Annotated in this window: 42 protein-coding genes, 2 tRNA genes, 3 rRNA genes and 1 riboswitch (2 of these 48 cut by a window edge); of the genes, 19 read left to right on the top strand and 28 right to left on the bottom strand. The window is 55.0% G+C overall.

Annotated elements, in window-relative coordinates:
* The 3 genes from AC6I8R_RS01540 to AC6I8R_RS01530 all read right to left on the bottom strand — a co-directional run.
* Positions 1–86, bottom strand: partial view of a high-affinity branched-chain amino acid ABC transporter permease LivM gene (locus AC6I8R_RS01540; protein ID WP_021184053.1) — the 5' portion only. It extends 1,186 nt beyond the left edge of the window; the window shows 86 of its 1,272 coding nt (coding positions 1–86); it begins with the start codon at positions 84–86; the stop codon falls past the left edge of the window.
* Positions 83–1,009, bottom strand: a complete 927-nt coding sequence (livH, locus tag AC6I8R_RS01535) for a high-affinity branched-chain amino acid ABC transporter permease LivH (protein ID WP_013507457.1) — start codon at positions 1,007–1,009, stop codon at positions 83–85. Before livH ends, AC6I8R_RS01540 begins: the two co-directional genes overlap by 4 nt.
* A 119-nt stretch (positions 1,010–1,128) precedes the next feature.
* On the bottom strand, positions 1,129–2,256 hold the full coding sequence (locus tag AC6I8R_RS01530) for a branched-chain amino acid ABC transporter substrate-binding protein (RefSeq protein ID WP_021184052.1): 1,128 nt from the start codon (positions 2,254–2,256) through the stop codon (positions 1,129–1,131).
* 404 nt (positions 2,257–2,660) lie between these two features.
* Between AC6I8R_RS01530 and panM the strand changes: the two genes are divergently transcribed.
* Complete coding sequence (gene panM, locus AC6I8R_RS01525) at positions 2,661–3,047, top strand: aspartate 1-decarboxylase autocleavage activator PanM (protein WP_021184051.1); 387 nt, start codon at positions 2,661–2,663, stop codon at positions 3,045–3,047.
* Positions 3,048–3,095: 48 nt separating this feature from the next.
* Here the strand turns inward: panM and rpoH are convergent, their stop codons facing one another.
* The 4 genes from rpoH to ftsY all read right to left on the bottom strand — a co-directional run bounded on the left by rpoH (position 3,096) and on the right by ftsY (position 7,226).
* Complete coding sequence (gene rpoH / locus AC6I8R_RS01520; RefSeq protein ID WP_021184050.1) at positions 3,096–3,953, bottom strand: RNA polymerase sigma factor RpoH; 858 nt, start codon at positions 3,951–3,953, stop codon at positions 3,096–3,098.
* 249 nt (positions 3,954–4,202) lie between these two features.
* Positions 4,203–5,186: a permease-like cell division protein FtsX gene (gene ftsX / locus AC6I8R_RS01515; RefSeq protein ID WP_497832734.1), complete on the bottom strand. Its 984-nt coding sequence runs from the start codon at positions 5,184–5,186 to the stop codon at positions 4,203–4,205.
* A complete protein-coding gene (ftsE, locus tag AC6I8R_RS01510; protein WP_013507452.1) occupies positions 5,176–5,844 on the bottom strand; it encodes a cell division ATP-binding protein FtsE in 669 nt (222 codons plus the stop codon). The genes ftsX and ftsE overlap by 11 nt, the downstream gene beginning before the upstream one ends.
* A 5-nt stretch (positions 5,845–5,849) precedes the next feature.
* Positions 5,850–7,226, bottom strand: a complete 1,377-nt coding sequence (gene ftsY, locus AC6I8R_RS01505) for a signal recognition particle-docking protein FtsY (protein WP_497831832.1) — start codon at positions 7,224–7,226, stop codon at positions 5,850–5,852.
* A gap of 229 nt (positions 7,227–7,455) precedes the next feature.
* Here ftsY and rsmD point away from each other — a divergent pair, with 229 nt between their 5' ends.
* A complete protein-coding gene (gene rsmD, locus AC6I8R_RS01500) occupies positions 7,456–8,046 on the top strand; it encodes a 16S rRNA (guanine(966)-N(2))-methyltransferase (RefSeq protein ID WP_415173312.1) in 591 nt (196 codons plus the stop codon).
* Positions 8,046–8,315, top strand: coding sequence for a DUF1145 family protein (locus AC6I8R_RS01495; RefSeq protein WP_021184046.1), 270 nt, complete (start codon positions 8,046–8,048; stop codon positions 8,313–8,315). The genes rsmD and AC6I8R_RS01495 overlap by 1 nt, the downstream gene beginning before the upstream one ends.
* Before the next feature lie 34 nt (positions 8,316–8,349).
* Here the strand turns inward: AC6I8R_RS01495 and AC6I8R_RS01490 are convergent, their stop codons facing one another.
* On the bottom strand, positions 8,350–8,703 hold the full coding sequence (locus AC6I8R_RS01490; RefSeq protein ID WP_021186278.1) for a DUF2500 domain-containing protein: 354 nt from the start codon (positions 8,701–8,703) through the stop codon (positions 8,350–8,352).
* A gap of 164 nt (positions 8,704–8,867) precedes the next feature.
* Here AC6I8R_RS01490 and AC6I8R_RS01485 point away from each other — a divergent pair, with 164 nt between their 5' ends.
* Together AC6I8R_RS01485 and AC6I8R_RS01480 are read left to right on the top strand one after the other, a co-directional pair.
* Positions 8,868–9,497 (top strand): lysoplasmalogenase, encoded by a 630-nt coding sequence (locus tag AC6I8R_RS01485; protein ID WP_208724587.1) that lies wholly within the window; start codon positions 8,868–8,870, stop codon positions 9,495–9,497.
* Between the two features lie 94 nt (positions 9,498–9,591).
* Positions 9,592–11,856 (top strand): zinc/cadmium/mercury/lead-transporting ATPase, encoded by a 2,265-nt coding sequence (locus AC6I8R_RS01480; protein ID WP_497831831.1) that lies wholly within the window; start codon positions 9,592–9,594, stop codon positions 11,854–11,856.
* Between the two features lie 17 nt (positions 11,857–11,873).
* Here the strand turns inward: AC6I8R_RS01480 and tusA are convergent, their stop codons facing one another.
* Positions 11,874–12,125: a sulfurtransferase TusA gene (gene tusA / locus AC6I8R_RS01475; protein ID WP_021186275.1), complete on the bottom strand. Its 252-nt coding sequence runs from the start codon at positions 12,123–12,125 to the stop codon at positions 11,874–11,876.
* 193 nt (positions 12,126–12,318) lie between these two features.
* On the opposite strand from tusA, the gene AC6I8R_RS01470 reads away from it, so the two are divergent.
* Together AC6I8R_RS01470 and AC6I8R_RS01465 are read left to right on the top strand one after the other, a co-directional pair.
* Positions 12,319–12,984 (top strand): 7-cyano-7-deazaguanine/7-aminomethyl-7-deazaguanine transporter, encoded by a 666-nt coding sequence (locus AC6I8R_RS01470; protein WP_021186274.1) that lies wholly within the window; start codon positions 12,319–12,321, stop codon positions 12,982–12,984.
* A 117-nt stretch (positions 12,985–13,101) separates the two neighbouring features.
* On the top strand, positions 13,102–13,659 hold the full coding sequence (locus tag AC6I8R_RS01465; RefSeq protein WP_415173315.1) for a DcrB family lipoprotein: 558 nt from the start codon (positions 13,102–13,104) through the stop codon (positions 13,657–13,659).
* Between the two features lie 149 nt (positions 13,660–13,808).
* Here the strand turns inward: AC6I8R_RS01465 and glgP are convergent, their stop codons facing one another.
* From glgP to glgB, 5 genes are all read right to left on the bottom strand, one after another.
* Positions 13,809–16,256: a glycogen phosphorylase gene (gene glgP / locus AC6I8R_RS01460; RefSeq protein WP_415173316.1), complete on the bottom strand. Its 2,448-nt coding sequence runs from the start codon at positions 16,254–16,256 to the stop codon at positions 13,809–13,811.
* A gap of 21 nt (positions 16,257–16,277) precedes the next feature.
* A complete protein-coding gene (gene glgA / locus AC6I8R_RS01455) occupies positions 16,278–17,711 on the bottom strand; it encodes a glycogen synthase GlgA (protein ID WP_021186271.1) in 1,434 nt (477 codons plus the stop codon).
* Positions 17,712–17,772: 61 nt separating this feature from the next.
* Positions 17,773–19,068 carry a glucose-1-phosphate adenylyltransferase gene (gene glgC / locus AC6I8R_RS01450; RefSeq protein WP_415173317.1) on the bottom strand — a complete coding sequence of 432 codons (1,296 nt, stop codon included), beginning with the start codon at positions 19,066–19,068 and terminating at the stop codon, positions 17,773–17,775.
* Between the two features lie 10 nt (positions 19,069–19,078).
* Complete coding sequence (glgX, locus tag AC6I8R_RS01445; RefSeq protein WP_415173318.1) at positions 19,079–21,058, bottom strand: glycogen debranching protein GlgX; 1,980 nt, start codon at positions 21,056–21,058, stop codon at positions 19,079–19,081.
* On the bottom strand, positions 21,058–23,241 hold the full coding sequence (glgB, locus tag AC6I8R_RS01440; RefSeq protein ID WP_497831830.1) for a 1,4-alpha-glucan branching enzyme: 2,184 nt from the start codon (positions 23,239–23,241) through the stop codon (positions 21,058–21,060). The genes glgX and glgB overlap by 1 nt, the downstream gene beginning before the upstream one ends.
* 109 nt (positions 23,242–23,350) lie before the next feature.
* Between glgB and AC6I8R_RS01435 the strand changes: the two genes are divergently transcribed.
* Positions 23,351–23,650 carry a hypothetical protein gene (locus tag AC6I8R_RS01435; RefSeq protein ID WP_208724582.1) on the top strand — a complete coding sequence of 100 codons (300 nt, stop codon included), beginning with the start codon at positions 23,351–23,353 and terminating at the stop codon, positions 23,648–23,650.
* Here the strand turns inward: AC6I8R_RS01435 and asd are convergent.
* Positions 23,594–24,703 carry an aspartate-semialdehyde dehydrogenase gene (asd, locus tag AC6I8R_RS01430; RefSeq protein ID WP_021186267.1) on the bottom strand — a complete coding sequence of 370 codons (1,110 nt, stop codon included), beginning with the start codon at positions 24,701–24,703 and terminating at the stop codon, positions 23,594–23,596. The two genes, AC6I8R_RS01435 and asd, sit on opposite strands and share 57 nt — an antisense overlap.
* A gap of 221 nt (positions 24,704–24,924) precedes the next feature.
* On the opposite strand from asd, the gene AC6I8R_RS01425 reads away from it, so the two are divergent.
* Entirely contained in the window at positions 24,925–25,518 is a 594-nt protein-coding gene (locus tag AC6I8R_RS01425; RefSeq protein WP_021186266.1) for a YhgN family NAAT transporter, read from the top strand.
* A 280-nt stretch (positions 25,519–25,798) separates the two neighbouring features.
* Positions 25,799–26,782, top strand: a complete 984-nt coding sequence (locus AC6I8R_RS01420; protein ID WP_497831829.1) for an IS110 family RNA-guided transposase — start codon at positions 25,799–25,801, stop codon at positions 26,780–26,782.
* A 30-nt stretch (positions 26,783–26,812) separates the two neighbouring features.
* On the opposite strand, the gene panS is transcribed toward AC6I8R_RS01420, so the two are convergent.
* From panS to lysC, 3 genes are all read right to left on the bottom strand, one after another.
* On the bottom strand, positions 26,813–27,730 hold the full coding sequence (gene panS, locus AC6I8R_RS01415) for a ketopantoate/pantoate/pantothenate transporter PanS (RefSeq protein WP_021186265.1): 918 nt from the start codon (positions 27,728–27,730) through the stop codon (positions 26,813–26,815).
* A gap of 178 nt (positions 27,731–27,908) precedes the next feature.
* Positions 27,909–28,601 carry an aquaporin Z gene (aqpZ, locus tag AC6I8R_RS01410; protein ID WP_208724581.1) on the bottom strand — a complete coding sequence of 231 codons (693 nt, stop codon included), beginning with the start codon at positions 28,599–28,601 and terminating at the stop codon, positions 27,909–27,911.
* Positions 28,602–28,863: 262 nt separating this feature from the next.
* The gene (lysC, locus tag AC6I8R_RS01405; protein WP_021186263.1) at positions 28,864–30,219 is read right to left on the bottom strand and encodes a lysine-sensitive aspartokinase 3; all 1,356 of its coding nucleotides are present in this window, start codon (positions 30,217–30,219) and stop codon (positions 28,864–28,866) included.
* Between the two features lie 113 nt (positions 30,220–30,332).
* Positions 30,333–30,527, bottom strand: a riboswitch (Lysine riboswitch).
* Positions 30,528–30,945: 418 nt separating this feature from the next.
* Between lysC and pgi the strand changes: the two genes are divergently transcribed.
* The 5 genes from pgi to AC6I8R_RS01380 all read left to right on the top strand — a co-directional run bounded on the left by pgi (position 30,946) and on the right by AC6I8R_RS01380 (position 36,902).
* Positions 30,946–32,592 carry a glucose-6-phosphate isomerase gene (gene pgi, locus AC6I8R_RS01400; RefSeq protein ID WP_497831828.1) on the top strand — a complete coding sequence of 549 codons (1,647 nt, stop codon included), beginning with the start codon at positions 30,946–30,948 and terminating at the stop codon, positions 32,590–32,592.
* Positions 32,593–33,106: 514 nt separating this feature from the next.
* Positions 33,107–33,355 carry an exopolysaccharide production protein YjbE gene (gene yjbE / locus AC6I8R_RS01395; RefSeq protein WP_021186261.1) on the top strand — a complete coding sequence of 83 codons (249 nt, stop codon included), beginning with the start codon at positions 33,107–33,109 and terminating at the stop codon, positions 33,353–33,355.
* 75 nt (positions 33,356–33,430) lie between these two features.
* Positions 33,431–34,078 (top strand): YjbF family lipoprotein, encoded by a 648-nt coding sequence (locus tag AC6I8R_RS01390; RefSeq protein ID WP_497831827.1) that lies wholly within the window; start codon positions 33,431–33,433, stop codon positions 34,076–34,078.
* Entirely contained in the window at positions 34,075–34,812 is a 738-nt protein-coding gene (locus AC6I8R_RS01385; protein ID WP_497831826.1) for a capsule biosynthesis GfcC D2 domain-containing protein, read from the top strand. Before AC6I8R_RS01390 ends, AC6I8R_RS01385 begins: the two co-directional genes overlap by 4 nt.
* The gene (locus AC6I8R_RS01380; RefSeq protein ID WP_497831825.1) at positions 34,812–36,902 is read left to right on the top strand and encodes a YjbH domain-containing protein; all 2,091 of its coding nucleotides are present in this window, start codon (positions 34,812–34,814) and stop codon (positions 36,900–36,902) included. Before AC6I8R_RS01385 ends, AC6I8R_RS01380 begins: the two co-directional genes overlap by 1 nt.
* A 199-nt stretch (positions 36,903–37,101) precedes the next feature.
* Here the strand turns inward: AC6I8R_RS01380 and metH are convergent, their stop codons facing one another.
* Entirely contained in the window at positions 37,102–40,833 is a 3,732-nt protein-coding gene (gene metH / locus AC6I8R_RS01375; RefSeq protein WP_497831824.1) for a methionine synthase, read from the bottom strand.
* Positions 40,834–40,982: 149 nt separating this feature from the next.
* Here metH and iclR point away from each other — a divergent pair, with 149 nt between their 5' ends.
* Entirely contained in the window at positions 40,983–41,813 is an 831-nt protein-coding gene (iclR, locus tag AC6I8R_RS01370; RefSeq protein WP_021186256.1) for a glyoxylate bypass operon transcriptional repressor IclR, read from the top strand.
* On the opposite strand, the gene aceK is transcribed toward iclR, so the two are convergent.
* From aceK to metA, 4 genes are all read right to left on the bottom strand, one after another.
* Positions 41,810–43,543, bottom strand: a complete 1,734-nt coding sequence (aceK, locus tag AC6I8R_RS01365; RefSeq protein WP_415173324.1) for a bifunctional isocitrate dehydrogenase kinase/phosphatase — start codon at positions 43,541–43,543, stop codon at positions 41,810–41,812. The two genes, iclR and aceK, sit on opposite strands and share 4 nt — an antisense overlap.
* 49 nt (positions 43,544–43,592) lie before the next feature.
* Positions 43,593–44,897 (bottom strand): isocitrate lyase, encoded by a 1,305-nt coding sequence (gene aceA, locus AC6I8R_RS01360; RefSeq protein WP_021186254.1) that lies wholly within the window; start codon positions 44,895–44,897, stop codon positions 43,593–43,595.
* Between the two features lie 16 nt (positions 44,898–44,913).
* Positions 44,914–46,512, bottom strand: coding sequence for a malate synthase A (aceB, locus tag AC6I8R_RS01355; protein WP_021186253.1), 1,599 nt, complete (start codon positions 46,510–46,512; stop codon positions 44,914–44,916).
* Positions 46,513–46,776: 264 nt separating this feature from the next.
* A complete protein-coding gene (metA, locus tag AC6I8R_RS01350) occupies positions 46,777–47,706 on the bottom strand; it encodes a homoserine O-acetyltransferase MetA (protein ID WP_021186252.1) in 930 nt (309 codons plus the stop codon).
* 509 nt (positions 47,707–48,215) lie between these two features.
* On the opposite strand from metA, the gene AC6I8R_RS01345 reads away from it, so the two are divergent.
* Positions 48,216–49,538: a carbohydrate porin gene (locus AC6I8R_RS01345; protein WP_497831823.1), complete on the top strand. Its 1,323-nt coding sequence runs from the start codon at positions 48,216–48,218 to the stop codon at positions 49,536–49,538.
* Positions 49,539–49,720: 182 nt separating this feature from the next.
* Here the strand turns inward: AC6I8R_RS01345 and rrf are convergent.
* The 5 genes from rrf to AC6I8R_RS01320 form a co-directional block, all read right to left on the bottom strand.
* Positions 49,721–49,836, bottom strand: a 5S ribosomal RNA gene (rrf, locus tag AC6I8R_RS01340).
* A gap of 105 nt (positions 49,837–49,941) precedes the next feature.
* A 23S ribosomal RNA gene (locus tag AC6I8R_RS01335) occupies positions 49,942–52,844 on the bottom strand.
* 196 nt (positions 52,845–53,040) lie between these two features.
* A tRNA-Ala gene (locus AC6I8R_RS01330) sits at positions 53,041–53,116 on the bottom strand.
* Between the two features lie 146 nt (positions 53,117–53,262).
* A tRNA-Ile gene (locus AC6I8R_RS01325) sits at positions 53,263–53,339 on the bottom strand.
* 74 nt (positions 53,340–53,413) lie between these two features.
* Positions 53,414–54,955 (bottom strand): 16S ribosomal RNA (locus AC6I8R_RS01320).
* Together the 16S, 23S and 5S rRNA genes with 2 tRNA genes alongside form the textbook arrangement of a ribosomal RNA operon.
* A gap of 601 nt (positions 54,956–55,556) precedes the next feature.
* Here AC6I8R_RS01320 and purH point away from each other — a divergent pair.
* Complete coding sequence (gene purH / locus AC6I8R_RS01315) at positions 55,557–57,146, top strand: bifunctional phosphoribosylaminoimidazolecarboxamide formyltransferase/IMP cyclohydrolase (RefSeq protein ID WP_021186411.1); 1,590 nt, start codon at positions 55,557–55,559, stop codon at positions 57,144–57,146.
* Positions 57,147–57,164: 18 nt separating this feature from the next.
* Positions 57,165–57,671, top strand: the beginning of a protein-coding gene (purD, locus tag AC6I8R_RS01310; RefSeq protein ID WP_021186412.1) for a phosphoribosylamine--glycine ligase. 774 nt of this gene lie beyond the right edge of the window; 507 of the gene's 1,281 nt are visible here — the first part of the coding sequence; its start codon is at positions 57,165–57,167; its stop codon lies beyond the right edge, outside the window.

Below are 57,671 nucleotides of genomic sequence, written 5' to 3'. Positions count from 1 at the left end.
TCAAGGCGCATACCCATAAAGAAGGTGGCAAGCACCAGCAACATCACCGTAGAGATAACGGCATTAACCAGTCCGAGGCGCTTCATACTTTTTCCACCTCCGGACGGCCAAGAATGCCGGTTGGCATCACCAGCAGCACGACAATCAGCAACGCAAAGGAGACCACATCTTTATATTCGGTAGAGAGATAGGCCGAGGTCAATGCTTCGGCAATGCCCAGCACCAGACCACCAATCATCGCCCCCGGAATGCTGCCGATCCCGCCCAGTACTGCGGCAGTGAAGGCTTTCATCCCGGCCATAAAGCCGATAAACGGGTTGATGGAACCGTAGAACTGCCCCAGCAGTACGCCAGCCACTGCCGCCATCGCCGCACCAATCACAAAGGTCAGTGAAATCACGCGATCGGTATTGATACCCAGCAGGCTGGCCATTTTCAGGTCTTCTGCACAGGCGCGGCAGGCGCGCCCCATACGTGAATAACGGATAAATACCGTCAGTGCCAACATGGCGATAAAGGTCACAACCCAAATCATCAACTGCATGGTGGAGAGCGTGGCGGCAAAGCCGTTGCTTTCACCCAAGGTCCATTGCCCGGTGATCAAGCTCGGCAGCGCGAGATCGCGCGAACCTTGCGTCAGGCTGACGTAGTTTTGCAGGAAGATCGACATCCCGATGGCGGAGATCAGCGCGATCAGGCGCTTGGAGGAACGCACCGGCTTATACGCCACACGTTCGATACTCCAGCCGTAGGCGCTGGAGATAATGATCGCCATGACAAAACCGGCGGCAATCATCAGCCAGGTGGTGTCGATGCCCATCATCATTAGCGCGGCGATGACGATAAAGGAGACATAGCTACCGATCATGTACACCTCGCCGTGGGCGAAGTTGATCATGCCGATAATGCCGTAAACCATCGTGTACCCAATGGCGATCAGCGCGTAGGTGCTGCCCAGGGTCACTCCGTTGAACATCTGCTGGAGGAAATAGAGGAACTGCTCGGACATAACAAGTACCTTAGAAACACGTCCGTGATGGTAAATCGTTACCGCGACTGGCGGTAAATTAACCGGTTTGATTAAGGGCGGCCTGAAGGCCGCCCCTGCGATCGTGCTGGATGCAACGATTACTTGATCGCGGTTGATGAGCCGTCTTTATGCCATTTGAAGATGCCGAATTCGAAGCCTTTCAGGTCACCTTTCTGGTCCCAGCTCAGGTTGCCCATCACGGTCGGAACCGGTGCGCCTTCTTTCAGGTTCTTGGCAATCGCATCAGGCTCGTCGCTCTTGCTGCGCTCGATACCGGCCACCAGCGACTGAATCGCGGCATAGGTGGTCCAGACGAACGGACCGGTCGGATCTTTGCGGTTCGGTGCGGTGTTGGCTTTGATGGCGTCAACAATCGCTTTGTTGTCCGGCAGCTGGTCATAACGCTTCGGCAGGGTCACGTACAGACCTTCAGATGCATCACCGGCAATGTTAGACAGTGAGGCGTTGCCCACCCCTTCCGGTCCCATAAAGCCCGCGTTCAGGCCCGCGGCTTTTGCCTGGCGCAGAATCTGACCCAGCTCCGGGTAGTAACCACCGTAGTAAACGAAGTCGACGTTGTCTTTCTTCAGACGCGCAATCAGGGTAGAGAAATCTTTATCGCCAGCGGTGATACCTTCGAACAGCACCACGTTGCCGCCTTTGGCTTTCAGGGTTTTCTGCACCGACTCCGCCAGACCCTGGCCGTATTGCTGCTTGTCATGCACCACAGCGATACGTTTTGGTTTGATGGTATCGAGGATGTAGTTTGCCGCCGTCGGGCCCTGATCGGAGTCGAGGCCGGTGGTGCGCATCACGTCAGCATAACCACGCGCGGTCAGTTCCGGTGCGGTGGCTGCCGGGGTGATCATCAGCACGCCTTCGTCGTTATAGATATCAGACGCCGGCTGGGTAGAAGAGGAGCAGAGGTGACCGATAACGTATTTGATGCCATCGTTCACAACTTTGTTGGCAACCGCTACCGCTTGTTTCGGGTCGCAGGCATCGTCATATTCCACGCCAACCAGTTTATCGCCGTTGACACCGCCTTTGGCATTGATGTCTTTAATGGCCTGTGCCGCACCGGTAAATTGCATGTCGCCGTATTGGGCTACCGGACCGGTTGCTGCGCCGACGATGGCAATTTTGATGTCTTTTGCCAGCGCCGCATGGCTCATCGCCAGCGCGACGCAGCCCGCCAATAATGCGCGTCCTTTACTCATTTTCATGCGAACTTCCCCATCTGTTATGTCGTGTCTGTTGTGAGTTGGATTATTTTCTGCCAGTGAAAGAGGAAAACTGATTCTGGAATAATGAGTTAGCGCACTTTTCTGGCATTTATTGGTAATAAGGCTTTATTTTTCAGGTTATTAAACAGGAAGTTTCTTCTGTAAATCAACTGACATATTCAGTTATAGCTGGGTTGAACAGCAGAATCGTCTGGTTGTTATGGCCGTATTTTAGCCGACTTGCCAGCTAATTATGCTGGCTATTTAACCAACCATCACTCTGTTCAACTATCATCCTGGCAAACAGGCTGTTGTTTGACCTATTTTCATCAAAAAAAAGTGACAGCGCTCTGACTGTCTAAATTCGCTACACTATGCCCTTTGCACTAGTACAGGTACGGGGAATGAAGCTCACTATTCAGCGCTTAACATCGTTGACGACGCAGGATCGAATCGACCTGACCAAAGTCTGGCCGGAAATCGATATTTCACAGCTGGAAGCCCAGCTGAGCGAGACGCAGCGGATGTATGCCGCGCGCTTTAATGATCGTCTGCTGGCGGCACTGCAACTGACCATTCAGGGCGCGCAGGGAAAAATTACCCAGCTTCAGGTGCGGGAAGTGACGCGTCGTCGCGGCGTGGGGAAATATTTGCTGGAGGAGACGCTGGCGCAGAACAGCGCGCTGGCTGAGTGGTGGGTGGCCGATGACGGCGCTGATGAACAGGACGTTCGTGCTGCGTTTATGCAGGCTTGCGGCTTTCGCGCGCAGGGTGATGGCTGGACACGATAAAAACGTAGCGGCGCGATTTCTCGCGCCGCTACAGGTTATGTGCTTTTATCAGGCTTCAATCGCCATACGTAATTTCTTCATGGCGTTCTTTTCCAGCTGGCGTACACGCTCTGCGGAAACGCCGTATTGGTCGGCCAGTTCCTGCAAGGTGGTTTTGTTCTCTTCATCCAGCCAGCGCGCACGGATGATGTGCTGACTACGCTCGTCCAGGCCCTGCATCGCGTCGGTCAGTTTATCGGCGGCGTGTGCATCCCAGTTGTCCTCTTCAATGCCATCAGCAAAGTCAGACGTTTTATCCTGGAGATACAGCACCGGGGCCATGGTTTTGCTTTCGCCGTTTTCGTCGTCAGACGACATGTCGAAAGTCATATCCTGTGCCGCCATGCGCGATTCCATTTCACGCACATCTTTGCTGCTCACGCCCAGCTCGCGCGCTACCATCTCGACTTCGTCCTGGTTAAACCAGCCCAGACGCTGCTTGGTTTTACGCAGGTTAAAGAACAGCTTACGCTGCGCTTTAGTGGTAGCGACCTTCACAATACGCCAGTTACGCAGCACGTATTCGTGAATCTCAGCTTTAATCCAGTGCACGGCAAACGACACCAGACGCACACCCACTTCAGGATTGAAGCGACGCACCGCCTTCATCAGGCCGATGTTCCCTTCCTGAATCAGGTCTGCCTGTGGCAAGCCGTAACCGGAATAGTTACGAGCGATATGAACAACAAAGCGCAGATGAGACAGGATCAGCGTCTTAGCCGCATCCAGATCGCCCTGGTAATGCAGCCGTTCAGCCAGCGCTTTTTCCTCTTCTGCCGACAGCATCGGCCAGACGTTGGCAGCCCGAATATACGATTCCAGGTTACCAAGAGGAGCAATAGCTAAAGTTTGCATTTCTTTGGTCATTCAAACCCTCACAAATTCAGTGGAATATTGCTGCACGTTCCCATGAGCAGACGATACATTAAGTCAACGTCGCGGGAAATCCGAAAGCAATCTGTGCTACCCGAACTTAGAGATCAAAGTTATCCACAAGTTCCATCGTAACAGTGAATATTTTACACACAGATGACAGGAAGGGAAGCGGAGAAAAAATCCTCTGCGCCCGATTGTCGGCAGCAGAGGACTATTATACCAAAAAAATGTGTCAGGCGTTTACTGGGGCGTAAATCGGCGTAAATGTTGAACCGTTGCCAGCCAGGCAGCAATCCAGCCGATGATGGCAGCAATTAACAACAGCAGCAGCGCTTCATCCCAGGAAAATCCTTCCAGATCAAAGCTGGTGCCGAATACCTGCGCCACCTGCGCGACCACCGATTGCAGACGCAGTACCAGCACTTCAGACAAAATCAGCGATAACACCGCGCCACTTAAACCCAACATCGCCCCGCCATACAGGAACGGGCGCAGGATAAAGCCGTCAGTCGCACCCAGCAATTTCTGAACGTTAATGGTATCGCGGCGCGCAAAGATGCTGAGACGCACGCTGTTGCCAATCACCAGGAATACCGCGATAACCATTAACAGACCAATGATCTCCGCAATTTGCCCTACCAGCCCGGACAACGCCGCCAGACGGGCAAACCAACTGTCATCCATGCGCACTTCATCGACGCCCTGCACTTTGGACACCCGATCACGCAGGCTCGCCAGTGTATCGGCGCTCTGGAAATTCAGATTCGGCGTGATAATCGCCACAGCTGGCAACGGATTCTGCTCCAGCATATCCATCGCGCCGCCAAAACCGGACCAGTTGCGGAATTCGTTCAGCGCCTCTTCCCGCGTCAGATAGTCTACGTTCTTCACGCCGTCCAACTGCTTCAGCTGCGCGGTGACGTTTTCCGCCGCGCTGTCATCCAGCGTTTTGGAGAGATACACCGTCAGCTGCGGAGCCGGATACCACTGGGTTGCCGCCTGGCTGACGTTTTTCCACACCATATAGCAGACGCTCGGCAGCGTCAGCGAGATGGCAATCACCATTACCGTCAGCAACGTCGCCAACGGCTGACGCCACATATCAGACACCGTGCCGCGCAGCGCATAGCGCCACTGCTCCTGCCAGCCACCCTTCAGCGCTTTGCTTTTTGAAGGCTGTTTCGCTTTCGGCGCCGGTGTGCGCTTATTGCGTTTATTGACCATCATGGCCTCCGTGCAGGCGTCCCTGATTAAGCGTCATCATGCGATAGTTACGACGGGCAATCAGGCCCATATCATGGGTAGCCATCAGCACCGTCACACCAACGCGGTTGAACTCTTCAAACAGGCGCAGAATATCTTCCGACAACGCTTCATCAAGGTTGCCGGTTGGTTCATCCGCCAGCAGTACGGCGGGTTTATTCACCACCGCGCGCGCAATGCCGACGCGCTGCTGTTCACCACCAGAGAGCTGAATCGGGAAACTTTTCGCTTTGTCGAGCAGGCCCACTTTATCCAGTGCCGCAGAGACGCGACGACGAATATCCTCACCGCTGGCTCCCGAGATGATCAGCGGGATCGCCACGTTGTCATACACCGAACGGTCCATCAGCAGATGGTGATCCTGGAAGATCATGCCAATCTGACGACGCAAAAAAGGCACTTCGCTATTCCGCAGCCGGGAGATGTCGTGCCCACTGAACCAGATTTTCCCGGCGCTCGGGCGCTCAATACCACAAATCAGCTTCAGTAAGGTACTTTTCCCCGCGCCAGAGTGGCCGGTCAGAAACGCCATTTCACCGGGGCGCAGATGAAAATCCACCCCCTGGAGCGCCTGACGTCCGCCCAGATATGCCTTACTGACCTCTTCAAAGCGAATCATCCCAATTAGTCCTCTCGGGCAAACAGTGCCTCAATAAAGTCTGCGGCCTTAAACGGCCGTAAATCCTCGATGCCTTCCCCGACACCGATATAGCGAATCGGAATGCCAAACTGATCGGCAACCGAGAAGATCACACCACCTTTCGCAGTGCCATCCAGTTTTGTCAGGGTGATGCCAGTCAGGCCCACCGCTTCATGGAACAGTTTCGCCTGGCTGATGGCGTTCTGCCCGGTGCTGGCGTCAATGGTCAGCATCACTTCATGCGGCGCATCTTCATCCAGTTTCTTCATCACGCGGGTGATTTTCTTTAACTCTTCCATCAGGTGCGATTTGTTTTGCAGACGTCCGGCGGTATCGGCGATCAACACATCGACATTACGCGCTTTCGCCGCCTGAATGGCGTCAAAGATCACGGATGCGGAATCCGCACCGGTGTGCTGGGCGATAACCGGGATGTTGTTGCGCTGACCCCAGACCTGCAACTGCTCAACCGCAGCCGCACGGAAGGTATCGCCCGCCGCCAGCATCACGGATTTGCCTTCGGCCTGATACTGGCGCGCCAGCTTACCGATGGTGGTGGTTTTACCCACGCCGTTGACGCCAACCATCAGGATGACAAACGGCGTTTTGCCTGATACATCCAGCGGAGCATCGACTTTATCGAGAATTCCGGCCATTTCCGCTTTCAGCAAACCATACAGCGCTTCGGCATCCCGTAATTGTTTACGGTCTGCCTGCTGCGTCAGATTGGTGATGATGCGACGCGTGGTTTCAACACCAACGTCAGCAATCAACAGCTGCTCTTCCAGTTCCTCAAACAGATCGTCATCGATTTTCTTGCCACGGAACAGGCTGATGAACCCGGAACCAAGATTGGCACGCGTTTTTACCAGGCTACGTTTCAGACGGGCAAAGAAGCCCTCTTTGGTTGGACGTTCCTGCTCCTGCGCCACCAATGGCGCAGCGGCCAGCGGCAGATCGCTGACGGTATCCTGCGCGACTTCCGGCTCGACTTCCAGCTCCGCTTCTGGCGCTTCTTCCGCCAGCGCCAGCGCTTCGAGTTCTTCATCGCTCAGCGCGGTGTCTTCTTCGTCCTGCTCGGCCTCGGCAACCGGCTCAACTTCAGGTGGCTGCTGGGTTTCTGGCAGGACTTCTTCGGCGACGACAACGTCCGGCGCTTCAGCCTGCTGCTCGGCCACCTGCTCGGTGACGGCAACGGTTTCTTCCGCCTGCGCTTCGGCGCGATCTAACGCGCTCTCTTCAACGGCTGGCTCCTGCGCCACCTCAGCGGGTTGTTGCTGCTCTTCGGCAGGCTGTTGCGTCTCTTCTTCTTTGCCAAAGCCCAGCCAGGAAAAAAAGCCGCGTTTTTTCTCTTTTGCCATTGTGTAACCACACTCCTCGATGGCTTATTCCCGGTAGCACGCTGTTCCCAGGGGATAAAAAATTCAATTTGAAGGCTTTAGCCGCGTAAAAATCAGTGAATTACACGCGCCATACCAACTCACTAGTCTAACACTTTCCAGCCAGCGCACCACAGCACCCTTTTTTACGTTTCTTCTGCCTTCCACGCCCGTTAAACTACGCAACAAATTATGACGAGTTGTGAGCAAAATGAGTAAATCCCCCCGCAGCAGCGGCGCTGCTGGTCAGATCCGCATCATTGGCGGTCAATGGCGTGGTCGTAAATTGCCGGTGCCCGACAGCGCGGGCCTGCGCCCGACCACCGACCGGGTACGCGAAACCTTGTTTAACTGGCTAGCCCCGGACATTCAGCAGGCACGCTGCCTGGATTGCTTTGCTGGCAGCGGTGCGCTCGGTTTGGAAGCGCTGTCGCGTTTTGCCGGCTCTGCCACCCTGTTGGAGCTGGAGCGTCCGGTAGCACAGCAATTGATGCAAAATCTGCAAACGCTGCGCGCCAGCAATGGCAAAGTGGTACAGACCAATACGCTACAATGGCTGAGTCAGCCGGGTGAACCCTTTGATGTGGTGTTTGTCGATCCGCCATTCCGTAAGGGATTGTTGCTGGAGACGCTGACGCTGCTGGAGCAAAACGGTTGGCTGGCAGCCGAAGCGCTGATTTATGTCGAAAGTGAGGTGGAGCATGGTGCCCCTCCGGTTCCCGCCTGCTGGGATCTGTATCGTGAGAAAATTGCCGGCCAGGTCGCTTATCGTTTATATCAACGCCAACAAGGAGATGTGTGATGTGGCTTAATCTGGGACGTTTATTAATGATCTGCGTCTGGGCCTTTTTGCTGTTAAATCTGGTCCAGCCATTTCCAACGCCGCTGCGCTATTTCGTGCATGTGGCGCTGTTCTTTATGATCATCATGCACGGTTTGCAGTTGGTCTTGCTGCGCGCCACACAGCCGAAGGAAGCGCCCAAACTGGGACGCGCCACACAATTAAAGATTTTCTTCTTTGGCGTATTTGAACTGCTGGCGTGGCAGAAAAAACATTATCCGAAAGGATAATGTTTCTTACGTAGCGGCGCGATAAATCGCGCCGCTACAGGGGAGTGAAACTCACAAAGCGGGTGCCCTGCATTTTTAGCTCGCCCTTCACCCCCTTATCCATCTGATGATAATCCCCGGCATTGACGACCAGCTTGAAATCGCCCGCGCCATTCAGCGGGTGAAACCAGGCTTCATAACGCATATCTTCCCCGGCAATCACTTCACGCTGGCGCGAACGGCGATTGGGTGACGGATACTCACGTTTGGTTTTGATTTCTACACTCAGGGTTTGGATCGGGGAAGCATCGTTCACCGCCGTTTCACGGCGTTGCTTGATAAACTGACGGGTCGCCAAAACAGCAATAATCGCCAGAACGATAAAAAAGAGTAGCGGTGGTTTGCTCATGTTTTCTCTCGTGCTTTGCGTTAATGTCGGAAAGGTAAAGAGGCCCAAGCATACAACCAGAGTTGCCCGATTGTCACATTCACCGCCGGTAACTTACACTGGGATCGCGTTTTTGGGAAAATTCATCAGACTGGCGGACATCACGTCCAGAAAAGGGAGAAAACATGCTTTGGTCTTTCCTTGCCGTACTTTTTTCCGGTTGGCTCTATGTCGATGCAACTTACCGCGGCCCGCAGTGGCAACGTTGGTTATTTAAACCCGTCACCCTGTTGCTGCTGGTGGCCTGGGCCTGGCAAGCGCCCACCTTTAACCCCACCGATTACCTGATTCTTGCCGGCCTGGTCGCCACGCTGGTTGGCGATGCGCTGACGCTGTTGCCTCGCCAGCAGATGCTGTATGCGCTGGGGGCTTTCTTCCTCTCACATCTGCTCTACACCATCAGCTTTGCCGCGCATATGACGATCAGCTTCTTCTGGCCGGTACCACTAACGCTGCTGATTATCGGCGTGCTCTTGATTGCCATCATCTGGAGCAAGCTGGAAGAGTTGCGCTGGCCGGTGTGCACCTTTATTGGCATGACGTTGGTCATGACCTGGATGGCCGCTGAAAATTACTTCTTCCGCCCGACGGATTACAGCTTCTCACTCATGGTCGGTGCCGCATTGCTGCTGCTGGCGAATATCGTCTGGTTTATCACCCACTATCGTCGTCGTTACAGCCCGGATAGCGCCATCGTTGCCGCCTGCTACTTTGCCGGTCATTTTATGATCGTGCGTTCTTTGTGGCTCAATTGAAGAAAAAGTAAGCTCCAACGCTTGACTCTGGAGTGCACTCCAGAGTGTAGCATCAGGGTACGGACCTTTGTCCGTCCCTGAATCCGGAGGTTACATGCATCAACATTCCCACGCCTGTCGTTGTGGTAAAAGCCATAGCAAACCGCAGCCACTTTGTGGCATTAGCCGCGCACGTCCGGTGACGTTACAGATTTCCGCCGCACAGCCGGTCACGCCGGACAGCAACTGTAGCTGCTGCGATAACGGCAGTCCCGGCGGTGGTGACGCCGACGAAGAGAGCGACAGGTCCGGCCCTGACACCCAACAATTCCGCTGGCAAATTGCCGGGATGGATTGCCCGAGCTGCGCCCGCAAAATCGAAACCGCCGTACAAAAACTGCCGCAGGTGCGCAACGCCCGTGTCATCTTCGCCAGCGAGAAATTGGTGGTCGATGCCGAAAACGATATTCGTCCGGCGATTGAACAGGCGGTAAAAAACGCCGGTTTCCGCCTGACTTCCACCGACCCACAACCCCAACCAGGCCGTTTACGGGAAAATGCCGGATTGCTGCTGCTGGCGCTATTGATGCTCGCCAGTTGGCTCCTCAGCATGGCTGCTCCGGTCTGGGGCGATCGCCTGTTTGTTGTGACCACCTTAGTCGGCCTGCTGCCGGTGGCCCGCAGCGCATGGCGTCTGCTGCGTAGTGGTTCCCCTTTCAGTATCGAAACCCTGATGACCCTCGCCGCTGGCGGTGCGCTGATGATTGGCGCCCATGCCGAAGCCGCGATGGTCTTGCTGCTGTTCCTGCTGGGCGAACGGCTGGAAGCCTATGCCGCCACTCGCGCCCGTCGTGGTGTGACCGCGCTGATGGCGCTGCGCCCGGATACCGCTACCCGCGTGCGTGGTGCACAACGTGAACAAGTCGCACTGGCGGATTTACGCCCCGGTGATGTCATTGAAGTGGCTGCGGGTGGCCGTTTGCCTGCCGATGGCGAGTTACTTGCCAGCGCCGCCAGCTTTGATGAAAGCGCATTGACCGGCGAATCGTTGCCGGTAGCACGCCAACCCGGTGAGACAGTGATGGCCGGAGCCACCAGCGTCGACCGTCTGGTAACGCTACAAGTGATCTCGGAACCCGGCCACAGCGCTATTGATCGTATCCTGCAACTGATTGAGGAAGCAGAAAGCCACCGCGCACCGGTCGAACGTTTTATCGATCGCTTTAGCCGCCTTTACACCCCGGCGATTATGTTGCTGGCGGTGCTGGTGATGACGTTGCCGCCGCTGTTGGGTGGCGCTGACTGGCTGCCATGGATTTACAAAGGTTTGACGCTGCTGCTGATTGGGTGCCCCTGTGCACTGGTGATCTCTACCCCGGCAGCCATTACCTCTGGACTGGCCGCTGCGGCACGTCAGGGAGCGCTGATTAAAGGGGGAGCCGCGCTGGAAAGACTCAGCCGCGTCACCATCATGGCGTTTGATAAAACCGGCACCCTGACCGAGGGTAAGCCACAGGTGACCGACGTGGTACCCTTTGGTGACGCCCAACCTGAAACCTTGCTGACGTCAGGCGCAGCGGTGGAACTTGGCTCCAGTCACCCGTTGGCAATGGCTATCGTCGCGGAAGCCAGCCGTCGCCAGCTTTCCCTGCCCGAGGCCCGCGATCAGCGTACGTTGCCCGGTAGCGGCATTGCAGCGCAGATTGCGGGCATCAGCTATCAATTGCTGGCGCCGCGCGAAGTGAAAAACCTGCTTGAGGATCAGCAGCAAACCATCGCGCAGCTTGAAGCCGAAGGCAAAACCGTGGTGGTGCTGTTGCAGGATGCCCGCCCGCTGGGTGTGCTGGCGTTGCAGGATAAGTTGCGAAGCGAGGCCGCGAGCGCCGTAGCGGCGCTACAACAACTCGGTGTCAGCAGCCTGATGCTGACCGGTGATAATCCGCGTGCCGCCGCCGCCATCGCCGCAGACCTGCGGATTGATTATCGCGCGGGCCTGCTGCCTGCTGACAAGGTTGCTGCGGTACGCGATCTGGATGCACAACAATCGCTGGCAATGATTGGCGATGGCATCAATGATGCCCCGGCGATGAAAGCCGCTACCATAGGGATTGCGATGGGCAGCGGCACCGATGTGGCACTGGAAGCAGCCGATGCGGCCCTGACGCAAAACCGGCTGGCGATTCTGCCGCGCACCGTGGCGCTGGCACGCCGTACCCGCCGCATTATCCGTCAGAATATCGCGCTGGCGCTGGGGCTGAAGGCCTTGTTCCTCGTCACCACGCTACTCGGCTTTACCGGCTTGTGGCTGGCAGTGCTGGCGGATTCCGGTGCCACCGCGCTGGTGACTGCCAATGCGCTGCGGTTGCTGCGTTCACGTTAAGCTGCGCGCGGATGCCCTCAGGCGTCCGCGCCTTTCTGGATCAGGTACTGATACGGCAGGCTTTCCGTCTGCTGTGCCAGCAACGTATGCTCCATAAAACGGCAAAAGCCGGGAATATCACGCGTGGTCGCCGGATCGTCGGCGATAATCAGCAGGGTTTCACCCGCCTGCATCTGGCGCACGGTTTTGCGCACCATCATCACCGGCTCCGGGCAGCGCAGGCCAAGGGCATCCAGGGTGTGGTCCGGCGCGGAAAAGGGATCGCTCATGATTCTCTGTCTGTTTTCAAGGGAGGGCGCTCATTCTAGCGCGCTAAATCATCAGCGCAAGGCGATAACGATTGCGTTAATATTAACCATTGCATAAATCGCACAACGCGATAAGATGCCGCCGATTTTTTATTAACCACCGCAGCAAACTGCGGTACTGGGTTCCCTCACCCCAACACTAAAAAGGCTCAACATGATCGCTTTTTCTCCGCGTCAGCGCATGCATGCGCTGTTCTGGCTGTCGCTGTTTCATCTGCTGGTGATCACTTCCAGTAACTATCTGGTGCAGTTGCCGGTGGCCATTTTCGGTTTCCACACCACCTGGGGTGCGTTCAGCTTTCCGTTTATTTTCCTCGCGACCGATCTCACCGTGCGTATTTTTGGCGCGCCACTGGCGCGACGCATTATTCTGGCGGTGATGGTGCCGGCGTTGTTTATCTCTTACATCGTCTCCTGCGTGTTTTATCAGGGCGAATGGCAGGGTTGGGCGTCACTGGAGCAAGTGAACCTGTTCGTGGCCCGTATCGCCAGTGCCAGCTTTATGGCCTATGCATTGGGACAGATTCTGGATGTGCATGTATTTAACCGTCTGCGTCGTCTGCCGCAGTGGTGGATTGCCCCCGGCGCAGCCATGTTCCTCGGTAATATCAGCGATACGCTGGCGTTCTTCTTTATCGCCTTCTACAAAAGTCCGGACCCGTTTATGGCTCAGCACTGGGTGGAAATCGCGCTGGTGGATTACAGCTTCAAGGTAATGATCTGCATGCTTTTCTTCCTGCCAGCCTATGGCGTACTGCTGAACGCAACCCTGAAGCGTCTGGCTGAGCGTTCGGCCCAGCGTCAGCTCAATTTCGGTTAATTCTACGTAGTACCCTCGCCGCACCCACGCTAAGATTTCCTGACAAACCGGCGGTTGCTTTTGACCGCCGATTCCGATTTGATAATCGCGGACTGGAATCTTGTTATAGGGAAAAGAATGCGTAACTTAGTGAAATATGCGGGCATTGGCCTGCTGGTGCTTGGCCTCGCGGCCTGTGACCAGAAAAAAGATGACGCGGCAGCGGCGGACAACGGCGCCACTGCCAGCCAGTCAACCCAGACGGTGAGTCTGCTGGATGGCAAACTGAGCTTTACCCTGCCTGCGGGGATGTCGGATAAGAGCGGCAAATTGGGTACAGAATCCGCCAACATGCATGTCTACGCCGATCAAACCGGTGCGCGCGCGATTATCGTGATTGCCGGTGACCCAACCAATGAAGCGCTGGATGCTCTCTCCCAGCGTCTGGAACAGCAGCAACGCAACCGCGATCCGCAGTTGCAGGTGGTATCGAACAAAGCGGTAACGCTGAGCGATCAACCGGCCCAGCAGCTGGATACGGTGATTTCTGCCAACCACCAGACCTCCTGGTCTTCGGTGATTCTGGCGAAGGTCGATGGCAAACTGCTGACCCTGCAAATTACCCTGCCAGCGGATAACCAGCAGCAGGCGCAGAGCGATGCCGACAGCATCGTGAAAAGCATCACGCTGAAATAACACGCGTAGCGGCGCGATTTATCGCGCGTCTTTTTGGCCGTAGTAACTTGAACGCGCAATAAATTGCGCCGCTACGATCATTTGCGCAATAAATTGCGCCGCTACAATCATTTGCGCGATGAATCGCGCCGCTACAAATTAACGTGTCGTTATAACCTCACTGGCGAAATATGCCAGATCTCATCGGCATATTCCTGAATGGTACGATCCGCCGAAAAATAGCCCATATTAGCGATATTCAGCGCCGCACGTCGTTGCCACTCATCCGGCTGACGATAGAGTTTGTCCACCTTATCCTGGGTATCCACGTAGCTGCGATAATCCGCCAGCAATTGATAGTGGTCGCCAAAGTTCACCAGCGCATCGAACAGGTTACGATAGCGACCTGGATCCTGCGGGCTAAACAGACCACTGGCAATCTGCGTCAGCGCCTGATGCAGCTCCTCATCCTCTTCGTAGTATTTACGGGGGTTGTAGCCATCTTTGCGCAACTGCTCGACCTGCGGCGTGGTGTTACCGAAGATAAAGATATTCTCCGCACCGACATGTTCGCGCATCTCGACGTTGGCCCCATCCAGCGTACCAATCGTTAACGCGCCGTTGAGCGCAAACTTCATATTACTGGTGCCGGAAGCCTCCGTACCTGCCGTGGAGATCTGCTCGGAGAGATCCGCCGCCGGAATAATGATCTGCGCCAGGCTAACCCCGTAGTTAGGGATAAACACCACCTTCAGCTTGTTTTTCACCTGCGGATCGTTGTTGATCACCTTCGCTACATCGTTGATCAGATGAATGATGTGCTTCGCCATGTAATAGGCGGAGGCCGCTTTACCGGCAAAAATATTCACCCGAGGTACCCAATCTGCATCGGGATCGGCCTTGATGCGGTTGTAGCGGGTGATAACGTGCAACACGTTCAGCAGCTGGCGTTTGTACTCATGAATGCGTTTGATTTGCACATCAAACAGCGCGTGCGGGTCCAGCACAATATCGAGGTTTTTTGCCACCCAATCTGCCAGGCGTTTTTTGTTGGCAAATTTGGCATCGGCGATCTGCTCAATAAACGCCGGGAAATCGATTTGCGGCGTCAGGTCGCTGAGTTGGCTAAGGTCGGTGCGCCAGTTGCGACCAATCGCCTCATCAAGTACTTCTGAAAGTGCCGGGTTAGCCAGAGCCAGCCAGCGGCGTGGTGTGACGCCATTGGTTTTATTACAGAAACGTCCCGGGAACAGACGAGAAAAATCGGCAAACAGCGACTGCACCATCAGGTTGGAGTGGAGTTCAGAAACGCCGTTAACCTTATGACTGACCACCACCGCCAGCCATGCCATACGGACCTTGCGGCCATTGTTCTCATCAATGATTGAGATACGTGACATCAGATCCCAGTCATCCGGATAGTATTCCTGAATGGTTTTCAGGAAATAATCATTAATTTCAAAGATGATGCTGAGATGGCGCGGCAGGATCTTGCCGATCATATCCACCGGCCAGGTTTCCAGCGCCTCGGTCATCAGCGTGTGGTTGGTGTAGGAGAACACCTGGCAGGCCACTTCAAACGCATCATCCCAGGAAAATTTCTGCTCATCCACAAGGATGCGCATCAATTCCGGAATGGCTAACACCGGGTGAGTGTCATTGAGGTGGATGGCAATTTTATCTGCCAAATTGTCCCATTTCTGATGCATCTGCCAGTGACGGTTCAGGATATCCTGTACCGTTGAGGAGACGAGAAAATACTCCTGGCGCAGACGTAGCTCGCGGCCAGAGTCGGTGGAGTCGTCTGGATAAAGCACACGCGACACGTTTTCCGAGTGGTTTTTATCTTCCACGGCGGCAAAGTAATCGCCCTGATTGAACTTACCCAGGTTGATTTCGTTACTGGCCTGCGCGCCCCACAACCGCAGCGTGTTGGTGGCATCGGTATCAAAACCGGGCACGATCTGATCATAAGCAATGGCCAGGATCTCTTCGGTTTCGATCCAGCGCACCCGGCTGCCTTCGTGTTGCAAACGGCCACCAAAACGCACTTTGTAGCGAGTGTTAAAACGCTGGAATTCCCACGGGTTGCCATATTCCAGCCAGTAATCCGGCGATTCGCGCTGCTGGCCATCGACAATATTCTGCTTGAACATACCGTAATCGTAACGGATGCCGTAGCCACGCCCCGGCAGGCCGAGGGTCGCCAGTGAATCGAGGAAACAGGCGGCGAGACGTCCCAGACCACCGTTGCCAAGGCCGGGATCGTTCTCTTCTTCCATCAGTTCGCTGAGATCCAGCCCCATCTCATCCAGCGCCTGATTGAGATCGTCGTAAATACCCATCGCCAGCAGCGCGTTGCCCAGGGTGCGGCCCATCAGGAATTCCATCGACAGGTAATACACCTGACGTACATCCTGCGACAATTGCGCCCGGCTGGAACGTAGCCAACGTTCCACCATGCGGTCGCGCACTGCCAGCAGCGCGGCATTGAGCCACTCGTGCTTATTGGCGATGGAAGGGTCTTTACCGATGGTAAACATCAGTTTATAGGCTATCGAGTGCTTCAGTGCATCAACCGTCAGGGTGGGTGAGGCATAGGTGAAAGGTGCGTTCATATCAAGTATCCCAATCTCTCATTACAGCAAACGTTGATAAAGATCGCGGTAGGCTTGTGCTGCCACCTGCCAACTAAAATCCATCCCCATCGCCTGACGCTGAACATAACGCCAGAGGGAAGGACGGGACCACAGTACAAAAGCGCGCCGAATCGCTCTGAGCAGCGACCAGGCATTACTGTCTTCAAAGCTGAAACCACTGGCGATACCATCTGCCAGGTTTTCCAGCGAACTGTCATTCACCGTATCCGCCAGACCGCCGGTACGACGTACCAGCGGCAGCGTGCCGTATTTCAGACCATAAAGTTGTGTCAGGCCGCACGGTTCAAAGCGGCTGGGCACCAGAATCACATCCGCGCCGCCGACAATGCGGTGCGAGAAAGCCTCGTGATAGCCAATCTGCACGCCAACGCTGCCGGGGTGCTCGGCCGCCGCCGCCAGAAATCCCTGCTGTAATTCGGCATCTCCCTGCCCCAACAATACCAACTGGCCGCCCTGCGCCAGTAAACCGGGCAGCGCTTCCAGCACCAAATCCAGACCTTTCTGCCGGGTTAAGCGGCTGATTACGCAAAACACCGGTACTTTGTCATCGACCTTCAAGCCCATGGCAATTTGCAGCTGACGTTTGTTCTCCGCCTTGCTCTCCAGCGTGTCCCTGTCGTAACGCGCGGTCAGCAGCAGGTCATGCGTCGGGTCCCAGATCGCCGGATCAACACCGTTCAACACGCCACTTAACCGTCCTTCACGCAGACGCTGCGCCAGCAGCGCTTCCATACCATAGCCAAACTCCGGGCGGGTGATCTCCAGCGCGTAAGTCGGGCTGACCGCCGTAATATGATCTGCATAAAACAGGCCAGCTTTGAGATAAGAAATTTGCCCATAAAACTCCAGGCCATGCATGTTGAAGAATGATCGCGGTAACTGGATCTCCTCCATATGGCGCGCCGAAAACAGCCCCTGATACGCCAGATTATGCACGGTAAACACCGATTTCGCCGGACGGCCTCGCGCCTCCAGATAGGCGCAGGTTAACCCGGCATGCCAGTCATGCGCATGCACGATATCTGGCCGCCAGAAGGTGTCCAGTCCACAGGCGATTTCACAGCCCATCCAGCCGAGCAGCGCAAAGCGCAGATAGTTATCGACGTAGGCAAACTGTGATTCATCGTGGTACGGGCTTCCCGGACGTTCATACAATCCCGGTGCATCAATTAAATAAATGCCAACACCGTTGAAATGTCCAAAAAGTAAGCGAACAAACCCAGCAAAGGTTGGCAGCTCCGCCACCACTTCCGTATCCGGAATCCCTCTACGCAGGTCAGGATACGCGGGAAGTAAGACCCGCGTATCCGTACCACCGGCAATTTGTGCCTGCGGTAAAGCGCCGACAACATCAGCCAACCCGCCGGTTTTCAACAACGGGAAAAGTTCTGAACAGACATGTAAAACCTGCATCCTGGACCCCTTTTGTGATATCGCTCGCGTTCCACGCGTCGATTGTCTGTGTGCTTTTTCGTCACCGGCCGACGGCACCCGCCAGTTTGGCTAACATGGCGCGCGTCACCAGCACGATGCCCTCTTCTGAACGGTAAAAACGGCGGCTGTCTTCATCGGGATTTTCGCCAATCACAATGCCTTCCGGCAGCACGCAGGCGCGGTCAATCACGCAGCGGCGCAGACGGCAGGAGCGGCCAATCACCACATCGGGCAGTAGTACCGAAGAATCGATGTTGCAAAAAGAGTTCACACGTACGCGCGGGAACAGTACCGAGTTCACCACCACGGAGCCGGAGATAATGCACCCGCCAGAAACCAGCGAGTTCATCGTCATACCGTGGCTACCGGAACGATCCTGCACAAACTTCGCCGGTGGTAGCGGCTCCATATGGGTACGAATCGGCCAGGCGTGGTCATACATGTCCAGTTCCGGTGTGACGGAGGCCAAATCCAGATTGGCGCGCCAGTAGGCTTCGAGCGTTCCGACATCGCGCCAGTAGGGTTCGGCAGCTTCGTCGCTTTGCACGCAGGACAGGGTGAAGGAGTGCGCGTAGGCGTCGCCGCTGGCCACAATTTTCGGCAGCAAATCTTTACCGAAATCGTGATTGGACTCAGGTATCTGGGCGTCTTCTTCCAGCAGCTGGTAGAGATAATCGGCGTTAAAGACATAAATCCCCATGCTGGCCAGCGCCTTGCTGTCATCGCCGGGCATTGCGGGGGGAACAGGCGGTTTTTCTACAAAATCGACCACGTTGTTCTCGGTATCCACCGCCATCACGCCAAAGGCTGTGGCTTCCTCCAACGGCACCGGCAAGCAGGCGATGGTGCATTTGGCACCACGATCGACGTGATCCAGCAGCATGCGCGAATAATCCATTTTGTAGATATGATCCCCGGCGAGGATCACGATGTACTGGGCGTTATACCGACGAATGATGTCGAGGTTTTGCGTTACCGCATCCGCCGTCCCACGATACCAGTGCTCAGTGGAGAAGCGCTGTTGTGCGGGCAACAGATCAACAAACTCGTTCATCTCTTCGTTGAAAATCGACCAGCCGCGCTGGATATGCTGCACCAGCGTGTGTGACTGATATTGCGTGATCACGCCAATGCGCCGGATGCCCGAGTTGAGGCAATTGGAGAGCGCAAAGTCGATGATGCGGAACTTCCCACCAAAGTGCACCGCCGGTTTGGCGCGTTTGGCGGTCAGGTCTTTCAGGCGTGTGCCGCGTCCTCCGGCGAGGATCAGCGCCACCGTCTGCGTAGGAAGCTGGCGTGCCAGCATCAGATGATCTGTTCTATCTAAATTCACCATGTCTGACTCCTTATGATTGTTTCAGGAACACACACACACCGTGTGCGGGCCCGTGCCAGACAGTTGTCAAAATGGGGTTATCTTCCCCGGCGAAAGGAGGAATGGCACGCCACTCTCCGTCTGGTAAGGCGAGGTCACTCACCGCATCCGTGGCGTTAATTGTTATTAACCAGCGGCCGGAGAGCAGGATCTGCATTCTGTGCGTCCCCTGTTCCCACTCCTCATTCCCCAGTGGTTTGCCGCTGGCATTGAACCACCGTACGTTGCCATCGCCCTCCTGCCACCAGCGATCTGCCGTGAGCGCGGGAATGCGCTTACGCAGATGAATTAACGCGGCAGTGAAGTCGACCAGTCCAGAATCATCCTGTTGCCAGTCCAGCCAGGTCAGCGGGTTGTCCTGACAATACGCATTGTTGTTGCCATGCTGGCTGTGACCACGTTCATCACCCGCCAACAGCATCGGCGTACCCTGCGCCAGCAGCAACGTCGCGAGCAGCGCATGCACGCTGAGCCGCCGTCGCTCGACAACATCGAAACTGACATGCAGCCCTTCATGACCGTGGTTATCGCTGAAGTTGTTGTTGCTGCCGTCGCGATTGTCTTCGCCGTTAGCCTGATTGTGTTTATGGTTGAAGCTCACCACATCGCGCAGCGTAAAACCGTCGTGTGCGGTGATCAGATTGATACTGGCGTGCGGCAGACGTGGCGCACGCTGAAAAACATCGCTGGAGGCGGCAAAGCGTCGGGCAAAATCACCGTTGCTCAGCCCGCCGTGTAACCAGAAGCACCGCGTTGCATCGCGAAAGTGGTCGTTCCACTCGGCAAAGGTTGGCGGATAGTTACCGACCTGATAGCCGCCGGGACCGACATCCCAGGGTTCGGCGATCAGTTTCACTTTTGACAAAATCGGACAGGCTTTGATGGCAGCGAAGAGCGGCGCATCCTGGCGGAAATCCGGCGTACGCCCCAACACCGAGGCAAGGTCGAAACGAAAGCCATCAATATGGCAATCGCGCACCCAGTGGCGCAGCCCTTCCAACACCCATTCCATCACCTGAGCATCACTGAGATTCAGCGTATTGCCGCAGCCGGTCCAGTTATGGTATTCGCCCTGCGCGTTAAGCCAGTAATAACTGGCGTTATCAATGCCGCGCATCGCGATCACCGGGCCAAGCTCATCCAGTTCGGCGGTGTGGTTAAACACCACATCAAGAATCACCTCAATACCCGCCGCATGCAGCCTTTTTACCGCCTGCTGAAACTCCTGCAACGGCGTCAAACCGTCTTCGCCGGAGGCGTAACGGGGATCGACCGCCCAGAGTGCCACCGGGTTGTAGCCCCAGTAATTGCTGAGTCCCAACCGCAGTAAACGCGGCTCGCTGGCAAAATGGGCAATCGGCAGCAGCTCCAGCGCCGTGATACCAAGATGGCGCAGATACTTCACCATAACAGGATGACCCAGTGCCGCATAAGTCCCGCGTAGTCTTTCCGGAATTTCCGGATGTAACTGAGTCAGCCCACGGACATGCGCTTCATAAATCACCGTTTTCCCCCAGGGGGTGCGCAACGGCGTGTCTTCATCCCAGTCAAAATCTTCGGCGATGACCAGTGATTTGGGCGCAATGCCAGCATTATCCTGCTTGTCCGGCAGGGTCGTGCCGTTGAAAAAGCGCGGATCGTCCGGCACATCACCAACCACCGCTCTGGCGCAGGGATCAATCAGCAATTTCTTCGGATTAAAACGATGCCCCTCAGCAGGCGACCACGGGCCATGCACGCGGTAGCCATAGCGTTGACCCGGTTTCAGCCCAGGAAAGTAGCCGTGCCAGATATCGCCACTGCGTTGTGGCAGCGGGAAGCGACGCTCAACGCCGTGCTGATCAAACAGGCACAGCTCCACTTTTTCCGCATGGCGGGAAAACAGCGTGAAGTTGACACCATGACCATCGTAATTCGCGCCCAGCGGTGCGGGCTGCCCGCTCTCCAGCATTATTCTCCCTCCCGCACCAACCAGACTGTCGCCAGCGGCGGCAGGGATAGACTGAGGGATTGTCCCCGACCGTGGCTCGGGATGTCGTCAGTGTGTACCTGATGATTACGCACATCGCTACCGTGGTAGTCATGCTGGTCGGTATTGAGTACTTCTTGCCAGCGACCAGCCTGATTGACGCCAAAGCGGTAATGGGGACGTGGTACCGGCGTAAAATTGCTGACCACAATCACCTCATTGCCGTCACGATCGCGCCGCACGAAGGCAAACACCGAGTTTTCATGGTCGTCGACCACCAGCCACTCGAACCCCTGCGGGTCGAAATCCAGCTGATACAGCGGCGAATAGTGGCGATAGGTATGGTTAAGATCGCGTACCAGCCGCTGCACGCCGTGGTGCCAGTTATCCGCCCCTTCCAGCAGATGCCAGTCGAGGCTGGTGTCGTGGTTCCACTCTTTGCCCTGGGCAAATTCACCGCCCATAAACAGCAGCTTCTTGCCCGGGAAGGCCCACATCCAGCCGTAATAGGCGCGCAGGTTAGCGAATTTCTGCCACGGATCACCCGGCATGCGATCGAGAATCGAACGTTTACCGTGTACCACTTCATCATGCGACAGCGGCAGCACGAAGTTTTCCGTGTAGTTGTAGAGCATGCCGAAGGTCATCAACTGGTGATGGTAGCGGCGATGCACCGGGTCGTGTTTCATGTAATCCAGCGTGTCGTGCATCCAACCGAGGTTCCACTTAAACCAGAAACCAAGACCACCCGCTTCCGGTGGACGTGAGACGCCGGGATAGTCAGTGGACTCTTCGGCTATCGTGACAGCGCCCGGCGCTGCTCGCCCCAGGGTGCGGTTGGTATAACGCAGGAAGGAGATGGCCTCCAGATTATCGCGGCCTCCATATTGGTTAGGTATCCACTCACCTTCAGCCCGGCTGTAATCGCGGTAAATCATCGACGCCACCGCATCCACACGCAGCCCATCGATACCAAAGCGCTCCAGCCAGTACAGCGCATTGCCGGAGAGGTAATTACTCACTTCGCGGCGACCAAAGTTGTAGATCAGCGTGTTCCAGTCCTGATGGTAGCCTTCGCGCGGGTCGCTGTGTTCATACAGCTCGGTGCCATCAAACTTCGCCAGCCCAAAATCATCGCTGGGAAAATGGCCCGGTACCCAATCCAGCAGCACGTTGATGCCCGCAGCATGCGCACTGGCGATGAACTCCCGGAACTCATCGCGGGTGCCAAAGCGGCGAGTCGGCGCATACATGCCGAGTGGCTGATAACCCCAGCTACCGTCAAACGGGTGTTCATTAATCGGCAGCAGTTCAATATGGGTGAACCCCATCTCTTTGACATACGGGACCAACTGCTCCGACAGCTCCTTGTAGCTGAGCCAGAAGTTGTTCTCGGTATGCCGCCGCCAGGAACCCAGATGCACTTCGTAAATGGAAATCGGCGCATCGAAGGCATTCGCGACTTTGCGCTGCGCCGTCATCTCGGTTTTTGGCGGCAGGCCGCAGATCATCGACGCCGTTTGCGGGCGCATCTGCGCTTCAAAGGCAAAGGGATCGGCTTTGATACGCAGTTGGCCGAAGGCATCGATGATTTCGAATTTGTAGAGCTGGCCGTTGAACGCACCGGGGACAAACAGCTCCCAGATACCCAGTTCACGGCGGAAACGCATCGGATGGCGGCGTCCATCCCAATAGTTAAATTCTCCCACCACCGACACGCGCCGCGCATTGGGTGCCCAGACGGAAAAACGCGTACCGCTGACACCATCAAGGGTGGTGCCGTGTGCCCCCAGGGTTTCATACGGACGTAAATGGGTGCCTTCAGCCAGCAACCAGGCATCCATCTCTTGCAGCAATGGCCCGAAACGGTAGGCATCATCAATCAGATTCTGCTGGCCGTGCCAGTTCACCGCCAGTTGGTAGCGAAACAGATTTTTTCGGCGCGGGATGACGCCACTGAAGAAGCCGCGTGAGTCAAAACACTCCAGCTGAGCGCATTTACGCCCGGTGTTGGTTTCTATCACCCACACCTCTGACGCGTCGGGCAACAAGGCCCGGACTTCCAGACCTTGCTCAGTCTGGTGCATTCCCAGCAGGGAAAAAGGATCGGAATAATTACCCGCAAACAGGGCATTGATCGCCTGGCGATCGGGAAGCTCTGACATGATTTCTTCCTGTGACATTTGGCAGGCGAACTGCGTCAGACGTGAAAGCCTTATCAGATGCGCTGCTCTTCATTGAGCCATGAGTACACAGCAAGGAAGGAGACCGTCCGTGGAAAAAATCTTTGCTATGTACAACAACCATTCAGTACGGAAAGCAAAACAACCAACTACCGGCACATCATTGTTAAATCATAGCTTGGGGCTGGCAGAAGCCAGGGAGGATCGCAAAAAATTATTTTCGGGAGAGCAAAAAAGGGAAGCCGATCACTTGTCAGGCGAAATTTTGGTTAAGTGTTGCAGCCTGAAATGCAAAAAAGGCCGGGAAAATCCCGGCCATGTTTTAACGTTACGCTTAATCCACCAGCAGACGCAACATACGACGCAGCGGTTCTGCCGCGCCCCACAATAACTGGTCGCCGACGGTGAAGGCCGAGAGGTACTCCGGCCCCATATTCAGTTTGCGCAGACGCCCTACCGGCGTCGTGAGCGTGCCGGTTACCGCCGCCGGTGTCAGTTCACGCATGGTGATTTCACGGTCGTTCGGCACCACTTTGACCCACTCGTTGTGGGCAGCCAGCAGTTGTTCAATCTCTGCCAGCGGCACATCTTTTTTCAGTTTCAGCGTAAATGCCTGGCTGTGGCAGCGCAGCGCACCGACGCGTACGCACAGGCCATCAACCGGGATGACTTTCTGCGTGCCGAGGATTTTGTTGGTTTCTGCCTGGCCTTTCCACTCTTCGCGGCTCTGGCCGTTTTCCAGTTGTTTGTCGATCCACGGAATCAGGCTGCCCGCCAGTGGCACACCGAAGTTATCGGTTGGCAACGTGCCTGAACGGGTGAAGTCAGTCACGCTACGTTCGATGTCGAGGATGGCAGAAGCCGGATCCTGCAACGATTTCGCCACATGATCATGCAGCATGCCCATCTGCGTCAGCAGCTCGCGCATATGACGCGCACCGCCTCCTGACGCCGCCTGATAAGTGGCCACGGAGGTCCACTCCACCAGATCGTTAGCAAACAGGCCACCGAGTGACATCAGCATCAGGCTGACGGTGCAGTTACCGCCGACAAAGGTTTTGATGCCGCTGTCGAGGCCCTGACGAATCACCTGATGGTTGACCGGATCAAGAATAATGATGGCGTCATCTTTCATGCGCAGCGTGGAAGCAGCGTCAATCCAGTAACCCTGCCAGCCGCTGGCGCGCAGCTTCGGATAGACTTCACTGGTGTAATCGCCGCCCTGGCAGGTGATAATGATGTCGAGCGCCTTCAGCGCATCAATATCAAAAGCATCCTGAAGCGCACCGGTCGACTTACTACCGAAGGTCGGTGCAGCCTGGCCAAGTTGCGAAGTGGAGAAGAAGACCGGATTGATCACATCAAAATCACGTTCTTCGCTCATGCGGGACATCAGCACGGAGCCGACCATACCACGCCAACCAATAAAACCTACATTCTTCATTTTCTGTCCGTCTCGGGCGCTTCTTCAGAGGCCCTGTCTGGTGCGAGGGAAAAAACCAACCGGATTAACCTGCTGGTCTGCGTAATAATCAGGTTTACCTATGACCTTCAACTCTACAAAATGCTGCACTTCTGGCAAGTGAATTAATTCGATTGCGCTAACTTTTTCAGCAGCGCAACTAATAACGGCGTATAACGCCGCAAAGGGATGGTTTAACACAAATGACTGAAATGATTTCCGCCACCATATTATTGCTGCTGATTATGGACCCGTTGGGTAACCTACCGATATTTATGTCGGTTTTGAAGCATCTGGAACCCAAACGCCGTCGCGTGGTGCTCATCCGGGAAATGTTGATTGCGCTGGTGTTAATGCTGCTTTTTTTATTCGCCGGTGAACGCATTCTGGCATTTCTCAATCTGCGCACCGAGACGGTGTCGATTTCCGGCGGCATCATTTTGTTCCTGATCGCGATCCGCATGATTTTCCCGTCGACAGAGAGCAGCAGCACCGGTTTACCCGCCGGGGAAGAACCCTTCCTGGTGCCGCTGGCGATCCCGCTGGTGGCCGGACCGTCGCTGTTGGCAACCCTGATGCTGCTGTCGCATCAGTACCCAAATCAAATGACATATCTGGTCGGCGCGCTGTTGATCGCCTGGGGCGTGACAGTGGTGATTTTGTTGTTGTCCGGCTTGTTCTTGCGCCTGTTGGGCGATAAAGGTGTCAACGCGCTGGAACGTCTGATGGGGTTGATTTTGATTATGCTGGCTACGCAGATGTTTCTGGATGGGATTCGCGCTTACCTGAAGATTTAACGTAGCGGCGCAATTTATCGCGCGGTTCGGTGCGCGATGCAGGAAAAACCTTGCGCGATAAATCGCGCCGCTTGTATCTTGAAGTTGTAACTGGTTAGCTACCCGTTACACGAAACGGAGGCAGCTTGTCGCGCCGCTTAAGACTCGATCTTGTGTCGTAGCTTAAAGCCCTCCGTTTCTCCTTTCACGCCAGCATCTACTCTGAACGGTAACCAGAAGCTCTGACTTCGTATGTACAAGGCAAGATGGCGTGATGGTTCATGTGAAAGGGAGCTGTCTTATGATTTATCTCGGTATTGATGTCAGTAAAAACAAACTCGACCTCTGCCTGTTGCCCGGCAACGGGAAAAAGAAAACCAAAACCCTCAAAAATCATCCCGACGCCGACCGGGAGATAAATGACTGGTTACTCAGGCAAAAATGCCATCCTGAACAGGTGATGGTGGTGCTCGAAGCGACCGGCATTTATCACGAAAACGTCGCCTTCGGTCTTCATGAAAATACCCCCGTTACAGTCTGCATCAGCAATCCTCAGCGGGTCAGGGAGTTCGCCCGTGGAATGGCTATCCTGACTAAAAACGACTCCGTTGATGCTTACATCCTGGCCCGTTATGGCGAGCTGAAACAGCCTGATGCCTGGGTGCCACCCTCCCCGGAGGTCCGTAAACTTCGGGAGCTGGTGCGTCTGCGGGACTCACTTCAGGCTGATGTCCAGCGGGCGGAGAACCGACTGGAAAAGGCTCATTCAACCCGCACAGCGCCTGAAATCATTGACTCGCTGGAGAGAACCCTGAAAGCCCACAGGGACGAGCTGAAGCGTATTGAAGCGCTCATCTCAGACCACACAGATAATCATCCGGGTCTGAAGGAAGACCGTGAGCTGCTGGAATCGATAAAAGGAATAGGCAGCGTGGTGGGCACGACAATGCTGTCGGTGCTGCGCTCGTGTCCGTTCCGGAGTGCTTCACAGGTCGCTGCGTGGCTGGGTGTGGTACCGGTGGAAAAAACGTCCGGTAGCTCAGTCAGGGGGCGTGCGCGGATGTCAAAAACAGGCCCGGCAGACGTAAGGGCGAAACTGTATATGGCGGCGATTGTAGCGATCAGGTGGAATGCCCCGGCGAAGGCGCTGTACCAGAGGCTAATCGCGAAGGGCAAAGCCAGCAAGGCTGCGCTTGGAGCGGTGATGCGCAAGCTGGTTCATCAGTGCTTCGGGGTGCTGAAAACGCGGATGAAGTGGGATGAAAATTACGCAGCTACCGCTTGACGTTCAAGACGGTAGCTACGGGTGCATGTTTTACTTTTTCTTTATGGGTTTGCCTGACCAGTAACCCGCCAGCAGGGAACCTGACAGGTTGTGCCATACCGAGAACAACGCGCCTGGCAGCGCAGCCAGCGGCGAGAAGTAGAGTTTGCCCAGCGTTGCCGCCAGACCGGAGTTTTGCATCCCCACTTCCAGCGCCAGGGTGCGACAGGTGGATTCGTCAAAGCCGAACAGCTTACCGCCCCAGTACCCGCCGAGCAGACCAATGGCGTTGTGCAGAATCACCGCCACAATCACCACCAGCCCTACCGAACCGATAAAGCCCTGGCTACCCGCCACCACCGCGCTGATGATCAACAGAATACACACCATAGAAAACGCCGGCAGATAAGGTTCTACGCGACGCACCACGCTATTCATTGAGTGGTGGATAATCAGGCCCAGACCAATCGGGATCACCACGATTTTTACGATGCTGAGCAGCATCCCCACCACATCCACCTGGATATGCGTGTCGACATAGAAACGCGTCAGCAGCGGAGTGGCAAACACCCCCACCAGCGCCGAAACAGAGGAGATGGTCACCGACAAGGCCACATCCCCCTTCGCCAGATAGATCATCACGTTCGACGCGGTGCCACTGGCAACGCTGCCCACCAGAATCATACCTGCGGCCAGGTCCGGCGGCATCTGGAACAGTTTTGCCAGACCCCATGCCGCCAGCGGCATCACCAGATAGTGCAGAAACGTACCGGCGATAACCGGAGCCGGGCGCACCAGCACGCGTTTGAAATCATCAATATTTAGCGTTACGCCCATGCCAAACATAATCAGCATCAGCAGATACGTCACCCACGGACCAATGCCCAGGAACGTGGATGGAGAATAATAGGCAGCGACCGAGAGCAGTACAGCCCACAGTGGGAACAGGCGGGTAATTTTGCCGAGCATGGACGAACTTCCTTATGCAGGTTTTATTATGTCATTGCGGAGTATTGCCACAGATAAAGTGTCGCGCAGGAAACGGCTGCCACGACGGACGCGGGATCATAACATTTCGTTATCGTGAGGTAAGGCTGGAAGTGAAAATGCGGATCGGCTGCTGCCGATCCGGGTGAATTGGCCGAAATTACTCTGCTTTTTCCAGTAAAAAGCGGTAGATCGCACCACCAATTGCACCGCCGATGATGGGCATTAGCCAGAACATCCACAACTGAGACAACGCCCAACCGCCCTGGAACAACGCCACGCCGGTGCTGCGCGCCGGATTCACCGAAGTATTGGTCACCGGAATGCTCACCAGATGGATCAGCGTCAATGCCAGACCGATGGCAATCGGCGCGAACCCCGCCGGGGCGCGTTTATCAGTGGCCCCCATAATCACTATCAGAAACACCGCGCTGAGGACCGTTTCGCTAATCATCCCCGACAGCAAGTTAAACCCACCGGGTGAGTGCTCACCATAGCCGTTAGCGGCAAAGCCACTGGCGGCGACATCAAAATCGGCCTTGCCGCTGGCGATCAGATACAACACCGCCGCCGCTGCAACGGCACCCAGCAGTTGCGAGACGATATAGGGCACCACCAGGCTGGCCGGAAAACGCCCGCCAATCATCACCCCAACGGTCACCGCCGGATTAAAATGCCCGCCCGAGATGTGCCCGACAGCGAACGCCATTACCAGCACCGTCAAACCAAATGCCAGCGCCACGCCTGCAAAGCCAATACCCAGTTGTGGAAACGCAGCGGCCAACACCGCACTGCCACAGCCCCCTAACACCAGAACAAAAGTACCGAAGAACTCTGCAACGAACTTTTGCATCGCGATTCCCTCAATAAGATTGATGATTTAGCGTCAGAATTGTCATTCGCGGTTGCTGAAGTACAACCGTTCACAGTGAGCGTAGTGGGCTTTTTACACAATTCCAGCGCAAAACAGGCTCTTGCCGTGCGGATTTAAGCGGAACGGGAGAAAAAAGTGGTACGGATACGGATAAATTTTGCGACTTAATTAATTATTTAGATTAATTAATCAATAAAAAAAGCCGGACCTTGTCCGGCTCGATACATGCTTAAAAATTCTTTTAACAGCCAAAAAGATTTTTATGCAGCGCGCGCACCACTTCTTCTGCGTCGCCACCCGGCACCAGGAAGCACAGGTTGTAGCTGCTGGCTCCGTAACAGATCATTCGCAGATTAAACGGCTCCAGGGCACCAAACACTTCTTTGCCCACACCGCAGGCTTTCGACAGGTTGTTACCGATAATCGCCACCAGCGCGAGGTTCTCTTCCACTTCGACGCGACACAGAGAAGAGAGTTCGGTCAGCAACGCCTGAGTCAGCAGGCTGTCGCCGGTGGAGGTGGAACCTGTGGTATCCAGCGTCAGCGCCACGCTCACTTCGGAGGTGGTGATCAGATCGACCGAGATACTGTGGCGCGCCAGAATCGCGAACACTTCGGCCAGGAAGCCGCGTGCATGCAACATGTTCAGGCTGTGCAGCGTCAGCAGAGTTTGCTTACGACGCAGCGCCAGTGCGCGGAACAACGGCGGGTTTTGCGTCTCGTTGCACACGCGTGTACCACCAGCGGCCGGGTCTTTACTGGAACCGACGAACACCGGGATATCGCTGCGCACTGCGGGCAGCAACGTCGCCGGATGCAGCACTTTGGCACCAAAGGTCGCCATTTCAGCGGCTTCTTCGAAGGTGATTTCATCGATACGCTTGGCGGCAGGCACCACGCGCGGATCGGTGGTGTAGATACCCGGTACATCGGTCCAGATATCGACGCGTACTGCCTGCAACGCTTCGCCCAGCAGTGCAGCGGTATAGTCGCTGCCGCCACGGCCCAGCGTGGTAGTGCGGCCTTTGCTTTCACTACCGATAAAGCCCTGGGTCACTACCAGCGCCTGCGCGGTGCGGGGTGCCAGCAACACAGCGGATTGTTCTTTCAATGCCGCCACATCCGGTTCCGCACGACCAAAGCGGTCGCTGGTGCGCATCACTTTGCGCACATCAAACCACTCGGCGTTGATTTGGCGCTCACGCAGAATTTCCACGAACAGCAGCGTCGACATCAGTTCGCCGTGGCTGACCAGTTCATCGGTCAGTGCATTGGACGTCGCCAGTGCCGCCGCTTCCGACAGCATGCCGATGTTTTCCAGCATGCGATCAATCTCTTCACGGATCACTTCCGGTGATTGCAGACGATCGATGATGGCATATTGAATACGGCGGATTTCATCCAGCAGAGTCGCGCGCTGCGCTTGTTCTTTGCCTTCAGAGAGGGATACCAGCAGGTTGGTGACGCCAGCCGAGGCGGATAACACCACCAGACGGGTATTGGCATCGGACAGCACCACGTTGGCGCTGCGGTTCATGGCATCAAAATCGGCAACGCTGGTGCCACCAAATTTCGCCACGATCAGAGTTTGAGACATGTAACGAACCTCGTGTCAGGTTATCTTTCTCCCGCTTTGTTGGGACGGGAGACATTCTATCAGCCTTGGCACAAGAGAAGAGCAGAAATGGGCAGACAAGATCATGAGACGAGTCACCCAGAAGCGCTTCACCTTGCGAAACGTCCGACTGTGGACGTTTCTGGTGACAACCCAGAGGATTCAGCCCCTGCAGCCGACAGCACAACACACCGCGTGTTGCCCCACCTCGGCGTCGCACCCCCTGATGTGTTATCCCCGGATACGGTTCCTCCAACACACTGCCTGGGCGACGCGCCTCTTCTGGCTTACGCCCGGAGGCGTAAGTAGCGCGCACATAAATATAGGTTAATTGTTCCGCTGTCAACGCCTGATGTTTGAGGATTTTTCACATTCACGGCATGACGTGCGCATCGCAGAACAAACGGACAGGTGAACTCCCGCCTAAAGTAGTGGCGGGTGGCCAGTCATCTGCCCTTTTCCTGATACGGCACAGGGAATCCACAGCGGATTTTGCTGAAAATGTTTCAGAATCATCACAGCCCCTCTGCCGGACGAGATTTGGGGACAGCGCGCGAAATCACAATTTTTTTCCTTTCAGTAGCAACTGTGGTCATACTGAAACCCGTCGCGGCAGCACAAGCCGCCGCCAGAATGCTAAACAAGCCGGGCCAGCTGGATGCGCCCGGTTGGAATGACAGTTCTTTTTATTTCAACAAGAGTGTTGCCATGAAAAATATCAATCCGACACAAACCGCAGCCTGGAAAGCGCTGCAGCAGCATTTTGACCAGATGAAATCGGTGCAGATCGCCGACCTGTTCGCTCAGGATGCCGATCGTTTTGCGAAATTCTCTGCCACCTTTGATGATCAGATGCTGGTGGATTTCTCAAAAAACCGCATTACCCAGGAAACCCTCGACAAACTTCAGGCGCTGGCAAAAGAAACTGATCTGGCGGGCGCCATCAAGTCCATGTTTTCTGGTGAGAAGATCAACCGCACCGAAGACCGCGCTGTGCTGCATGTCGCCCTGCGTAACCGCAGCAACACGCCGATCGTGGTCGATGACAAAGATGTGATGCCGGAAGTGAATGCGGTGCTGGCGAAGATGAAAGGCTTCTCTGAGCGCATCATCAGCGGCGAGTGGAAGGGTTATACCGGCAAAGCCATCACCGACGTGGTCAACATTGGTATCGGCGGCTCTGACCTGGGTCCGTTCATGGTGACCGAAGCGCTGCGTCCGTACAAAAACCACCTGAACATGCACTTTGTTTCCAACGTCGATGGCACCCATATCGCTGAAACGCTGAAAGATCTCAGCCCGGAAACCACGCTGTTCCTCGTCGCCTCCAAAACCTTCACCACCCAGGAAACCATGACTAACGCCCACAGCGCGCGTGACTGGTTCCTGAAAGCCGCTGGCGATCAGCAGCATGTGGCGAAACACTTTGCGGCGCTCTCCACCAACGGCAAAGCGGTCGGTGAGTTCGGCATTGATACCGCCAATATGTTCGAGTTCTGGGACTGGGTCGGCGGTCGTTATTCCCTGTGGTCGGCGATTGGCCTGTCGATCATTCTGTCCATCGGCTTCGACAATTTCGAGCAGCTGCTGAGCGGCGCGCACGCGATGGACAAACACTTCTCCACCACGCCTGCCGAGCAGAACCTGCCGGTACTGCTGGCGTTGATCGGTATCTGGTACAACAACTTCTTTGGTGCCGAAACCGAAGCGATTCTGCCGTACGACCAGTATATGCATCGCTTCGCTGCCTACTTCCAGCAGGGCAACATGGAATCCAACGGTAAATACGTCGATCGTGACGGCAACGCCGTGGATTACCAGACCGGCCCGATCATCTGGGGTGAACCCGGCACCAATGGTCAGCACGCGTTCTATCAGCTGATTCATCAGGGCACCAAACTGATTCCGTGTGACTTTATCGCTCCGGCGCAGACCCATAACGCTCTGGCGGATCATCATCCGAAACTGCTGTCGAACTTCTTTGCTCAGACCGAAGCGCTGGCGTTTGGTAAGGCACGCGATGTGGTTGAGAAAGAGTTTACCGATGCCGGTAAATCCGCTGAGTTAGTGGCGCATATCGTGCCGTTCAAGGTGTTCGAAGGTAACCGCCCGACCAACTCCATCCTGCTGCGCGAAATCACGCCGTTCAGCCTCGGTGCGTTGATTGCGCTGTACGAACACAAAATCTTCACCCAGGGCGCAATCCTGAATATCTTCACCTTTGACCAGTGGGGCGTTGAGCTGGGTAAACAGCTGGCAAACCGTATTCTGCCAGAGCTGGAGAACGACGCGAAAATTGCCAGCCACGACAGTTCCACCAATGGCTTAATTAATCGCTATAAGTCCTGGCGTTAATCTTTTTCGGGTTTTGTCATAAGGCGGCAATATGGCCGCCTTTTTTACGTCTAATATGCAATAACCCGGTAGAGTTTGTTATTTATTGGACTATTATTGGTTAGATAATTCTTAAAATGACTTAGGCAAATTCTGAAGATTTTGTGTGAGAATTGAACTAACCTCTAAAAAACATGGATCTATTTACGTTTGATTTTTTCCCTATCATCATGATTAATAGATTCTTTTTATTTACTCATATTAAGGGAATTCTGAATATTCCGATTCCGTACCAATTCTTAATGCAAAAGTGAAAAATCCTGCCCGCAATCTCGCAACCAAACAGTTGTTCCAGTTCAAATAAAAACCCCAATAAAAAAAAGCAGCTATCGCTAATTTGCCTTATTTTCCACCAGAACCGTTCGTTATTTTCGCTCCCTTCCCCTCGCGCTGAACTCTGGTAATTTGTTGCCCTATACTGAACGCGCCCTATAAAGGGTAAATCCTTCATTCATATAGATGCAGGAAAGCTGTTATGAAAAAACTTATGGTTGCCGGTGCAGCCTTACTTTACGTTGCCGTTTCTTCCGCTGCGATTGCCGCACCGGAAGAAGCTGGTGCCGCAGCAGGTGCGCAGGCGGGTGCTATGTCCGCTGGTGCATCAACCGCTGTGGGTATCGGTGCGCTCGGTGCGTTGGTAGGTCTCGGCATTGCCGCTTCCGGCGGTGGTGACGGTGCAAATACCGGTACAACAACCACGACCACAACGGGCACCACTCGTTGATGTAGCACCTTTAAACATAACCACACATCCGTGTGGTTATTTTTTGCTTTGATTCGATTTGATCAGGGACACACAGTGCGCCGACTTCCTTTGCTGCTTCTCTGCCTGTTGTTGCAGGCCTGTACTCAAACGCAAAAAGGTCTGGAACAGACCGTAATGCTGGCTATCAATGGGCCGGATGATGTCACGGTAACCAATGAGCAGGTTGCCAGCCTGCCTTACGCCAGCCTTTATGCCCGCATCAACGCCGGCCAGCGCATCTTTGTAGTGCTGGGTTACAACGAAAATGGTCAGCAGAAATGGATAACCCAGGACCGGGCGATGCTGGTGATGCAGCACGGCCGTCTGGTGAAAACCCTCGGCCTGACCGACAACCTGATTGATGTCAGCAATCTGGCGCAGGACCCGCTGGCCGAGCCACTACACCTGCAAAACGGCGCCAGCTGGACCCGCGTGGTGCAGTGGCGTGAGAAGGATAAGCAACGCGCCGCTACCGCTGTCTCCCAATTTCAGCGCGGTGATGATGAAGTGCTGACTATTGCTGGTGAGGCCGTGCCCTGCCGGGTATGGCACGAGACTGTGCGTATCGACAGCATGGGTCGTGAGTGGCAGAACACCTTCTGGCTCGATAACCGCGACGGCACCGTGATGCAAGCCACGCAGATGCTGGCGGCAGGCGAATTCCCGATTGAAACCACCATTCTAAAACCGGCGAAATCATGAAAAAAATAACGTCTTTGCTGGCGGGACTGGCGCTGTTCACTGCGGGCAATGCGCTGGCCGATAGCCAGGTTATCGTCCACGACGGACAACAGCGCGCGACCTTGCAGGTCGATCATGCACAAAACCTCAGCCAACTGGTGACCAATCCGGCTATCCACACCTGGTGGCCCGGTACGGTGATTGCCGAACGCGGCGCTACCGCTGTGGCAAAACAACAGCAACAACAATTGCTGGCCGATTTGCGCGCCTGGCAGGCGGATAACAGCGGCGATCGTGCCGCCGCCATTGGTGCGGTTATCCAGCAGCTAGCCGCCGTCCCGGTAACGGGCCGTCAGTTTACTTCGCTCGATCCCGACTGGGTACGCATCCGCCCGGAAGCCAATCGTCGCTTACAGGGCAGCTATGACCTCTACACGCTGGCACCGCCGACTCAGGTACTGGTGCTTGGTGCGCTGGCGCATCCCGGCAAAGTGAGCTGGCAACCTGGCCGCACGGTGCGCAGCTATCTGGCCGATCACGATCGTCTTTCCGGTGGCGAACGCAGCTTCGCCACCGTGATAGCCCCCTCCGGCGAGACGCAGCAGGTCCCGATTGCGTACTGGAATCATCGTCATGTGGAAGTGGAGCCTGGCAGCATTATCTGGCTCGGTTTTTCATCGTGGAGCCTGCCCTGGGGCCAGAGCGACCTGAATGACCGCATGATTTCTGTTCTGACTCACCGGATTCCAGACTGATGAAAAAACACTATCTTCTCAGCCTGCTGGCTGTTGCTGTTTCCGCGGCCTGTAACGTACAGGCGGCAAGCTATGACGATCCGATTGGCCCGTCACAATCTGACTTCGGCGGCGTCGGCCTGATGCAGGTGCCGACTGCGCGCATGTCGCGTGACGGGGAGTTCAGCCTCAACTATCGCAATAACGACCAGTACCGCTACTATTCGGCGTCGCTGCAACTGTTCCCGTGGCTCGAAAGCACCGTGCGTTATACCGACGTACGCACCCGTCGCTACAGCGCCAGCGAGAGTTTCAGTGGCGACCAGAGCTATAAAGACAAAGCCTTCGACCTGAAGCTGCGCCTGTGGCAAGAGAGCTACTGGCTGCCGGAAGTGTCGGTGGGCACGCGCGATTTGGGCGGTACCGGCCTGTTCGACAGCGAATATCTGGTGGGCACCAAAGCCTGGGGACCGTTTGATTTCACCTTCGGTATCGGCTGGGGCTATCTCGGCAACAGCGGCAGCATCAAAAACCCATTCTGTTCCTACAGCGCCAGTTTCTGTAGCCGTACCACAGGCGGCGAAGCCGGTTCGATCAACGGTTCGCAAATGTTCCACGGCCCAGCTGCGTTGTTTGGGGGTATCGAATATCAGACACCCTGGCAGCCGCTGCGTCTGAAAGTCGAATATGAAGGCAACAACTACCAGGATGACTTCGCCGGACGTCTGGAGCAGCGCAGCAAAGTTAACGTCGGGGCAATTTACCGTGTGACCGACTGGGCGGATATCAACGCCAGCTATGAGCGCGGCAATACCTTTATGTTTGGCTTCACCATTCGCACCAACTTTAACGATTTGCGCCAGGCGCATATCGACAGCGCTAAACCGGCCTACAATCCGCAACCGCAGGGCGACTTGTTGCAATCGACCGTGGTGGCAAACCAGCTGACCGACCTGAAATATAACGCTGGCCTGGATGGCCCACGTATTCAGACCAAAGGCGATACCTTGTATGTCTCTGGCGAGCAGACCAAATACCGTGATACCACCGAAGGCGTCGATCGTGCCAACCGCATCATCATGAATAATCTGCCGGACGGCATTAAGACGATTGATGTGACCGAGTCGCGCTTCAATATGCCACAGGTGACCACCCGCACCGATGTCGCCAGTCTGCACAACGATCTCGCCGGTTATCCGCTGGGTCAGGAAAAACCGTTGCAACAGCAGCGTATCGATCCGGTCGATCCGGGTGAAACCGAACAGGGTTACTTCATCCGTAAAGATCGTCTGAACTACAGCCTGTCGCCGGTGCTGAATCAGTCGGTCGGTGGGCCGGAAAGTTTCTATATGTACCAGGTCGGCGTGATGGGTAACGTTGATTACTGGCTGACGGATCACCTGCTGGTCGGCGGTAGCCTGTTTGGCAACATCGCCAACAACTACGATAAGTTTAATTACAATGGCTTATCGGCCAGCAACGGCCTGCCGCGTGTACGTACCCATATTCGTCAGTACGTTGAGAACAACGTTTATATCAATGACCTGCAAGCCAACTACATGCATTACCTCGGCAATGGCTTCTACGGTCAGGTGTACGGCGGTTATCTGGAAACCATGTATGGCGGTGTCGGTGGCGAGGTGTTGTACCGTCCGGTTGACAGCAACTGGGCGTTTGGCGTCGATGCCAACTACGTCAAGCAGCGCGACTGGGACAACATGATGAAGTTCACCGATTACAAAGCGCCTGTGGGTAATCTGACCGCTTACTGGCGTCCGTGGTTTATGGAGAACGTGTTGGTGAAAGCCAGCGTGGGTCAGTATCTGGCGAAGGATAAAGGTGTGACGGTCGATATGTCGAAGCAGTTCGACAGCGGTGTGATCGTCGGCTTCTACGCCACCAAAACCAACGTCTCCGCAGAAGAGTATGGCGAAGGTAGCTTCACCAAAGGCTTCTATATCTCAATTCCGATGGACCTGTTTACCGTGACGCCAACGCGTGGTCGTGCGCAGGTGAACTGGGTACCGTTGACGCGTGATGGCGGCCAGATGCTGGGACGTAAATACCAGCTGTATGATATGACCTCTGATCGTGATGCGCGGTTTAATTAACCGCCATAAAAATGGGCGGCCCGGTGGGTCGCCCAAATATGCGCGATAAATCGCGCCGCTACGCACGGATAACGATGGGATAATCGCGCCGCGACGAGTCCGTGCGAACCTGTAGCGCCGCGACGGGCCCGTGCGAACCTGTAGCGCCGTGACGAGTCCGTGCGAACCTGTAGCGGCGCGATTTATCGCGCAGCAAAGACTAGTCTGCGTCGTAGCCGAGGTTCGGCGCTAACCAGCGCTCCACCTCACTGATGCTCATCCCTTTACGCACCGCGTAATCTTCCACCTGGTCGCGCTGAATCTGCGCCACGGCGAAATAGCGGCTGTCAGGATGGCTGAAATACCAGCCGGACACTGACGCCCCCGGCCACATAGCAAAGGACTCGGTCAGCTTCATGCCGGTATGGGTTTCCACATCCAGCAGTTGCCAGATCTGCGCTTTTTCGGTGTGCTCCGGGCATGCGGGATAACCCGGAGCCGGACGGATACCCTGATAATTCTCACGAATCAGTTCGTCATTGCTGAGGTTTTCATGAGCAGCAAAGCCCCAGATCACCTTACGCACTCGCTCATGTAAATATTCCGCGAACGCTTCAGCCAGACGATCCGCCACCGCCTTGATCATGATTTTGTTGTAGTCGTCATGCTGCTGGTCATAGGCTTCGGCCAGTGCATCTTCTTCGAGGCCACCGGTGACCGCGAAAGCACCAAGGTAATCCGCCTTGCCGCTCGATTTCGGTGCCACGAAGTCAGCCAGACAATAGTTAGCAAAGTCGGTTTTTTCGGTCTGTTGACGTAAGTGATGACTCACACACAAAACCTGGTTGCGGTTTTCATCGGTGTAAATCTCGATGTCATCGCCCACGCGGTTAGCCGGGAAAATCCCCACCACACCGCGTGGCTGAAGCGTACCTTTCTGGCTCAGCATATCGAGCATCGCGTTAGCATCATGGAACAGACGCTGTGCCTCTTCACCCACGACTTCATCTTGCAGAATGCGTGGGTATTTCCCGGCCAGTGACCAGGTCATAAAGAACGGTGTCCAGTCGATGTAGTTACGCAGCGTTTCAATGCTGGCCTCTACCGGACTGGCGCCGAGACGATGTGCCACCGGCGGCGTATAGCTTTCCCAGTCAAATGAGAAATCATTGTCACGCGCGATTTGCAGGCTGACCGGCGGAGTACGCGGCTTTTTGCGCGCATGCTGAATACGCACGGTGTCGTACTCTTTGCGCGTACGTGCCACAAAATCATCTTTCAGCGTCGGTGACAGCAGCGAAGAAACCACGCCAACGGTGCGCGAGGCGTTCTGTACGTACACCGTCGGGCCGCTGTAGTTCTGCTCGATTTTGACTGCGGTATGCGCTTTGGAGGTGGTTGCGCCGCCAATCAGCAGCGGCAGGGTGAAGCCCTGACGCTCCATCTCTTTCGCCACGTTGACCATCTCATCCAACGATGGCGTGATCAGCCCAGAGAGGCCGATAATGTCGGCCTTCTGCTCAATCGCGGTTTTCAGAATTTTGTCACTCGGCACCATCACGCCAAGATCGATGATTTCGTAGTTATTACATTGCAGCACCACGCCAACGATGTTTTTGCCGATGTCATGCACATCGCCCTTCACCGTCGCCAGCACAATTTTGCCGTTGCTGCTGCCCGCTTCTTTACTCGCCTGGATAAAAGGCTCGAGGTAAGCCACCGCCTGCTTCATCACGCGCGCGGATTTCACCACCTGCGGCAAGAACATCTTCCCTTCGCCAAACAGATCGCCCACCACGTTCATGCCGGACATCAGCGGCCCTTCAATCACCTCAATCGGCCGCGCAGATGCCTGGCGCGCTTCTTCGGTGTCCTGCTCGATAAACTCGGTGATGCCTTTAACCAGCGAATATTCGAGACGTTTGACCACATCCCAGCTGCGCCATTCCGCCTGCTGTTTTTCCTGCTCGCCGTCGCCTTTGGCACCACGGTACTTCTCCGCCAGCTCCAGCAAACGTTCGGTGCCGTCGTCACGGCGGTTGAGGATCACATCCTCCACCGCATCGCGCAGTTCAGCGGGTAAGTCGTCATAAATCGCCAGCTGCCCGGCGTTGACGATACCCATGTCCATTCCGTTACGAATTGCGTAGTAAAGGAACACCGCGTGGATCGCTTCACGCACCGGTTCGTTACCCCGGAACGAGAACGATACGTTGGAGACACCACCGGAGATCATCGCATGCGGCAGCTCGCGCTTGATGTCTTCACAAGCACCGATAAAGTCCATCGCGTAATTGTTGTGTTCTTCAATACCGGTCGCGACGGCAAAAATGTTCGGGTCGAAGATGATATCTTCCGGCGGGAAACCGACTTCTTCGGTGAGGATCTGGTAAGCACGGCGGCAGATCTCAATTTTGCGTGCGCGGGTATCCGCCTGACCGACTTCGTCAAACGCCATCACCACCATCGCCGCACCGTAACGACGCACCTTACGTGCGTGATCGATAAACGGCTCAATCCCCTCTTTCATCGAGATCGAGTTGACGATGCCTTTGCCCTGGATGCATTGCAGCCCTTTCTCAATCACCTCCCATTTAGAGGAGTCGATCATGATCGGCACGCGCGCGATATCCGGTTCACCGGCAATCAGGTTGAGGAAGCGCACCATCGCCGCTTCCGCATCCAGCATACCTTCGTCCATGTTGATATCGATGATTTGCGCGCCGCTTTCCACCTGCTGACGCGCCACATCCAGCGCTTCGTTGTATTTCTCTTCTTTAATCAGACGCTTAAATTTCGCCGAACCGGTTACGTTGGTACGCTCGCCCACGTTAACGAACAGCGAGTCAGCGCTGATATTCAGCGGTTCCAGCCCGGACAAGCGACATGACACCGGGATCTCCGGCAGTTGACGTGGGGCAACGCCGTCCACTACCGCGGCCATCGCCGCAATATGTTCCGGCGTGGTGCCGCAGCAGCCACCGATAATATTCAGAAAGCCGGAACGCGCCCATTCACCAATCTGCTGTGCCATAGTGGCGGCATCGAGATCGTATTCGCCAAAGGCGTTGGGCAGACCGGCGTTAGGGTGTGCGGTGACGTAACCTTCGGCAATGCGCGACAATTCAGCGACATACTGACGGAGTTCATCGGGTCCCAATGCGCAGTTAAGACCGAAGGAGAGCGGCTCAGCATGGCGCAGCGAGTTATAAAAGGCCTCCGTCGTCTGACCGGACAGGGTACGGCCAGAGGCATCGGTGATGGTGCCGGAGATCATCAGCGGCAGCTTGACCCCCATCGCCTCCATCTCGGCCTGCACTGCGTAAATCGCGGCTTTGGCGTTCAGAGTATCGAACACCGTTTCGATCATGATCAGGTCAGAACCGCCTTTGATCAGCGCGTGGGTGGATTCACGGTAGGCGTCCACCAGCTGATTAAAGGTGATATTACGGAAAGCGGGATCGTTCACGTCCGGTGAGATGGAACAGGTGCGGTTGGTCGGGCCAAGTACCCCGGCCACGTAGCGTGGGCGCTCAGGGGTTTTCGCACTCCATTCGTCGGCACAGGCACGCGCCAGTTTCGCGGCCTCGAAATTAATCTCCGCCGACAACGCCTCCATCTCGTAATCCGCCATCGCAATGGTGGTGGCGTTGAAGGTATTGGTTTCCAGAATATCAGCACCTGCCGCGAGGTAGGCGTCATGGATCTCGCGGATCACCTCAGGTTTGGACAGCACCAGCAAATCGTTGTTGCCCTTCAGATCGCATGGCCAGTCGGCAAAACGGCTGCCACGAAAATCCTGCTCGTCCAGTTTATAACTCTGGATCATGGTGCCCATGCCACCGTCCAGAATCATGATGCGTCGCGCGAGCTGCTGATGCAGCGCTTCTATTCTGTTGCTCACTCTTGCCCCGTCCACGTCATTACGTTGGCTGAAATGCCAGCCAGACATACTGGCATAACTTTACGGTGGGTAAAAGTTATGCCAGTTGAGACATTTTCAGAGTGTGACTTTACAGATCCGACCAGTAAGCCAGCGTTTGCATTCACCAGACGAAAAACGAAAATGGTTTCCATATTTGGAGCAATTCTGGAGACGTCATGGTTACCCCTGCACCCGCCAAACGCGGCAAAAAACCCCGTACCGCTGCGGCCAGCTCGGCCCCGGCTGGCGGCCAGGTCCAATCCCTGACGCGCGGCCTGCGTTTGCTGGAACTGATTGCAGAATCACACGGCAGCGTGCCGTTGACTGAACTGGCGCAACAGGCCGGTTTACCCAACTCCACCACCCATCGCCTGCTCACCACCATGCAGCAACAGGGCTTCGTCCATCAGGTGGGTGATCTCGGTTTCTGGGCGATTGGTTCGCATGCGTTTGTTGTCGGCAGCAGCTTCCTGCAAAGTCGCAATCTGCTGGCGATTGTGCATCCGATTCTGCGCAAGTTAATGGAAGATGCCGGAGAAACCGTCAATCTGGCGGTGCTGGATCTCAGTGATTATCAGGCGGTGATTATCGACCAGGTGCAGTGCACTCAACTGATGCGTATGTCTGCACCGATTGGCGGTAAGCTGCCGATGCACGCTTCCGGCGCTGGCAAAGCCTTCCTCGCGCATCTGAGCGACGATCAGGTGACGGCATTGCTGCATCAAAAAGGGCTGCATTACTACACACCGAAAACCCTGATGTCGCCGCATAGCCTGAAAGAGAATCTGGCGCTGATTCGCAAGATGGGTTTTTCTCACGATGATGAAGAACACGCGCTGGGTCTGCGTTGTGTGGCGGCACCGATTTATGACGAACATGGTGAACCCTTTGCGGCGATCTCCATTTCCGGCCCGATTGCGCGTATGACTGATGACCGCATCACCGAATTAGGTGCGCTGGTGATCCGCGCCGCGAAACAGGTGACTCAGGCTTACGCCGGACGTTAAGCAGGGAGCAGAGCATAGCGCACGCTAAAGCGCTGTGCCGCCCGCCACGCGATCACTTCCTCAATATGCCCCTGACGAATACGCGCCTGTTGGGCGCGCCACCAGCCCGCATCGAATAACTCAGGATGCAGCGCCAGCAGCAACTTCCCGGTGGCCGGTTCGCTACACAACGCATAGCGGAACGTTTCCGGGAACACATCATCTGGCCCGACGCTGTACCACGGCTCGGCCTGGAGTTCATCCTCTTCGTAACGCGCGGGCGGTACGTCACGGAACTGTAGCTCGGTCATCGGGCGGATTTCGTCGTAATCGTAAAACACCACCCGACCGTGGCGCGTCATGCCGAAATTTTTAAATAACATGTCCCCCGGAAAAATGTTCGCTGCCGCCAACTGGCGTATGGCATCGCCATACTCTTCAATGGCATGGCGGCGCTGCGCAGCATCGGCCTGTGCCAGCCACAAGTTGAGCGGCTGCATACGGCGCTCCAGCCACAGATGGCGAATAATCACCACGTCATCTTCAATGCAGATTTTTTCCGGGATTTCACGTTCAAACTCAGCCATCAGCGCCGCCGGGATACGTGCACGCGGCAGCGCGAAGTGTTCAAACTCCTGGGTATCCGCCATGCGACCGACACGATCATGCTCTTTCACCCGTTGGTAGCAGTCGCGCACCTGCGCTTCCGTCACCTCCTTCTGCGGGGCAAAACGGTCTTTGATCACCTTAAAAACCCGATCAAATCCTGGCAGCGTGAACACCAACATCACCATGCCGCGAACGCCTGGAGCAATGGTGAACTCTTCCTCGCTGTGCGCCAGGTAGTGCAGATATTCGCGATAGCATTCGGTTTTGCCATGCTTCTGGCAGCCAATCGCCATATAACGTTCGGCGGTGGTTTTACCGGGCAGAATGGGGGCCAGCCAGGCCACCAGCGCAGCAGGCACCGGGGCATAAACCATAAAGTAGGCGCGGGCGAAGCCGAACACGATGCTGGCGTCGTTGCTGTCAGTCAGACAGGTATCAATCCACAACCGCCCGGCTTCATCACGCTGGATCGGTAACAGGCACGGGAAAGTGGCATCAGCCAGTCGCAGGCGCGCCACTATCCATGCGGTTTTATTGCGGTAAAACAGCTCGCAGGCCACATCCAACGTCGCCGTCGCTAACTGCGTTGCGCTGAATTGTTCGTGCAGATGGCGCACCACCCAACTGATATCACGCGCCTGATCCTGCCACGGCAGACGCAGCGGGATATCGTTGAGGATCTGCCGTAATGTCTCCTGCCACCCCTGCTGGGGCCGGTACAGACGCGACAGCGGGCGCGGTGATTCCGGGGCGGAGGCATACGGCTGCGACGGAAAGATAAACAGCCGCTCAGGCGACAGATGGCTATGGCCCTGTAAGCGGCAATACACCGAGTTAAAGAAGCTTTCGGCAATCTCATGGCGCGGATAACCCGGCAACAGCGTTTCGTAGTGGCTTTTCACCCGCAGCCAGAAGGCCTCATCCCAGTCTGTCGCACCGTTGATGATCCGTAGCTGGTTTGCCACCAGACCGACATGGTGATCGTAAAGGTGAATTCGCGCCTTCATCGCCTGCTGTACCGCATGCCAGTCGGCCTGTTCAAAGCGCTGTTGAGCACCGGCGGTAATATCGAGAAAGCGGCCATACTGCGCGTCAAAACCTTGCAGGATGGTATGGGCGATCAGAGATTCTCTCGGCGGCATCGGCACGTCTCCCGGCAATATGGCCCCTCCGTGGGCCAGGGATCACAACTCAGAACTGCGCAGCTTCCGTGGAACCGGTCAGCGCCGTCACCGACGACTGGCCACCCTGAATCACCGTGGTGATACGGTCGAAATAGCCGGTACCCACTTCCTGCTGATGGGACGAGAAGGTGTAGCCCTTCTCACGCGCCGCGAATTCTGGCTGCTGTACTTTCTCCACGTAGTGACGCATCCCCTCGCCCTGCGCATAGGCGTGCGCCAGGTCGAACATGTTGAACCACATGCTGTGAATACCTGCCAGGGTGATGAACTGGAAGCGGTAACCCATCTCGCTCAACGCCTGCTGGAAGCGGGCGATGGTGCGATCATCGAGGTTTTTCTTCCAGTTAAACGACGGCGAGCAGTTGTAGGCCAGCAGCTTGCCGGGGTATTGCGCATGGATCGCGTCGGCAAAACGCTGCGCCAGCGCCAGATCCGGCGTCGAGGTTTCGCACCACAACACATCCGCATAAGGGGCGTAGGCCAGACCGCGACTGATTGCCTGCTCAATCCCGGCGCGAGTGCGGAAGAACCCTTCCGAGGTGCGTTCGCCAGTAATAAAGGCGCGATCATATTCATCGCAGTCCGAGGTGATCAGGTCAGCAGCATCCGCGTCGGTGCGGGCGATCAGCACCGTCGGGACATCCATCACATCGGCCGCCAGTCGTGCCGCCACCAGTTTTTGGATCGCCTCCTGCGTTGGTACCAGTACTTTGCCGCCCATATGGCCGCATTTCTTTACCGCCGCCAGTTGATCTTCAAAATGCACCGCCGCCGCACCAGCCTGGATCATCGACTTCATCAACTCAAACGCGTTGAGCACCCCGCCAAAGCCCGCTTCAGCATCCGCCACGATCGGCAGGTAGTAATCAATAAACCCTTCAACGTCCGGCGACATTCCGCTGGCCCACTGAATCTGATCGGCACGCTGGAAGCTTTGATTGATACGTTCCACTACTGCCGGTACCGAGTTCACCGGATACAGCGACTGATCCGGGTACATTTGCCCGGCAAGGTTGGCATCCGCCGCCACCTGCCAGCCGGAGAGATAAATCGCCTCAATACCCGCTTTCGCCTGTTGTACCGCCTGACCACCGGTCAGTGCCCCCAGGCTATTGATGTAACCCTTTTGCGATTCGCCATTCAGCAGCGACCACAGCTTTTGCGCGCCGCGTTCGGCGAGGGTGCAAGCCGGATTCACCGAACCGCGTAAATTCACCACATCCTGCGCGCTGTAAGGACGTGTAATGCCCTGCCAGCGCGCGTCGCGCCAGGTGGTTTCCAGTTGTTTGATTTGTTGTGCACGAGTCGTCATGGCAATGTCTCCTGGGTCATGGCAGCAGGCGGTAACCTGGCAGGGTGAGGAAAGGAACCAGTTCATCATCGGTGGTGATTTGCGCCATCAGCGCAGCGGCATCAGCAAAACGTCCATGACGGAAGCGCTCTTCGCCGAGGCTGTGCTGTAACGCATGCAGCTCTTCATCCAGCAGTTGTTCAAACAATGCAGCCGTCACCAGCTGACCATCGCTAAGGATTTGCTTGTGGTGAATCCATTGCCAGATTGAGGTACGGGCAATTTCGGCAGTCGCGGCGTCTTCCATCAGACCATCAATGGGGACACAGCCGTTGCCACTGATCCACGACTCCAGATATTGCAACGCCACCCGGATGTTGGCGCGCATCCCGGCTTCGGTACGTTTGCCGCGACAGGGAAGTAATAAGCGCTCGGCGGTGATCGGATTGTCCTGCTCGCGGCTGACATGCAACTGGTTAGGTCGATCGCCCAGTTGGCGATTAAATTCGGCCATCGCAATATCCGCCAGACCGGGATGTGCCACCCAGGTGCCGTCGTGGCCGTTTGCCGCTTCACGAGCCTTATCCTCCCGCACCTTCTGCATCACCCAGGCATTACGCTCTTCATCCTTGCTCGGGATCAGCGCCGACATGCCACCCATTGCCAGTGCGCCGCGACGATGGCAGGTTTTGATCAGCAGACGCGAGTAGGCATCAAGGAAAGGTTGATCCATGCTGATTTGCTGACGATCTGGCAGGATGCGTTCACCATGCTGACCCAGCGTTTTGATGTAGCTGAAGATATAATCCCAGCGACCACAGTTCAGACCGACCACATGATCGCGCAGCTCCCACAGGATCTCATCCATCTGGAACACCGCCGGTAACGTCTCGATCAACACCGTGGCTTTAATGGTACCGCGTGGCAGATCAAGCCGATCTTCGCTGAAACGGAAGATTTCACGCCACCACGCCACTTCCGAGGCATGCTCAGTTTTCGGCAGATAGAACCACGGCCCATGACCTTTCTCCAGCAGCGCATCGACGTTGTGAAACAGATACAACGCGAAATCGAACAACCCACCGGGGATGGCACGATCACGCCATTCCACATGCTTCTCATCCAGATGCAGACCGCGCACACGGCACATCAGCAACGCCGGATCGGATCGTAACTGGTAGATCTTGCCTGCTTCACTGGTGAAGCTCAGCGTACCTTTTACCGCATCACGCAGCGCCAACTGACCATCAACCAATTTTTGCCAGGTGGGTGCCAGCGAATCCTCAAAATCCGCCATAAACACTTTTACGTTTGCATTCAATGCGTTGATCACCATTTTGCGATCCGGTGGTCCGGTGATCTCAACGCGGCGATCGCGCAGTAACTCCGGAATGGGGCGCACCTGCCACGCATTTTCACGAATGGAAGCCGTTTCCGAATCAAAGCCTGGCAATGCGCCTTGATCATAACGCTGTTGCCGCTGCTCGCGAGCTTTCAACAGGCGATCGCGTTCCGGGGCGAAACGTGCCACCAGGGAGTGCAGGAAGTCGATCGCTTCCGGGGTGAGCAGCTGCTTTTCCGCGTGGGTAAAGGGCTGGCTGAAGGTTAGCGTACTGCTGATAACCGAGTCTGTCATGCGGGCTGCCTCCTGTGTTGATCCCTAATTGCGTTGCGGGATCCGGCTGTAGGGTGTTTTTTGACCTGCAAGATCAGAGCATAATGATTTTTATTTTATTTTCAAAAACTATTTCCATTTTTTATTTAAATGTAACTCAACCACATGATTTAAATGTAATTTAAAGTCTCGAATTAAAGGCAATGACTTCCATGCCATCTCGCAGGCAAAAAAAAACCGCGGTTACACGAGGCAACCACGGCAAGGTCAAATGAGTTGGAACGGTTACTCGAGTGTCGGATTCATATGTCGTAGATCAAACGGCGTGATCTGGTAAACGTAATAGTTCAGCCAGTTCGAGAACAACAGGTTGCCATGACTGCGCCAGGTGGCGCGTGGCGGCAACTCCGGGTTGTCGTGAGGGAAATAGTTAAATGGCACCTCGGGATGCAGCCCGGCATCGTAATCACGATGGTATTCACCGGATAGCGTCAGCGCATCGTACTCCGGGTGTCCGGTAACAAACGCCAGGCGCTTATCTTTGCTCGCCATCAGGTAGGCCCCGGTGGTTTCCGATTCGGCAAACAGCTCCAGATCGGTGTAATCACGGATCAGCTGGCTGGGAAAGTCGGCATAGCGCGAATGCGGGGCGAGGAAGTTGTCATCAAAACCACGCGTCAGCAACGCATGCGGATGCAGGATTTGATGCTCATACACGCCAGACAGCTTGTGCTGGCGCGTCTGTTTAGGAATGCCGTAGAGAATATTCAACGCGGCCTGTACCGCCCAGCAGACAAATAACGTCGAGGTGACGTGTTCCTTTGCCCAGTGCAGCACACGCTGAATCTGCGGCCAGTAGGCGACATCATTGAAATCCACCAGACCCAGCGGCGCACCGGTAACAATCAGTCCATCGAAGTTATCATCCTGAATATCCTCAAAATTGCAGTAGAAATTATTCAGGTGCTCGGTGGGGGTATTACGTGACTCGCGGCTGTCGATACGCAATAGCTGAATATCAATCTGCAATGGCGAGTTGGATAACAGGCGCAGGAACTGGTTTTCGGTCTCAATCTTTTTCGGCATCAGGTTGAGGACCAGCACTTTCAACGGACGGATCTCCTGAACACTGGCGCGCGACGAGGTCATCACAAAGACATTCTCGTTGCGCAAGAAATTCACTGCCGGTAACTCGTCGGGGATCCTGATTGGCATAGCCTGCTTACCTCTTACAACCGTATAAACGTTTAGACATCCAGATGCCTGACATTAGCCTGGAGTATCGTGAATGTCGAGTCTTCATGCGATTTATGAAAATGTTTCAGCTTAATGTGTCTTAAGGATCTGGCGAAGAAAGAATCTCTGACAGCCTGAAATTAAATAACTGCGGGTCAATTTAAATAATCAAAGCGGGTGGAAAACATTCTATCTATATTTATTTGGTTTATAATCCAGACTTTTTAGGTTGTATAAATACCATCAACAAAAGTGAGATTAATAATTAAAACCTCATGAAATTGAAATATAAAAACCATGAAATTCATTATGTTATAAATTTTATTGTTCTCAATCAAAACCTCAAAATAAATATTTATAAAATTTAAATCACGTCAGGTGTATAAGTCACTTCTGTTATAAAAACAGACCACACTATTAATTCCAACTTTGAAATATCCCTTTATTTAACTTTTTGGCTCGGAAATTATATCTGTAAGGTTTTTACTATGCATAAACTCAAAATTGCACACCTGATCGTACCAGTCATGCTGGTCATGGCGTCACCCTACGGGTTTGCGGCTGCCGCCCCCTTCTCCAGTGATTCACCGTGGATGTTAGGTGACTGGGATGGTCAGCGTACCGCCCTGCAACAACAAGGCATTGATTTTAATGTCAATTATGTGATGGAGAGTGCCGCGAATCTGGCAGGTGGCTATCAATCTGCCACTACCGCACGTTATACCGATCAATGGCTGTTCAGTACCCATCTCGACCTGGAAAAATTGCTGGGGTGGCAGGACACTGATTTCCAGGCCACGGTGACGGATCGTAATGGGCAGAACCTGTCGGAACAGGTGGCAAACCCTAAAGCCCCGATGCTTTCTTCTGTTCAGGAGGTTTATGGCCGCGGTCAGACATGGCGACTGACACAGTTCTGGTTGCGTAGCGGTTTTTTCAACGACCATGTCAATCTTAAGCTGGGTCGTGCGACGGTAGGGGAGGATTTTGGCACCATCGAGTCACATTTCCAGAACCTGGCGCTCGGACCGGGTATTCCGGGTAAATCTCGTAGCGATCGCTGGATGAACTGGCCGGTATCTCAGTGGATGGGGCGTTTACAGCTGAATATCACGCCGGATGTCTATGTTAAGGTGGGATTTTATAATCAGAACGATGATAACGATAATCGCGGCAGCGGTTTTCACTTCTCGGTCAATCACTCCGATGGCAATCTGGTTCCGGTAGAAATTGGCTGGCAGCCAAAGCTTGGTGCTGATGCACTACAGGGAAATTATCGCCTGGGTGCTTACTACTCTTCGGCTCAGGGTGGGGTTTATCACAGCTGGCAACACGGTCAATATGGCGATACCGCGCATGGCTACGGCGCTTATGCCATTGTTCAGCAGCAATTATTTGCCCTGCAACATGATAATCATCGCAGCTTGTCTCTGACGCTGAGCCAGGTGATGCATGATAAGCGCACCTCAAAACTCGATTATACCCAAACGGTGGCACTGAGCTGGAAAGGGCTTTTTGCTACGCGTCCCCAGGATGAAATTGGTTTAGGTATGGCGCGTTTGCATGTGAATTCGGCATACAGTCGCATGCTCGAGCGGGAGAATGAAGAGAACGGTGCGCAAAGCGTGAATGATGCTACTTATCTGCCAGTGATCAGAGGCTCTGAATACGACTATGAACTCTACTATTCCTGGAACGCCAGCCCATGGCTTACATTGCGTCCTAATCTGCAATACGTTGTCGCGCCAGGCGCAGACAGCAGCGTAAAAGATGCATTTGTTGGGGGAATTACAGCGAGCTTAACGTTCTAACAGTTAAGCGGTAATGGTGCGATTTATCGCATCATTACCCGTTGCGGCGCGATTTATCTCACGCATTTCAGCGCAGCTTCACGTAAAACCTGCGCGATAAATCGCGCCGCTACGGGGTATTACTGGCTTGCAGACGTAAAAAAGCCCTGAACTTTCGTTCAGGGCTTCTTCACTTGATTGATGCCTGGCAGTTCCCTACTCTCGCATGGGGAGACCCCACACTACCATCGGCGCTACGGCGTTTCACTTCTGAGTTCGGCATGGGGTCAGGTGGGACCACCGCGCTACAGCCGCCAGGCAAATTCTGTTTATCCGTACCGCCCTCGCAGGCCATACGAACCAATCCGTTCGAACAAAGCTGAAAATTCTTGCGTCTCTCAACTCAAAACGCCTCTGGCGTTGTAAGGTTAAGCCTCACGGGTCATTAGTACCGGTTAGCTCAATGCATCGCTGCACTTACACATCCGGCCTATCAACGTCGTCGTCTTCAACGTCCCTTCAGGACTCTCAAGGAGTCAGGGAGAACTCATCTCGGGGCAAGTTTCGTGCTTAGATGCTTTCAGCACTTATCTTTTCCGCACTTAGCTACCGGGCAATGCCATTGGCATGACAACCCGAACACCAGTGGTGCGTTCACTCCGGTCCTCTCGTACTAGGAGCAACCCCCCTCAATTCTCCAGCGCCCACGGCAGATAGGGACCGAACTGTCTCACGACGTTCTAAACCCAGCTCGCGTACCACTTTAAACGGCGAACAGCCGTACCCTTGGGACCTACTTCAGCCCCAGGATGTGATGAGCCGACATCGAGGTGCCAAACACCGCCGTCGATATGAACTCTTGGGCGGTATCAGCCTGTTATCCCCGGAGTACCTTTTATCCGTTGAGCGATGGCCCTTCCATTCAGAACCACCGGATCACTATGACCTGCTTTCGCACCTGCTCGAGCCGTCACTCTCGCAGTCAAGCTGGCTTATGCCATTGCACTAACCTCCTGATGTCCGACCAGGATTAGCCAACCTTCGTGCTCCTCCGTTACACTTTGGGAGGAGACCGCCCCAGTCAAACTACCCACCAGACACTGTCCGCAGCCCGGATTACGGGCCTACGTTAGAACATCAAACATTAAAGGGTGGTATTTCAAGGTTGGCTCCACGCAGACTGGCGTCCACGCTTCAAAGCCTCCCACCTATCCTACACATCAAGGCTCAATGTTCAGTGTCAAGCTATAGTAAAGGTTCACGGGGTCTTTCCGTCTTGCCGCGGGTACACTGCATCTTCACAGCGATTTCAATTTCACTGAGTCTCGGGTGGAGACAGCCTGGCCATCATTACGCCATTCGTGCAGGTCGGAACTTACCCGACAAGGAATTTCGCTACCTTAGGACCGTTATAGTTACGGCCGCCGTTTACCGGGGCTTCGATCAAGAGCTTCTCCTTACGGATAACCCCATCAATTAACCTTCCGGCACCGGGCAGGCGTCACACCGTATACGTCCACTTTCGTGTTTGCACAGTGCTGTGTTTTTAATAAACAGTTGCAGCCAGCTGGTATCTTCGACTGCCTTCGGCTCCATCCGCGAGGGACTTCACCTGATGACAGCGTGCCTTCTCCCGAAGTTACGGCACCATTTTGCCTAGTTCCTTCACCCGAGTTCTCTCAAGCGCCTTGGTATTCTCTACCTGACCACCTGTGTCGGTTTGGGGTACGATTTCGTGTTACCTGGAGCTTAGAGGCTTTTCCTGGAAGCAGGGCATCAGTTACTTCATCACCGTAGTGACTCGTCATCACGCCTCAGCCTTGAAGCATTCCGGATTTGCCTGGAATGCAAGCCTACACGCTTAAACCGGGACAACCGTCGCCCGGATAACCTAGCCTTCTCCGTCCCCCCTTCGCAGTAACACCAAGTACAGGAATATTAACCTGTTTCCCATCGACTACGCTTTTCAGCCTCGCCTTAGGGGTCGACTCACCCTGCCCCGATTAACGTTGGACAGGAACCCTTGGTCTTCCGGCGAGCGGGCTTTTCACCCGCTTTATCGTTACTTATGTCAGCATTCGCACTTCTGATACCTCCAGCAGACCTCACAGTCCACCTTCAGCGGCTTACAGAACGCTCCCCTACCCAACAACACATAGTGTCGCTGCCGCAGCTTCGGTGCATGGTTTAGCCCCGTTACATCTTCCGCGCAGGCCGACTCGACCAGTGAGCTATTACGCTTTCTTTAAATGATGGCTGCTTCTAAGCCAACATCCTGGCTGTCTGGGCCTTCCCACATCGTTTCCCACTTAACCATGACTTTGGGACCTTAGCTGGCGGTCTGGGTTGTTTCCCTCTTCACGACGGACGTTAGCACCCGCCGTGTGTCTCCCGTGATAACATTCTCCGGTATTCGCAGTTTGCATCGGGTTGGTAAGCCGGGATGGCCCCCTAGCCGAAACAGTGCTCTACCCCCGGAGATGAATTCACGAGGCGCTACCTAAATAGCTTTCGGGGAGAACCAGCTATCTCCCGGTTTGATTGGCCTTTCACCCCCAGCCACAAGTCATCCGCTAATTTTTCAACATTAGTCGGTTCGGTCCTCCAGTTAGTGTTACCCAACCTTCAACCTGCCCATGGCTAGATCACCGGGTTTCGGGTCTATACCCTGCAACTTAACGCCCAATTAAGACTCGGTTTCCCTGCGGCTCCCCTATACGGTTAACCTTGCTACAGAATATAAGTCGCTGACCCATTATACAAAAGGTACGCAGTCACCTAACAAGTAGGCTCCCACTGCTTGTACGTACACGGTTTCAGGTTCTGTTTCACTCCCCTCGCCGGGGTTCTTTTCGCCTTTCCCTCACGGTACTGGTTCACTATCGGTCAGTCAGGAGTATTTAGCCTTGGAGGATGGTCCCCCCATATTCAGACAGGATACCACGTGTCCCGCCCTACTCATCGGACTCACAATCTGTGCATTTTCATGTACGGGGCTGTCACCCTGTATCGCGCGACTTTCCAGACGCTTCCATTAACACACAAACTGATTCAGGTCCTGGGCTGTTCCCCGTTCGCTCGCCGCTACTGGGGGAATCTCGGTTGATTTCTTTTCCTCGGGGTACTTAGATGTTTCAGTTCCCCCGGTTCGCCTCGTTAACCTATGTATTCAGTTAACGATAGTGCACAAGTGCACTGGGTTTCCCCATTCGGACATCGTCGGCTGTTGCGGTTCATATCACCTTACCGACGCTTTTCGCAGATTAGCACGTCCTTCATCGCCTCTGACTGCCAGGGCATCCACCGTGTACGCTTAGTCGCTTAACCTCACAACCCACAGACGTTTTGCAACGCATGCAGACTGCAAGCATTTGAGAGACTCGAACACATCGTTTTCATTTCTTATTACGGAGAAATGAAACAACGTGTCGTTTCAAATTTTCAGCTTGTTCCGGATTGTTAAAGAGCAAATACTTCGCAGCACACCGTTTCCGGTACGCTCTGAAGTATTGAAGTACTGTAATGGTGGAGCTAAGCGGGATCGAACCGCTGACCTCCTGCGTGCAAGGCAGGCGCTCTCCCAGCTGAGCTATAGCCCCATACAGTTACTGCAGAGACCACTACTACCACTCAACCGAGTTAACATTCTTACAGGAAGAATGTAATTTCTTCTCAGGCAAGGCATGCGGAAGGGAAGTTTACGTGAGTAAACGACCGCGCGCATAACGCAGCATGAGGAGAAATTTGGTAGGCCTGAGTGGACTTGAACCACCGACCTCACCCTTATCAGGGGTGCGCTCTAACCACCTGAGCTACAAGCCTGTAGAGGTTTTTTCTGCTCGTTACTTTTTCATCAGACAATCTGTGTGAGCACTTCGAAGGAAGGTATCTTCAGGTAAGGAGGTGATCCAACCGCAGGTTCCCCTACGGTTACCTTGTTACGACTTCACCCCAGTCATGAATCACAAAGTGGTAAGCGCCCTCCCGAAGGTTAAGCTACCTACTTCTTTTGCAACCCACTCCCATGGTGTGACGGGCGGTGTGTACAAGGCCCGGGAACGTATTCACCGTAGCATTCTGATCTACGATTACTAGCGATTCCGACTTCATGGAGTCGAGTTGCAGACTCCAATCCGGACTACGACGCACTTTATGAGGTCCGCTTGCTCTCGCGAGGTCGCTTCTCTTTGTATGCGCCATTGTAGCACGTGTGTAGCCCTGGCCGTAAGGGCCATGATGACTTGACGTCATCCCCACCTTCCTCCGGTTTATCACCGGCAGTCTCCTTTGAGTTCCCGACCGAATCGCTGGCAACAAAGGATAAGGGTTGCGCTCGTTGCGGGACTTAACCCAACATTTCACAACACGAGCTGACGACAGCCATGCAGCACCTGTCTCACGGTTCCCGAAGGCACTAAGGCATCTCTGCCAAATTCCGTGGATGTCAAGGCCAGGTAAGGTTCTTCGCGTTGCATCGAATTAAACCACATGCTCCACCGCTTGTGCGGGCCCCCGTCAATTCATTTGAGTTTTAACCTTGCGGCCGTACTCCCCAGGCGGTCGACTTAACGCGTTAGCTCCGGAAGCCACGCCTCAAGGGCACAACCTCCAAGTCGACATCGTTTACAGCGTGGACTACCAGGGTATCTAATCCTGTTTGCTCCCCACGCTTTCGCACCTGAGCGTCAGTCTTTGTCCAGGGGGCCGCCTTCGCCACCGGTATTCCTCCAGATCTCTACGCATTTCACCGCTACACCTGGAATTCTACCCCCCTCTACAAGACTCTAGCCTGCCAGTTTCGAATGCAGTTCCCAGGTTAAGCCCGGGGATTTCACATCCGACTTGACAGACCGCCTGCGTGCGCTTTACGCCCAGTAATTCCGATTAACGCTTGCACCCTCCGTATTACCGCGGCTGCTGGCACGGAGTTAGCCGGTGCTTCTTCTGCGGGTAACGTCAATGACGATGCGTATTAAACATCATCCCTTCCTCCCCGCTGAAAGTACTTTACAACCCGAAGGCCTTCTTCATACACGCGGCATGGCTGCATCAGGCTTGCGCCCATTGTGCAATATTCCCCACTGCTGCCTCCCGTAGGAGTCTGGACCGTGTCTCAGTTCCAGTGTGGCTGGTCATCCTCTCAGACCAGCTAGGGATCGTCGCCTAGGTGAGCCATTACCCCACCTACTAGCTAATCCCATCTGGGTTCATCCGATGGTGTGAGGCCCGAAGGTCCCCCACTTTGGTCTTGCGACGTTATGCGGTATTAGCTACCGTTTCCAGTAGTTATCCCCCTCCATCGGGCAGATCCCCAGACATTACTCACCCGTCCGCCACTCGTCACCCAAGGAGCAAGCTCCTCTGTGCTACCGTTCGACTTGCATGTGTTAGGCCTGCCGCCAGCGTTCAATCTGAGCCATGATCAAACTCTTCAATTTAAGTTTGATGCTCAAAGAATTAAACTTCGTAATGAATTACGTGTTCACTCTTGAGACTTGATATTTTTTAAGTCCGTAGACTTTTGATATCAATCCTGCGAGTGCCCACACAGATTGTCTGATAAATTGTTAAAGAGCAGTGCGAGCAGCGGGTTAACCGTCTGTCGCGAGGTGGCGTATATTACGCTTTCCTCTTTCAGAGTCAATCACTTTTTTCAGCGATTTTCTCTGGCGAGAGCTCCTTCAGAACTTCTCTCTCAACACCGCATTTCGTAAACCGTTGTGCCGTGTCGATGGAGGCGCATTATAGGGAGTTGTTCGGCGCGCGCAACCGCTAATTTCAATAAAAACAACCGTTCGCTGCATTCCACAGCAAAACCCCGCCTTATACCCACTTACACACAAAGTTATCCACACCTCACGACAGAAATGAATTTAGGCGAGCATCGCGCAAACGTTTTCGCTACAATGCCCCGCGACGTGAAGGATGCCCCTTTTGGGGCGTTACCTGAGGCCAACGTTTCTTCTATATAGAAGAAAAACGCTAAGCTTGATGTAACGCTCTTATTTACGCGAAACAAAGCCAAGGGATAAAACCACCATGCAACAACGTCGTCCAGTACGCCGCGCTCTGCTGAGTGTCTCAGACAAAGCCGGTATCCTCGAATTTGCTCAGGCACTCTCCAGCCGTGGTGTTGAGCTGCTCTCCACAGGTGGCACTGCACGCCTGCTGGCAGATGCGGGCCTGCCGGTCACTGAAGTGTCTGACTACACCGGTTTTCCGGAAATGATGGATGGACGTGTCAAAACGCTGCACCCGAAAGTGCATGGCGGCATTCTTGGTCGTCGCGGCCAGGATGATGCCATCATGGCGCAGCACGCTATCAATCCTATCGACATGGTGGTCGTTAACCTTTATCCCTTCGCCCAAACCGTGGCGAAGCCGGGCTGTACGCTGGAAGATGCGGTTGAAAACATCGATATCGGCGGCCCGACCATGGTGCGCTCCGCCGCGAAGAACCATAAAGACGTGGCAATTGTCGTTAAGAGCAGCGATTACCACGCCATCATTGCCGAGCTGGACGCCAACGAAAACTCTCTGACGCTGGAAACCCGTTTCGACCTGGCGATTAAAGCCTTCGAACACACTGCCGCCTACGACAGCATGATTGCTAACTACTTTGGTAGCCTGGTACCGGCCTATCACGGCGAGAGCAAAGAACCTGCTGGTCGTTTCCCGCGTACCCTGAACCTGAACTTCATTAAGAAGCAGGATATGCGTTACGGCGAGAACAGCCATCAGGATGCCGCTTTCTATATAGAAGAGAACGTGGCGGAAGCCTCGGTTGCCACTGCCCAGCAGGTGCAGGGTAAAGCGCTGTCCTACAACAATATCGCTGATACTGATGCTGCTCTGGAATGTGTCAAAGAGTTCAGCGAAGCCGCCTGCGTGATTGTGAAGCACGCCAACCCGTGCGGTGTGGCAGTGGGCAGTTCGATTCTGGACGCCTATGAGCGCGCATACAAAACCGATCCTACCTCTGCATTTGGCGGCATCATCGCTTTCAACCGTGAGCTGGACGAAGCCACCGCACAAGCCATCATCAGCCGTCAGTTCGTGGAAGTGATTATTGCCCCTTCCGCCTCTGAGGCCGCGCTGAAAGTCACCGCCAGCAAACAGAACGTCCGCGTTCTGGTGTGTGGTCAGTGGCAGGATCGCGTTGCCGGTCTGGATTTCAAACGTGTAAACGGTGGTTTGCTGGTACAGGACCGCGATCTGGGTATGGTCGATGCCAGCCAGCTGCGCGTAGTAAGCAAACGCCAGCCAACTGAACAGGAACTGCGTGATGCGCTGTTCTGCTGGAAAGTGGCGAAATTCGTTAAATCCAACGCCATTGTCTATGCGCGTGACAACATGACCATCGGTATTGGCGCAGGCCAGATGAGCCGCGTCTATTCCGCGAAAATCGCCGGTATTAAAGCAGGTGATGAAGGTCTGGAAGTAAAAGGTTCTGCGATGGCCTCTGACGCCTTCTTCCCGTTCCGCGATGGTATTGATGCTGCGGCTGCCGTCGGTGTCACCTGTGTGATTCAGCCAGGTGGTTCGATTCGCGATGATGAAGTGATTGCCGCCGCCGATGAGCACGGCATCGCGATGATCTTTACCGACATGCGTCATTTCCGCCATTAATCGTTGGGAGCGTAACAGATGAAAATTTTAGTCATTGGCAATGGTGGACGTGAGCACGCTCTGGCGTGGAAAGCTGCGCAGTCACCGCTGGCAGAAACCGTGTTTGTCGCACCTGGTAACGCAGGCACCGCACTGGAGCCGGCATTGCAAAATGTCGCTATCAGCGCCACCGACGTTGCCGCGCTGCTGGCCTTTGCTCAGCAGGAGAAAATTGACCTGACCATCGTCGGCCCGGAAGCGCCGCTGGTGATTGGTGTCGTTGATGCGTTCCGTGCCGCGGGTCTGAAAATTTTTGGCCCGACGCAGGCAGCCGCACAGCTGGAAGGCTCCAAAGCCTTCACCAAAGATTTCCTCGCACGTCAGCAGATCCCAACCGCTGAATACCAGAACTTTACCGAGGTAGAACCGGCGCTGGCGTATCTGCGTGAGAAAGGCGCACCGATCGTCATCAAAGCCGATGGTCTGGCCGCCGGTAAAGGCGTGATCGTGGCGATGACGCTGCAAGAAGCGGAAGACGCGGTACAG

The sequence above is a fragment of the Pantoea sp. X-Soil-OKNW-713 genome (assembly GCF_059730685.1).
Note: the sequence above shows the minus strand (reverse complement) of the source record. Positions and strands in the feature narration are given on the sequence as shown.

Excerpts from the sequence above, each read along its gene's own strand:
- livH (WP_013507457.1), bottom strand. The coding sequence starts at position 1,009 with ATGTCCGAGCAGTTCCTCTATTTCCTCCAGCAGATGTTCAACGGAGTG.
- AC6I8R_RS01530 (WP_021184052.1), bottom strand. The coding sequence starts at position 2,256 with ATGAAAATGAGTAAAGGACGCGCATTATTGGCGGGCTGCGTCGCGCTG.
- panM (WP_021184051.1), top strand. The coding sequence starts at position 2,661 with ATGAAGCTCACTATTCAGCGCTTAACATCGTTGACGACGCAGGATCGA.
- rpoH (WP_021184050.1), bottom strand. The coding sequence starts at position 3,953 with ATGACCAAAGAAATGCAAACTTTAGCTATTGCTCCTCTTGGTAACCTG.
- ftsX (WP_497832734.1), bottom strand. The coding sequence starts at position 5,186 with ATGGTCAATAAACGCAATAAGCGCACACCGGCGCCGAAAGCGAAACAG.
- ftsE (WP_013507452.1), bottom strand. The coding sequence starts at position 5,844 with ATGATTCGCTTTGAAGAGGTCAGTAAGGCATATCTGGGCGGACGTCAG.
- ftsY (WP_497831832.1), bottom strand. The coding sequence starts at position 7,226 with ATGGCAAAAGAGAAAAAACGCGGCTTTTTTTCCTGGCTGGGCTTTGGC.
- rsmD (WP_415173312.1), top strand. The coding sequence starts at position 7,456 with ATGAGTAAATCCCCCCGCAGCAGCGGCGCTGCTGGTCAGATCCGCATC.
- AC6I8R_RS01495 (WP_021184046.1), top strand. The coding sequence starts at position 8,046 with ATGTGGCTTAATCTGGGACGTTTATTAATGATCTGCGTCTGGGCCTTT.
- AC6I8R_RS01490 (WP_021186278.1), bottom strand. The coding sequence starts at position 8,703 with ATGAGCAAACCACCGCTACTCTTTTTTATCGTTCTGGCGATTATTGCT.
- AC6I8R_RS01485 (WP_208724587.1), top strand. The coding sequence starts at position 8,868 with ATGCTTTGGTCTTTCCTTGCCGTACTTTTTTCCGGTTGGCTCTATGTC.
- AC6I8R_RS01480 (WP_497831831.1), top strand. The coding sequence starts at position 9,592 with ATGCATCAACATTCCCACGCCTGTCGTTGTGGTAAAAGCCATAGCAAA.
- tusA (WP_021186275.1), bottom strand. The coding sequence starts at position 12,125 with ATGAGCGATCCCTTTTCCGCGCCGGACCACACCCTGGATGCCCTTGGC.
- AC6I8R_RS01470 (WP_021186274.1), top strand. The coding sequence starts at position 12,319 with ATGATCGCTTTTTCTCCGCGTCAGCGCATGCATGCGCTGTTCTGGCTG.
- AC6I8R_RS01465 (WP_415173315.1), top strand. The coding sequence starts at position 13,102 with ATGCGTAACTTAGTGAAATATGCGGGCATTGGCCTGCTGGTGCTTGGC.
- glgP (WP_415173316.1), bottom strand. The coding sequence starts at position 16,256 with ATGAACGCACCTTTCACCTATGCCTCACCCACCCTGACGGTTGATGCA.
- glgA (WP_021186271.1), bottom strand. The coding sequence starts at position 17,711 with ATGCAGGTTTTACATGTCTGTTCAGAACTTTTCCCGTTGTTGAAAACC.
- glgC (WP_415173317.1), bottom strand. The coding sequence starts at position 19,068 with ATGGTGAATTTAGATAGAACAGATCATCTGATGCTGGCACGCCAGCTT.
- glgX (WP_415173318.1), bottom strand. The coding sequence starts at position 21,058 with ATGCTGGAGAGCGGGCAGCCCGCACCGCTGGGCGCGAATTACGATGGT.
- glgB (WP_497831830.1), bottom strand. The coding sequence starts at position 23,241 with ATGTCAGAGCTTCCCGATCGCCAGGCGATCAATGCCCTGTTTGCGGGT.
- asd (WP_021186267.1), bottom strand. The coding sequence starts at position 24,703 with ATGAAGAATGTAGGTTTTATTGGTTGGCGTGGTATGGTCGGCTCCGTG.
- AC6I8R_RS01425 (WP_021186266.1), top strand. The coding sequence starts at position 24,925 with ATGACTGAAATGATTTCCGCCACCATATTATTGCTGCTGATTATGGAC.
- AC6I8R_RS01420 (WP_497831829.1), top strand. The coding sequence starts at position 25,799 with ATGATTTATCTCGGTATTGATGTCAGTAAAAACAAACTCGACCTCTGC.
- panS (WP_021186265.1), bottom strand. The coding sequence starts at position 27,730 with ATGCTCGGCAAAATTACCCGCCTGTTCCCACTGTGGGCTGTACTGCTC.
- aqpZ (WP_208724581.1), bottom strand. The coding sequence starts at position 28,601 with ATGCAAAAGTTCGTTGCAGAGTTCTTCGGTACTTTTGTTCTGGTGTTA.
- lysC (WP_021186263.1), bottom strand. The coding sequence starts at position 30,219 with ATGTCTCAAACTCTGATCGTGGCGAAATTTGGTGGCACCAGCGTTGCC.
- pgi (WP_497831828.1), top strand. The coding sequence starts at position 30,946 with ATGAAAAATATCAATCCGACACAAACCGCAGCCTGGAAAGCGCTGCAG.
- yjbE (WP_021186261.1), top strand. The coding sequence starts at position 33,107 with ATGAAAAAACTTATGGTTGCCGGTGCAGCCTTACTTTACGTTGCCGTT.
- AC6I8R_RS01385 (WP_497831826.1), top strand. The coding sequence starts at position 34,075 with ATGAAAAAAATAACGTCTTTGCTGGCGGGACTGGCGCTGTTCACTGCG.
- AC6I8R_RS01380 (WP_497831825.1), top strand. The coding sequence starts at position 34,812 with ATGAAAAAACACTATCTTCTCAGCCTGCTGGCTGTTGCTGTTTCCGCG.
- metH (WP_497831824.1), bottom strand. The coding sequence starts at position 40,833 with ATGTCTGGCTGGCATTTCAGCCAACGTAATGACGTGGACGGGGCAAGA.
- iclR (WP_021186256.1), top strand. The coding sequence starts at position 40,983 with ATGGTTACCCCTGCACCCGCCAAACGCGGCAAAAAACCCCGTACCGCT.
- aceK (WP_415173324.1), bottom strand. The coding sequence starts at position 43,543 with ATGCCGCCGAGAGAATCTCTGATCGCCCATACCATCCTGCAAGGTTTT.
- aceA (WP_021186254.1), bottom strand. The coding sequence starts at position 44,897 with ATGACGACTCGTGCACAACAAATCAAACAACTGGAAACCACCTGGCGC.
- aceB (WP_021186253.1), bottom strand. The coding sequence starts at position 46,512 with ATGACAGACTCGGTTATCAGCAGTACGCTAACCTTCAGCCAGCCCTTT.
- metA (WP_021186252.1), bottom strand. The coding sequence starts at position 47,706 with ATGCCAATCAGGATCCCCGACGAGTTACCGGCAGTGAATTTCTTGCGC.
- AC6I8R_RS01345 (WP_497831823.1), top strand. The coding sequence starts at position 48,216 with ATGCATAAACTCAAAATTGCACACCTGATCGTACCAGTCATGCTGGTC.
- purH (WP_021186411.1), top strand. The coding sequence starts at position 55,557 with ATGCAACAACGTCGTCCAGTACGCCGCGCTCTGCTGAGTGTCTCAGAC.